Genomic DNA, 57,428 nt, shown 5'->3' on the forward strand with positions numbered 1-57,428 from the left:
TCCATCAGGTTATCGACGTGTATCACGTGTGATTTAGCTCTGATGAGACAGGGATGTCGCTTACTGCTGTAAATGTAGCCAACACAACTTCACAACAACTGAACCCTGGTGAAATTATAATGAAAACATTTAAAAAGACCTCCCTAGCCACGCTCCTTAGTGCCACTGCCATGCTATCTGCAGGCAGTGCCTTCGCCAATGAAGATCCGGTGAAGCTTGGCTTGATGCTTCCTTATTCAGGTACCTACACCGCCCTTGGAGAGGCCATCACCAATGGGTTGAAATTGGCCATTGAGGAGGATGGCGGTCAGTTGGGCGGCCGCGATGTGGAATACATTGAGCTAGATTCTGAAGCTGATCCCTCTAAAGCGCCTCAAAACATGAGTCGTTTGGTCAATGGTGACGATGTGGATTTCGTCATTGGGCCCGTTCACTCGGGTGTTGCCATGGGCATGCTGCGAGTGGCTAAACAGACCGGTGCCATCACCATCATTCCTAATGCGGGGTTGGGAGCCGCTACTAATGAACTATGCATGCCAAACGTGTTCCGCACCTCGTTCAGCATGTGGCAAGACAGCTACCCCATGGGCAAAGTGGCTTACGATCAAGGGCATCGCAAGATTGTAACCATTACCTGGGATTACGCTGGAGGCAAGGAAGATCTGGCAGGCTTTGAGGAGGCATTTACCGCTGCAGGTGGTGAAATCGTCGAACAAATTTTAGTGCCATTCCCCAGTACAGAATTTCAGAGTTACCTGACGCAAATTGCCAGTCTTGAGCCTGACGCGGTTTACACCTTCTTTGCGGGCGGTGGCGGCGTTAGCTTTGTTCGGGATTATGCGGCAGCCGGACTAAAAGAAAGCATACCGTTATTAGGTTCCGGCTTTCTTACCGAGGGGAATTTAACCGCCCTGGGCGATGCAGGTGAGGGCGTAATGACCACGCTGCACTATGCCGAGACCCTCGAAAATGATGCTAATCAGTCCTTCGTGTCAGCCTACGAGAATGCCTACGGGGAAACTCCTGATACCTACGCAGTACAAGGTTACGACACCGGCATGATGCTGGTTCAGGCACTTGAAGTGCTTGGCGGTGATACGTCGGATAGAGAGCGTTTGATCGATGTGTTAGCCAATGTACAACTGGCGAGTCCCCGTGGGCCGCTCCGCTTCTCTGATTCCCACCACCCTATCCAGAATGTGTACCTACGTGAGATTCGCGACGGCAAACATGAGGTCGTCAGTATCGCTTCCGAGAATCTTGAAGTCCCTGATGACGCTTGCCAGATATAACGGCATCTTGCTTCACATTGGGGCGGGGGAAACCCGCCCCTCATTCTGATTCTCGGAGGGATCTTATGGATCTCGCATTCTTCAGCGTACAGCTACTTAACGGTTTGCAGTACGGCCTGCTGCTCTTCTTAATTGCCAGCGGTTTGACGTTGATTTTCGGCATCATGGGAATCATCAACCTGGCTCACGGCGCCATGTATATGATTGGTGCCTATCTGGTTTACGACCTAACCCTGCGGCTGGGTAATTTTTGGCTGGCCATGCTGGCGGCCATCCCTATCGCTATTGTTCTGGGGCTCATCATTGAGCGCCTGTTTCTCGATACGCTTTATAAGCGTGACCATCTGTATCAGGTGCTGCTGACCTTTGGACTAATTTTAGTGCTCAACGAAGCACAGCGGATTATCTGGGGTGGCGATGTGCATCGTGTCGCAGTGCCCGTACCGTTCGATGCCAGTATTCAACTGACGGATAACCTGCAGTACTCGGTGTATCGCCTGTTTGTGATGGGCGTGTGCCTAGCATTGGCTGGGGTTATTTATTGGGTGATGCGCCATACACGGCTGGGCATCATCATTCGCGCCGGTGCCGTCAATCGCGACATGGTGGAAGGGCTGGGGATCAATGTCCGTACCCTCTTTACGCTGATTTTCAGCGTCGGTGTAGCGCTCACCGCCTTCGCGGGCATGATCGCCGCGCCGCTCACCTCCATCGCGCCTGGCATGGGCGATAGCATTCTTATTACCTGCTTTGTTGTCGTGGTTATCGGTGGGATTGGTTCTATCAAAGGAGCCTTTTGGGGCGCCATTATCATTGGCATGGCCACTACCTTTGGGGCGGTGCTCATCCCCAGTCTCGCCAGCATGGTGATTTACCTGATCATGGCGGCGGTGTTGCTGGTGAAACCGCGCGGTCTGTTCGCGTGAGGAGAATAAGCAATGTTACATAAATATCCCAAGCGCGTTGCCTACATCATGCTGGTGTTGACGGCGTTGGTGGCTGCCTTTCCTCTCTGGGGAGAAGCCGTTTTCGGCAATCAAGCCAACTTCATGTTAGAGAAACTAACACTCATGCTAATCCTGGCGCTGTTTGCCATGAGCCTGGATCTATTGGTCGGCATTGTGGGCTTAGTCAGCCTGGGGCATGCGCTCTTCTTCGGTTTGGGGGCGTACACCCTGGCGTTAGCCAGCCCTGACTTTAGTCCAGCCTCCATGTGGTGGATGTTGCCTCTTGTCATGGGGGTCTCCGCTTGTGTTGGGCTAATCGTTGGCGTCTTAGTGATCCGTACTAAAGGCATCTTCTTTATCATGACAACACTGGCGTTTGGCCAGATGCTTTACTACTTCATTAGTACCTCCCCGATGGCAGGGGGCACCGACGGTGTCTTTATCATGTTCCGCCCCAGTTTGGAGATAGGAGGTACCCCGCTGGTAAACCTGGATAATCCTTACAGCTTCTTCTACTTCTGCTTGGGCATGCTGTTGATTGGCTTCTTATTTCTACGCTGGCTGACGCGCTCTTACTTCGGCCAAGTGCTCGATGGTATTCATGATAACGAGCACCGTATGCAGGCCTTAGGCTATGCCACTAGCGGCTACAAATTGGTGGCCTTTGTTATCGCTGGGGTGATGGCGGCGATTGCTGGCATGTTAGCGGCAATGCAGTATGGCTTCGCCAACCCGGCTCAGCTTGGCTGGCACACCTCTGGCGAAGTGCTGATGATGCTCATTTTAGGCGGCATGGGCACTATCTTTGGCCCCATTTTAGGCGCCTTTGCTTACGAGATTATGCTCTATATCTATGAGCATGCCACGACTCACTGGCCGATTTTAATGGGTCTGACCATAATCATTGCCGTATTGGTGCTCCCACGAGGTATTGCGGGCTTGATTATCGCGCCACCCTGGCGCAGCAAGCGCCAAACAGACCCCGAAACCGCGCCTGAATATGGGAAGGAGCAGGTGGCTCTCTCCGCTAAGACCGCCACCCAGCGCAAGGAGAACTAAGCCATGAGCAACGAAATTGTTTTGGCCACCCAGGGTTTGACCCGGCGCTTTGGCGGTTTAGTGGCGGTGAATGACGTTGATTTTGATGTTAAATCAAACGAAACACATGCCATTTTGGGTCCTAATGGCGCTGGTAAAAGCACACTGATCAATCTGCTTTCCGGGGAGATCCCGCCTTCTGAAGGAAAGGTGCTTTATAAAGATCACCCGATTCAAGGAAAAAGCGCGCGGCAGATTGCGCGCATGGGGATTGGTCGTAGCCACCAGAAGACCAACATATTTCCACGCATGAATTGCCTGCAGAACTGCGAGCTGGCAGCGCGTATTCATATGGGCGGCGTGTTTGGTAGTTGGCATTCGAGACTCACCGCGCGGCAGGTGAGCGAGCGAGCTCAGGAAGTGCTGGATACCTGTCAATTGAATCACCGCGCTTATACGACCGCATCAGATATGAGCTATGGCGAACAGCGCCAACTGCAGATCGCAATGGTGTTGGCGACGGCACCATCGCTGATGCTACTCGATGAACCGATGGCAGGAATGGGACGAGAGGAAACCGTTCAGGTCACTGAATTACTCGCGAGCCTAACAGATCGCTACACACTGGTATTGATAGAGCACGACATGGATTCGGTGTTCCGGCTTGCAGATCGTATCACCGTTATGGTCGATGGATGTGTGTTAGAGAGCGGGCCGACAGAACAGATACGCTCCAGCGAAAAGGTGCGCGATGTCTACCTGGGACGCCACGATGAGGGGGCAACCGCATGAGCGCTGAGCAAACCAATACACCATTGATTGATGCCCGAGGGCTGCATACTTACTACGGTGAGAGCCATATTTTGCATGGGGTAGATTTGACTCTAATGCCTGGCGAAACGCTGAGTCTTCTGGGGCGTAACGGGATGGGCAAGACCACGACGCTGAAGTCGATTCTTGGCTTTGTTCCACCACGCCGAGGCGAGGTTTTTATCAAAGGGGTTTCTGCCACTAAGCGACGTCCTTGGCAGCTGATTCGTCAAGGCATCGGGTACGTGCCGGAAGGACGCGGTATTTTTCCAGGTATCAGTGTGCGTGAGCACCTAACTATGGCCGCACGCCCCAATGCGCGAGGGGAGTCTCCTTGGACGCTGGAGCGAGTCCTGGATACGTTTCCGCGCTTGGGTCAACGTATTAACCACGATGGCTCTTTTCTCTCGGGTGGCGAGCAGCAAATGCTCTCGATTGGTCGCGCTTTGACGACAAATCCCGATCTGATGATTCTTGACGAGGCGACTGAAGGGCTTGCGCCGCTGATCCGAGATGAAATCTGGAAGATCATACGAGAGATCAAGGCAACTGGAATATCGACCATTATCGTCGATAAAAATATCGACAACCTGCTGGATATAGCTGAAAAACACTTGCTGCTGGTAAAGGGAGAATTGGTCTATAGCGGTGATTCCCAGGGGCTAAAAGACAATCCTTCAATCCTTGAAACCCATCTCGGGGTCGCCTGACATGGCTCCGGCAAGCGGATAATTGCCGGAATTGATGTTGGCTATCGCGTTAAATTCATTGATACAGGGAAATGTGTTGCATGCAATTTCACAAGCAGTTGCTAAAGGACCTGTCGATTCCTGCAATCGCTGCTGGCTTTGTGGCAGTGCTGGTCTCTTACTCTGGCCCCTTGGCAATCTTTTTTCAGGCAGCTCAGAGCGCCGAGATATCCAACGCCATGATGACGTCTTGGGTCTGGGCCATCTCTATCGGCGCAGCTGTTTCGGGTATCCTTCTAAGCCTGTGGTTGAAAGTGCCAGTGGTGACCGCTTGGTCGGCACCTGGCACTGCGTTATTAGTGACACTCTTCCCAGGCCTGTCCCTCAATGAAGCGATAGGTGCTTACCTGACGGCGGCAGTTATTATTTTTTTGATTGGTGTTAGCGGCTCTTTTGACAGGATTATTCGAATGATCCCCCCAGGTATCGCCAGCGCGATGATGGCGGGAATTCTGTTCCAATTTGGTGTAGGAGTTTTCGTCTCCTTGGAAAGCGTACCGGCTTTGGCGATTGGTATGATTATCGCTTATTTACTATTTAAGCGACTTACGCCGCGCTACAGCTTAGTGCTGCTTTTAATTGCCGGGGTTATTTTGGCGGTTTTGTTAGAAGGCGCAAGCCTGGAAGGTGTTTCCGTTCAGTTTGCGGATCCACAGTTTATCCGCCCCGAGTGGACATGGAACGCTACCTTGAGTCTGGCTATTCCGCTGGTCTTGGTCAGTCTGACGGGGCAGTTCTTACCCGGCATGGCAATTTTGCGCACCTCAGGCTACTCCACCCCGGCCAAGCCAATCGTTATTGTTGCCAGTTTAACGTCGTTCTTTACCGCTTTTTTCGGCGGTATTACTACGGTGATCGCAGCGATTACGGCAGCCATTTGCACGAGCAAGGAAGCGCACGAAGACCCTGATAAACGCTATGTTGCAGGAGTGGCGAATGGCGTTTTCTATCTTATTGGTGGCATCTTTGCTGGCACTATTGTGGCGCTATTTATCTCATTGCCGGGGGAGTTTGTGGCCGTACTTGCGGGGCTAGCCCTTGTTGGCGCCATCAGTAGCAATATCAGTGCGTTCGCTGCCGAGAAAAGCCACTTGGAAGCCTCTGTTATTACCTTTATTGCCACGGCATCTGGCGTTAGCTTTTTAGGATTAGGCTCTGCCTTTTGGGGAGTCGTCGTTGGTGCGCTTGCCTATAACCTGCTACATCGAAGTTTTAACTCGCTTAACCATAAAACTAAATAACAGTAGTCACTACTTGAGCGGAAGTGGGAGTGGAACCATGGAAAAGATCGTTGTAGCGGTTGATGATAGTGAAAGTGCTTTGCATGCTCTGGCGTTTGGGCAAATATTTGCGGCCCAACTAGGAGTAGAGGTAAGTGCTATCTCTGTGGTGTTGACGCAAGATGAGATCGCCCCCCAGCGCACTAAACTTCAGGGGCGTTTGGCGGCCCACCGCTTTGAAACAGTGGCCATTGATGTCGTTGCTCATGACAGCGCCAAAGGATATCTGGGTGAGCTTGCCAGTCACGAGGATGTCGGGCTATGTATGATGGCTCACGGTCGACGCCCAGTGCCGGAGATGCTGATAGGAAGCGTAACCGCAGGGGTTGTGCGCCGAGCACAGCGCCCAATTTATCTGTGTGGCCCCCGCTATGACAGCCGGGCTCACCAGCGAATTGAAGTGTTAGCGGTTTGTGTCGATGGCTCTAAGCTATCCGAGCACATCTTGCCCTATGCTTCAGCCTTGGTAAAACGGTTGGGCGCTCGGTTGCAGCTACTGCAGGTGATTGAGGCCAACAGCACTAGAAAAACCATGACTCTAGGCCATACTGATGTCATGGAGTCAGCCTACCTGAGTGCTCTGGCTCGCCGTGTCGAGAGTGAGCAGGCGTTAGAAGTTGATTGGGAGGTACTGCATGGCGACCCCGCAGACTCTATCGTCAGCTATTTAGCGGAAAGCCATAATACGATGCTGGCCATGACTACCCATGGACGCAGTGGCCTTTCGCAAGTAGTGGCCGGCAGCGTTAGCCATGAAGTGCTGCACGAGACGACTTGCCCCGTGGCCGTGCTGCGTCCTTAAAAGGGGGCTTTACGGATAGCGCCCAGAGCGGCGATTTTCAACCAGAACTTCTAAAATAGCATTAGCCTCCTGCATCAGCGGGGAGGGTTTTTCTCCCCGCCGACGGCTGCAGACGACGGGTGAAGTGATTGACTTGTCGGCCAACGGCACATAGCAAATACCATCTCGTTGAACGCGCTTAACCTGTTCAGGAACTAGCGTAATGCCGATACCTGAAGCGACAAGGCTAAGCGCCGTTTGAACCTCGTTTGCTTCTTGTACCACCTCTACCTTCAAGCCTTGGCGGCGGAAAATTCCCAATATCATATCGGCAAGGCTAGGGCGTGGTTTTGCGGGGAACACGATGAGCGGGTAGCGGGCCAGTTCTTCGCAGCTAGGGGTGGTACCCTCTAGTGGGTGGCCGCTTGGGAGTGCAGCAATTAATGGCTCATCAAAGAGAATCTCTTGTTCGACATCGGGATCATCAATGCGTAAACGCCCGAACCCCATATCGATGCGGCCTGCCTTAAGCGCCTGAATTTGTTGTACCGTTGTGAGCTCTGCGAGGGTGAGTTCAACATTATCCATGCGGCGCAAATCACGTACGAGTGTTGGCAACTGCCCGTAAAAAATGGACGGTACAAAACCAATGCCGAACAGCGTACGCTTACTACGCGCCATGCGCCGAGTGGCGTCGATTGTGACCTCGACTTTCTCTAATATCTGCAGAGCGTGCTGCTGAAAAAATACACCGGAAGGCGTTAGACGCAAGCCTCTAGAACTTCGCTCGAACAGCTCAGCTCCAACCTCTTGTTCTAGTTGTTTTATTTGACGGGAAAGAGGTGGTTGAGACATATGCAACCTTTCAGCCGCGCAGGTAAAATTAAGTTCTTCAGCAACAACGCAAAAGTACCTCAGGTGGCGTAGTTCCATGATACCTCCAAGGTATGAGTAATTTCTTAACTAATGGTGGCATTTACCTTCGGTGGCTGCCGAGTAAACTGCATTGCTCAAGCAGCAGGGCAATCTGCTAAACCAACTAGTTTAGGCGCTTCAACGCTATCAGCATTTACGCGCTTGAAAGCTAAATAACGTCTAAGACTTTAGTAATGCAAGGTAATAACAAGAGGAGAGAGCCACCGTGTACACCTGCTCGTTGAGCTTTCTGCAATGACTCGCATAGCCTGCTCAGTCGCTGGCACGCAGTTGCACTGGAAAGAAGCTTCAACGTTTTATAATGTCTCGTATCGAACCAAAAGGATATCATGGGCTTAATTATTGGGCTGAGAGAAGTATTCCCATCACTGCATACCTTCTATATTGAGCTCAAACGCTACAGACAAACTGCGATACTATAGCGTGCAGTAGTTATGACGTTGGTGCTGTTTTTATGCATGACGCTTTTTGAACTATATTCAAGGCCGGATAACGTTAATAGACATAGTGGATTGGCCTGCACCTTCCCCAGCATCGTGAGTTACTTGGAAGGTTTAGGAGCAGCGTAGGGCTTTTATTAAGGAAGACTGACCATGAAACAGCCTAGTGTAAATCAACCTCGCTTATATCGGCCTAGACACACATAGCTACCACTGCCATCTCCAATGCAGCGGTAGGTTGGCATGCCCCAGGTTTTAGTGGCGAAATTTCTGACGAGCAAGATCATTAATTAGGTGATTCGCCAGCTTACGCCTGGGTGATAAGCTCTTAGGTCTGATCAACTCGACCGTTAAGGCAAACTCACAGTGAGCAGAAAGATTTGGCTGTATGCGCTGGTTCTGGCCTCTTTAATCGTGCTGAGCTTTTTAGGGTTATGGTGGTTATGGCATTGGCAATACAGCCACGCCGAAGCGGATGCCCAGCGTCACGCGAATACGCGTCTAGCGCTCTACACCAGCAGCCTGCAAGGCGCGCTTGAGCGCTTTAACTACCTGCCTGACTTACTGGCCCAGCAGCCTTTAGTCCAGGCTGCCCTGCGCGAACCTAGTGAGCTATTGCTGTCGCCTGTTAATCAGCACTTGGCAGAGGTCGCTGAGCGTTCGGGCGCTGACGCCATCTTTCTGATGAATGAGCAAGGCGTCACCCTGGCCAGCAGCAACTATGCACTCGAGCAAAGTTTCATTGGCCACGATTACCACTTTCGCCCCTATTTTTACGATGCCATGCAGAGCGGTAGCGGTGAATTCTTTGCAATTGGTGATACAACTGGACAGCCGGGTTATTTCACCTCTTATGTCGTTACGCTTGGCGACGATACTGCCTCTGCGGGAGTCTTGGTGGTTAAGGTCTCACTGGAAGCGCTTCAAGAGGATTGGCGTCGAGCACAAGAGCACGTCATTTTGTCGGACGCTAATGGCGTTGTGATACTTTCTAGCCGCGAGCAGTGGCGGTTTCAGCACATAGATGGGCTTTCTGATGATGCTTTGGCGCAGATTAGCGCCCAACGTCAATTTCTCGATAAACCGCTTTCCCCACTCGGTCAGCGCCTGCATGACGATACGCTGGTAATAGGTAACCAAGCACAAGGAGGAGGCGAGCGTTTTCTGGTCGCTTCCCTGCCGCTTGCGACACTGGGTTGGTCGATGCATTATCTCAGCCCGGTGCGCCCACTTTATATCAGTGCTCGCAATGTATTTCTGGCGGGTTTAGTCACGCTTTCCGCTCTTTTGTTGTTTGGCTTGTGGTTGCGTGAACGCCAAAAACGCCAACACATGCGCGATGCCCAGGCGAAAATCATCCAGCAAACCAATATTCGTTTGGAAGAACGTGTCCAGGAACGCACCCAGGCCTTAGAGGATGCGCAAGCTGAACTGGTCCAAGCGGGTAAATTGGCCGCCTTGGGGACCATGGCGGCAGGCATTGCCCATGAGCTTAATCAACCTCTTTCAGGCATCCGTACTTATGCTGCTAACGGTGAGCGGTTGTTGGCGCTTGGCCGTCAGGAAATGGCAGGCGACAACTTCCAACGTATTCAGGTATTAAGCAAACGCCTCGCCCGGCTAATCGAGCAGCTAAAGCTGTTTGCTCGCAAGGGCGAGAGCCGGGAGAGTGTGGATCTTCCGGCCAGCCTGAACTTCGTACTAGAACTACTGGAGGAGCGTTTCCAGCAGCAAAAAGTGCGCTTGGAGCGTGACGGCGATTGGCCGCAGTCACTCTGGGTACGTGGCGATGACGTTCGCCTTGAGCAGTTGCTCACTAACCTGCTGCGTAATGCGCTGGATGCGTTGAACGACATACCCAATGGGGTCATTTGTCTGCATGTTGAGATCACTGTGGAGCAAGTGCAGTTGACGATTCATGACAATGGCCCAGGCTTGCCCCAAGAAGTGATCGAGCAGATGTTCGACCCATTCTTTACGACTAAACCGGTTGGGGAGGGCTTAGGGCTGGGGCTGTTTATTAGTTACGGCATTGCTCAGGATCTTGGCGGTAAACTCAGCGCTGGTAATCACCCCGCTGGGGGCGCTTGGTTTCGTCTGACACTACCGCATGCTGAGGAGACTCCTTCATGACGCCAGCATCTTCTAGCACCTTAGCTCGACTATCGGCTGCTTCTCTGCCCGTCTGGCTAGTGGACGATGAGGCTGATGTCCGTGACTCTCTTAGCCAATGGTTGGAGGTGTCGGGATTAGAGGTTCGCACGTTTTCACGTGCCGTTAAGGCGCTGAATGCACTTCAAAACGGCCAGCCGTGCGGTGTCGTCGTCAGTGATATCAAGATGCCCGAGATGGATGGCTTGGCCTTGTTTGCCGCCGTGCAAGCACTTGATACGCCGCCTCCGGTGATTCTGATCACAGGCCACGGCGATGTCCCCATGGCGGTTGCAGCGATTCAGCAGGGGGCTTGGGACTTTGTGCAAAAGCCCTTCGACCCTGAACGCCTTGAAGAGTGTGTACGACGAGCACTAGAGCATCGGGCCCTGGCGCTGGAAAACCTGCAGTTACAGCAGGCATTACGGCATAACTATTTAAGCACGCGCCTGCTCGGCGACTCTGCGCTGATGCAAGTGCTACGGCGCCAAGTGGAAAACTTAGCTGCTAGCCGCGCCAACGTGGTTATCAATGGTGAAACGGGCAGCGGCAAGGAGGTTGTGGCTCGCGCCTTGCATGACTTTGGCAGCGGTAGCCAAGGCGCTTTTGTGGCGTTGAACTGTGGTGCCATGAACAGTGAATTAATCGAATCAGAGCTATTCGGGCATGAAAAAGGCGCCTTTACCGGGGCAGGAGAGCGACGTATAGGCCTGCTGGAAACCGCTAGCCACGGCACCCTCTTTTTGGATGAAATAGAATCACTGCCACTGTCTGCCCAGGTTAAGCTGTTACGCGCACTGCAGGAAGGTGAAATTACCCGGTTAGGCAGCAACCAAGTTATCCACCTCCATCTTCGGGTCGTGGCGGCCAGTAAAGAGAACTTGCTGCAAATGGTCTCGCAAGGAGATTTTCGCGAGGATCTTTATTATCGCTTGGCGATTGCCGAGCTGGCGATTCCCCCCTTGCGTGAGCGCCGCGAAGATATTCCCTTGCTGTTTCGTCACTTCTGCCATCAAGCCGCAGATGTTCACGAAAGGCCGCTACGCGAACCCACTACAGAACTGCTGACTGCCCTCGGTAATCATCGGTGGCCTGGAAACCTCCGCGAACTGCGCAATATTGCCACGCGCTTTATTCTTGGGCTGGATCTGCCCTGGCAGCGCTCGTCTATGCCGTCACACCAAGCGTCTGCACTCTCTGTGCGTATGGAAGTATTTGAGGCTACCGTCTTGAAAGAAGCGCTACAGCGCCATCATGGCAATATTCAAGCGGTACTCGACGAACTCGATCTGCCTCGCCGTACACTCAATCAGAAAATGCAGCGTCACCAGTTGCGCCGCGAAGACTTTCTCGCGACCTAAACGGTTAATTCAAGAGTTAATGCGCTAGGGCTGATTCATCGGCCATTTTTTGCCGATGAGAGCAAAAACCGTCGGCAAAGAATGGCCGGTGGTCACTCCGGCGTCTTCGCCTTTTGTCGTAGAAGTGAAATTATAATGTATTGATTTTTATATCTTTGTTTAAAGTTGGCTAGCTTCTCGCTCTATTGGGGAAGGAGTAGTGATTACTCCAACAATTCTAATAAGCTGGGAGCAACACCATGCTGAAACGCCAATTTCTTAAAACCGCTCTTTGTCTCGCTACCGCCGCTGCATTCGGCGTCAGTGCCTCCGCTGTTACCGCTCAGGAACCTACCGAGGGCGGACAATACATCATGGGCACTGCCACCACCGGTGGCACGTTCTATCCAGTAGGCGTCGCGCTTTCTACACTGATACGTGTCAAGCTCGAGCCTACCCACGGCATCTCCGTTTCCGCCATCAGCTCGGCGGGTTCAGCGGAAAACTTGCGCCTGATGGATGACAACCAGGCTCAATTCGGCATTCTGCAAGCGCTCTACGGCGCCTGGGCATGGTCCGGTGAGGGGCCAGTGCCCAAAGCCTATGACAACGTACGCTCAGTTTCTATGCTGTGGCAGAACGTCGAACACTTTGTGATGCGTGACGCACTGGTCGATACTGGCACCATTGATGACTTGGCCCAACTCTACGGGCGCGGTTTCTCCATTGGTGCGCGCAATTCCGGTACCGAAGGCTCTGGTCGGCAAATTCTTGCCGGTCTGGAGATTGATCCGGAGCAGATGGATATCGCCTACCTGGGCTACAGTGCCAGCGCTGACTCCATGCAGAACGGCAATATCGATGGTATGAACATACCGGCAGGCGTTCCGGCCTCTGCCGTGACCAGCGCCTATGCCAATATGGGCGATGACATTACCACGCTGAATGTGACCGCTGAGCAACTTGAGCGCATTAACAGCCAGTACCCAGTGTGGAGTGCTTTCGAAATTCCCGCCGACACTTACCCTGGTCAGGATGCCCCGATCAATACCATTTCCCAGCCCAATATTTTGGTGGTTAACGCCGATGTTCCTGAGGAGCATGTGTACCAGATCACCAAAGCCATGTTCGAGAACCTACCGTTTCTAAACAACATTCACCCGGCGACGCGTGATATGGCTCTGGAAAAAGCGCTCGACGGTCTGCCGATACCACTGCATGCCGGTGCCGCGCGCTATTTCCAGGAACAAGGCATTGAAATTCCTGAGCATCTTCTCGAAGGCTGAAGGCCTATCGCCCTGCATCTGCCTGGCATAAGCCGGGCGGATGGCCTCCCTATGCCTGACTTCGTTTCATGAGGTACACCATGAGTCATTCGACACCTGATACGGTGCGCGATGAATCCGCAAGCAGCGCTTCAGAGCGCCTTGAACATCCCTGGCTTGGGCGGATTCTGAGCTTGCTCGCCATCGTCGTTGCTTTCTCACATATCTATTTCAATACCCTGGGCACTGTCTCAGAAATTTGGGTTAGTGCATTACACTTCGGTATGTTCGGCCTGTTGTGCGCGCTTTCCGTGCCGATGTTCAAAGCGCGCTCGGCTAGCGGTCAGCGCCTATTACTCGCTGTTGATGTGTGTCTTGGGCTAGCCGCCCTAGGCTGTGCGTTCTATTTAATCGGTTTTGAGGATGCACTTTATGCCCGTGGGGTACGCTTTTCCCTGGCTGACTGGATCGTGTCGATTACCGCCTTGGCGTTGGTACTCGAATTTGCCCGCCGGACTACCGGCTGGTTTATTCCGCTGCTATGTATCATTGCACTGACGTACGTTGCCTGGTGGGGGCGCTATGTAGGTGGGGTGTTCAATTTCCCTGGGCTGAACTGGGAAACCGTGCTGTTTCGTAGCTTTCTCGGCGGTGACGGCATGCTGGGCTCGATTGCCCGGATTTCCTGGTCCTATGTTTTCATGTTCATTCTCTTTGGTGCCTTCCTGGTGCGTTCGGGGGCTGGGGAGTTCATCATCGAGCTGGCACGTTGTGCCGCGGGTCGCTTTGTTGGTGGCCCGGGATTTGTAGCGGTATTCGCTTCAGGGCTTATGGGGTCGGTGTCTGGCTCCAGCGTAGCCAATACGGTCTCTACCGGTGTGATCACTATTCCCCTAATGCGTAAAGCGGGCTTTCCACCGCGTTTTGCGGCCGGCGTTGAAGCCGCTGCTTCAACCGGAGGCCAGCTTATGCCTCCCGTTATGGGGGCGGGGGCTTTTATCATGGCCTCTTACACCCAGGTGTCATATCTCACCATCATCGGGGTCGCTGCGCTTCCTGCGCTGCTGTACTTTCTCTCGGTGGCCATGTTCGTGCGTATAGAAGCCAAGCGTAGCGGTACTCATCAGGTAGAAATGGAGCAAGCACCAAAGCTGATTGATGTTTTGAAAGGTGGTTGGCACTATCTGTTGCCGCTCGTGGTGCTGGTCGTCGCCCTTATCAATGGCTTCACCCCCACTTACGCTGCCGGTATCGCTATCGTGTCGGTGGTCGTTGCTTCCTGGCTATCACGTTCACCCATGAAGCTTCAGGCAATTATCGACGCTTTGGTACTGGGCACCCGCAACATGGTTTCCACCGCCATCCTACTGCTGACAGTTGGCTTGATCGTCAACGTGGTGTCGACGACCGGCATTGGTAACATCTTTTCGTTGATGATCTCAGATTGGGCGGGCGGTAGTCTGTTGGTTACCATTGTGTTGATCGCGCTGGCCTCTCTGGTACTGGGAATGGGGTTGCCGGTGACGGCCGCTTATATCGTATTGGGCACACTATCGGCACCAGCGTTGTATGGTCTGATGGCACAAAGCCAGCTGTTAGAACTGATTATGGCCGGTGATTTGCCCGAGCAGGCACGAACGATCTTTATGCTTGCCGCGCCAGATGCCTTAGAAGCGCTGAATGCCCCGATGGATGCTGCCAGTGCTCAACAACTACTGGCCTTGGTACCGGACGATTTCCGTACACAGCTTTACGAACAAGCGCTTTCGCCGCATACGATATCAATGATGTTAGTGGCGGCGCATATGGTGATTTTCTGGCTATCTCAGGACTCCAACGTGACTCCGCCGGTATGCCTTACCGCCTTCGCTGCGGCGGCGATTGCCAAAACGCCACCTATGCGTACTGGTTTTACCGCTTGGAAAATAGCCAAGGGCCTCTACATCATTCCCTTGCTTTTTGTGTGGTCGCCAATGATCACCGGGACGCCGACCGAAATGTTGGTGGTGTTTGCCTTCGCGCTGTTCGGTATTTACGCCATTATCGCAGGGTTGGAAGGCTATCTGGAAAGCGAGTTGCCCTGGTGGCTGCGCCTAGCCATGTTCCCCGTTGGTGCTTTAATGCTGTGGCCTCACGGAAACTTGCTGCTGGATTTCTTGGGATTGGCACTGTTTCTGATGACGCTGGTGTGGAGTGCCAGACGTGACCGCCAGATGGCTCATACAATGGCCTGATATTAGGCGAGCATCAGAAGGTATGCCGCCATCAAAAGATGGCGGCATCGCAAGATAATGTCCTATTCAACGTGGGTGATGGGTTGTCGGTCTGGGTCAATATGCCAAGGTAAGCCGAGGCGTGTATTACGCTCTAACTCAGCAATGACCTGCGCGCCCAGCAGCAAAATGATGGCACCGACTTCCAGGCTGAGCAGCACAATCACCAGCGTTGCTAAGGACCCGTAAACAGCGTTGACGAACGACAGGTGAGTGAAATAGTAGACCAGTAGCAGCCGCACGCCCTCCCACAGCAGTGCCGCGACGAAACCGCCGATTACCGCTCGGCGTAACGCGATGCGCACTACCGGCAGCACCTTGTAGATAGCGCTAAACAATAAGAAAACCCCAGCAAAACTGAATAAGTTCAGGACTGGTTCGGAAAACCCTGCAAACGGCAGTTGCCGCTCAAAGAGCGCCATCATCAGCGTATTGAGCGAGCTGGCCAGGGTGACGACCAGTGTTAAAGCCAGTAGTCCCGCTCCGAGCACCAGCATAAAAGCGTAAGGCAACGTCACGGAAACCCATACACTGCGCTTGATGTGGGGGCTTTCTGGCGTATGGAAGATAATTGCCAGAGCATCTTCAAGCATGCGAAAGGCGAAGGAGCTGAAGAGCAGTAAAATGGGTAAGCTAAGAATGCCGATGACGTCGCGAGACTCCAGCAGGCTGCGGACAGCATCCATCAATACTTCGGCATGGGCCGGTGCTAGGTGGCGCGCTTGTACAGCAAGAACGCTGAGTAAATGTTGTTGATCCACCACTTGGGTCAATAGCACAACCAATACTGCAAATAGCGGCACGATAGAGAGCAGAATATTGTAGCCCACCCCACCGGCAAGCAGGATGCCGCGGTTCTTCAAGAAGTGACACACGACACGCCAGGCAAAATGAGCCAGCCGTGGCAGTAGTAGAAGTAAGGCATTGAGTGCTGTTTGGTTACGCCCCATCGTTTGCCATCCTCCTTGTGTGCCAACACTATGCCTTGGCGGTGTGACTGTTCAGCGACAGCAGGCACCAGTGAATAGACTGACGCACAGGCCGGCAAAATGATAGGCAATGATCCGGGTTGCCCGACAGAAGCAGTTGCCGCATGCCTGATTTATCGCATGAAAATGGTTGTGTCTCATCTAGTGAGATGAACTCGCGAATTTGTCTTGCTATGTTCTAGCGCATCTAGACAAACAACGATAACCATAATGCCGGTAAATGAAAACATCACCTCATCAGGCCCCGCTACGCTCGTTCATGCTATGCAGATACTGCAAGTTACTGCACGGGGCGGACATCGCGGTGCGAGTGTTGACGACTATCTGAATGAATTGAGCTTCAGTCGTCCTACGCTCTATCGGTTGTTAAAAGGTCTCAAGCAGCAAGGGTTTTTACGCTCTTCTCCCATTCGGGGGCGTTACCTGCTGGGTTATGAGCTGCTGGTGCTTGGTGCCCAGGCGGGCAATGGCGCTGGGTTGAGAGACTTGGCTCGGCCGAGATTGCTGGCGTTGGCACAGCGCTGGGGAGACAGTTTCTATCTGTTCGCCCGCGATGGTATCTACGCGGTCTGCCTGGAAGTGCAGAACGGTGCTTATCCGGTGGGCAGTTTTGTTAGGGCGACGGGAGGGCGCTTACCGCTGGGTGTCGGTCAAGCGTCGATTGCTTTGCTCGCGTATCTCGGCGCGGAGGAGCGAAGCGAGATTCTCGACCACAACGCGACACGCTTGCGGGATGATTACGCGATTGCCACCGCCGATGTCGAAGCCGAGATTAATCATCTACTAACACATGGCTACGCCCGTGGCGTTGAAGGCTCTCTGCTCCCGGAATACTGCGGCTTAGCCATTCCTATTCTCGACCATAGTGGTCACCCCTTGGGGGCCATGAGCTGCTCAATGCTCAAGTCTCGTATGACAGCGGCCCATAAACAGGAGGTGCTCCAGGGCATGCAAGAAGAAGTCGCCGCTATGGTTAACCAGGCCCACGGCCTACTGTATTTGGATTAAATCGTCATGCCACAACCCACGCATCCATCACATCAGCGCCTGTGCGGCTGGAACGCCTGGCTCCCAGAGCGCCAGCCGAGCCCCGCCTTGCGTGGCCAAGCTGAGGCGGATGTCGTCATCATCGGGGCTGGTTACACCGGCTTCGCGGCAGCTACGGCCTGGCAGCAGGCGCGGCCTGAAGACCGCATCAAAATTCTTGAGGCCGACCAAGTAGGTGAAGGTAGCCCAGGGCGTAACTCTGGTTTCATGCTGGAAATCGCTTTAGCCAATGATGCTCGTCCCGAAGAACTTGAGCGCATGGGGACACTGAACGCGTTAAGCCGACAAACCATGGCGCTACTGCGCGAGCGGGTCGAACGGCTGGGAATTGACTGCCAACTTGAACGTAGCGGCACTTATCGTGCTGCCCGCAGTGCGATAGGCCAGCGCGCCTTGGCCCAGTATGAAGCTTTTCTTAACGCTGCAGGCCTTTCTTACCAGACCTTGAGTGCTAGCCAACTGGCTGAGCGAATTGGCACGCGCTACTACACACAGGGTATTTATTCACCGGACTGTTATCTGGTGCAGCCTGCAGCATTGATTGTTGGTTTAGCGGATTCATTAGAAGCCGGAATCGAACTGCATGAGCACTCGCCCGCGACTCAAATCAAGCCTGATGGCAAAAAGTGGCGTGTCACCACACCCGAAGGCGAAGTAACGGCTGGGCAGGTAATCCTCGCCAATAACGCGTTTTCTAGAGCCTTGGGTGCAGACCCTTCGCGGCTAACCGCTATTTATACCTACGCCGCGATTACCGAGCCCCTACCAGAGCTTGAACGACAACGCATTGCTGCGACGACCTGGGGGCTGTTACCCGCGCATCGTTTGGGTTGTACGCTGCGCACCACCGCCGATGGGCGCTTGATGATTCGTTCGCGTTACAGCTATGAGCGCGAAGCCGATAACGCCCGTATTGAGGCTGAACTGAAAGCGAGCCTTGAGGCGCGCTATCCCGAACTCACCCCAGTGCGCTTCGATAAGGTCTGGGGAGGGACCACCGGGCTGACCTATAACGGTGCGCCACTGTGGGGGGAGATCCAGCCCGGTTTGTATGTGTCAGCGGGGTGCAATGGCGGCGGTATCGTCAAGGGTACCTTCCTTGGCGATGCCTTGGCGCGCCATGCCATGGGCCAGCCGGTCGAAAATATTGCGTCGTTATTCGGCAAGGCGAGTTGGATGCCTGCCGATCCCCTGCGTCGGTTGGGTTTCTACCTGACCAGTGAAATGGAGCGCCGTAAGGCAAAGCAAGAAACTTGATCCCCACTCACCATTATAAAAAAGAGAGATGACAATGGATCCTCAAGATCATATTGGGCTGCTGTCCATCATGCCGGCGGCGTTGGCTATTGTGCTGGCATTTATTACCCGCAACACCGTTTTTTCGCTGGCAGTCGCCTGTTTCGTTGGAGTGATTACCCTGGGCAATGGCTTGATGGGCTTTCCCACGCTGTTAAAGGAAACTCTGGGCACCACCAGTTTCTCCTGGATACTGCTGTTGGAGCTTTTCATTGGCACAGTGATCGCGTTCTTCCAACGCACAGGGGCGATTCAGAACTTTACCGCCTGGGTGGAACGCCGTGCTTTGTCACGGGTAAGGGTTCAGTTGATTGCCTGGGTGATGGGCATGTTCGTTTTCTTCAGCGACTATTTCAGCCCCTTGTTTGTTGGTAGCACCATGCGTGGCCTGACGGATCGCTATCGGGTATCGCGGGAAAAGCTGGCGTATATCGCGGACTCCACTTCCGCCCCGGTGAGTGTGATGATTCCGATTACCGGCTGGGCGGTGTTTATTTCTGGCTTACTGATTGGCATGGGGCCCATCGAAAATGCTGCTCAGGCGATGGGCGTGTTTCTACATGCGGTTCCCTTTAACCTCTATGCATGGCTCTCAGTGCTGGTCGTGGGGCTGGTCATTGTCGGTGTTATTCCACTGTTTGGACCGATGCGCGAAGCCGAGCGTCGCGCTCAGGAAGAGGGCAAAGTACTGCGTGATGGGGCAGAACCACTGGTGGGCGAGGAGCTGACCGAAATTCCGCCTTATGACGGTGCGCGTACCAACCTATTCTGGAATTTTTTCGCCCCGGTGCTGGTGGTGATCAGCGTTGCTGTCGGCACCTTTATCGTGATGGACTCGGCCAAGACCATGGAAGCGTTTCTGGCGGCTTCTGTGTTTCTCGGTATCGTTATGCGCCTTCAGGGCATTCCCTTCAACGACATTATGAAAACCTCGATGGCCGGGATGAAGGGGGTAATGCCAGCCATTATTATTCTGGCGTTAGCCTATTCGTTGAATCAGCTTTCCAAAGATATGGGCACGGCCAGCTATATCGTTGAAGCCACCGGTGGCTGGCTGACACCGGCATTACTGCCAGCGATGACATTCCTTATCGCTGCCGTTATCGCCTTTTCAACCGGTACCTCTTGGGGCACCTTCGCGATCATGATGCCGCTGGCTGTGCCGCTGGCATTCAACTTCAGCAGCGATATGCTGACACCGCTGGTATATGCCACGGTGGCAGCCGTAGCGGGTGGCGGTGTGTTCGGGGATCACTGTTCGCCGTTGTCGGATACCTCAGTGCTTGCCTCAACAGGGGCTGCTTCTGACCATATCGACCATATCAAGACGCAAATTCCCTTTGCGCTTGCCGTTGCCATACTCTCCTTGGCTGCTTACCTGTTGCTCGGCCTCACGCTGTAAGCGATAAGCCCTGCGCTAGGCCGCCTGAGGCCATTATCGCAGGGCTTAATCTAGCATCAGCCAATGCAAACATTGCCTTGCGGGTCTTCAAACACCGGTATTGCGTCAAGATTATCAAAAGCACCTGCTAAGCAGTTGCCTGTTTTAATATCGAATGCTGCGCCATGGGCACTGCATAGTAAGCGGTGCCCATCTGACGAAATGATGCTGTCCGACCGGTAATTTAATGGTAAGTATTGGTGGGGGCAGGCATTAACGTAGCAATAAATGACACCATTTATGCGCGTTACAATCATCGGGAAAGGTGTGTCGTTACTAATAACTTCTATGCAGTGTGCATTGCCTTCTTCTATAAGATGAGAAGGGCAAACAATAGCCCCCTCTTGGGGGGCATTTGCATAGTTACGCCAAGCGTCTTGCACAGTGTTTCCTTTTCGTCAGCGCTAATTATGTTATTAAGCGTTTTTGCTATTCTGCAGTGCTTTGTAACACGCCGCGGTTAATTTGGTCCTCTTCGATGGATTCGAACAGAGCTTTAAAATTGCCCTCTCCAAACCCATCATCGCCTTTACGCTGGATAAACTCGAAGAAGATCGGGCCAATCACTGTTTTAGAGAAAATTTGTAGCAAAATTCTGGTTTCGCCACCGCCCACGACACCTTCGCCATCAATCAAAATGCCGCGGTTACGAAGTTTATCGAGAGGCTCTTGGTGACCTTTTACGCGCTCAAGTGATTTTTCATAATAGATGCTCGGCGGACCAGGCATAAACTCAAGCCCTGCGTCAGCGATGGAATCTGTGCCGGTGTAGATATCGTTCGTTGCAATGGCGATATGCTGAATACCTTCGCCATTGTACTCGCGCAAGTACTCCTCAATTTGGCTGTGATCGTCGGCACTCTCGTTAATCGGAATGCGAATTTTGCCATCGGGAGAAGTTAATGCGCGGCTAGTAAGGCCGGTAACTTTACCAGCGATATCAAAGTAGCGTATTTCGCGGAAGTTAAAGGTGTCATGATAAAACTTATACCATGTGTCCATATTGCCGCGAATAACGTTATGAGTCAGGTGGTCAAGATAGTAAAAGCCAAACCCTTTAGGCTTAGGATCTACCTCATCTAACCAGTCAAACTCATTTGCGTAACAGCTACCTTTATCGCCATACGTATCAATAAAGTAAAGCAGCGAGCCACCAATACCGACAACCGCTGGCGCATCGATAGATTTATTGCCAGTGAACTCTTCAGCCCCTAACTCAACGGCACGTTTTAGGGCGTGCTGAGCATCAACAACGCGCCAAGCCATGGCCGGTGCACAGGGGCCGTGCGCCTCAATAAACGCTGACGCATGGGAGTTAGGCTCGCTGTTAAGCAGATAGTTAATATCACCCTGACGATAAACGGTGACTGACTTGTCACGGTGTTTTGCAACAGGAACGAAGCCCATTTGCCGAAATAGGCTGTCTAACTTTTCCGGCTCAGGATGGGCAAATTCAACAAATTCAAAACCATCGGTGCCCGCTGGGTTTGCATCGCTTATGGTTACGTTTGGCGCGTCATGAGGAAAAGGTCCCATCGCTGTCTCTCCTATTATTATCTTGTAAGTGAACAGGCTCAGTATAGGGAAGAGATGGTGCAATTAGGTTGCAAACTAACCTAAGATAACGCCAAATAGCGCACAGCTTGTGCGTGACTGGAGTGTTGTATGCACGGAATTTCTTTGGATCGATATGATCTTGCAATTTTATCAGTTTTGCAGAAGAACTCAGACCTCACCAATTCAGAGTTGGGAGAACGTGTCAGCCTGTCTCCCTCTCAGTGCTCCCGGCGCAAAGCGCGGCTAGAAGCTGAAGGGGTGATTAAGGGATATTCGGCGAGGCTTGATGCCTCCAGCTTAGGGTTTGGCTTGCGTGCGATTACTCGCGTTAATCTCAAAGCGCATGGTGAGAGCATGGATGATGATTTTGTAACGTTACTGACAAAGCACGCCATGGTGCGTGAGGCTTATTCTGTGTCGGGGGATGCGGATTATGTACTGCATGTGATCGCCAAGGATCTCACCGAGTTTTCAGACTTTATTCACCACCACTTATTACCTCATCCTAATGTCACCCAGGTTCGCTCTGAAATCATACTGCGGAGTATGAAAGAAGAGCAGGGGCTGCCGGTGAGCGGTGGCTAAGCGATGTCCGAAGTCACTGGTTTTTCAGGCAGGCCTAAGCAACTACGTTAGTTTTGTGTGGTGAGGGTGCTATGCGTCTAAAATTTTACTGTCAGAACCGGATCGGTATTCTTCGCGATATAGTGGCCCAGTTTGCTGACTACCGAATAAATGTCGCGCGGGGCGAAGTTGGCGGCGAGCAGGGCAATACCATCTACTTGCATGTCCCGAAGTTGCTTAATGCTCAACTGAGTACGCTTAAACCGGCACTGGAAGCTATTCCAGGGGTGTTTGGCGTCAAACGTGCGAGCTTGATGCCCAGCGAGCGTCGTCATTTGGAGTTGGATGCATTGCTGTCTTCGCTGTCTGACCCCGTGATGTCGATAGATATGCAGGGTCGCATTGTAGCGGCCAATCGTATCGCCGTTCAGGTATTGGGGGTACGCGTTCAAGAAGTGCCAGGGCTATCGCTGGATCGCTACCTTGACGAAGTCGATCTTCCTGAGGTGATTCGACGCAACAACTCACGAATCAATGGGCTGCGGATTAAGCTGAAGGGCGATACCTATCTCGCCGATATTGCACCACTGCACACCGAAGATACTAAGGTGGATTCATTAGCCGGAGCGGTGGTGACATTGCACCGTGCCGACCGTATCGGGGCACGTATTTATCAGGTGCAGCGCCAGGAGCTGCGTGGCTTTGAGGCCATCTTTCAGTCGAGTTCACGACTGGCCGCCGTGATCAATGAGGCGCGGCGCATGGCGCCACTGGATGCGCCGTTGCTGATTGTAGGGGAAACAGGGACTGGGAAAGAACTGGTCGCCAGAGCCTGCCATTTGGCAAGCCATCGCGGGCAAGCGCCGTTTGTGGTGCTCAACTGTGCCGGGCTGCCAGAATCAATGGCCGAGACAGAGCTTTTCGGTTATGCGCCGGGTGCTTTTGAAGGCGCTCGGCCAGAAGGCAAGCTTGGCCTTCTGGAGCTTAACGAAGGCGGCACCGTGTTTCTCGATGAAGTCGGTGAAATGAGCCCACGGCTGCAGACAAAGCTGTTGCGTTTTCTTCAAGATGGCGGCTTCCGGCGCGTGGGGAGCGACGAAGAAACCTTCCTGGATGTCCGAGTGATCTGTGCTACTCAACAGAACCTGCCGCAGCTGTGTAGTGACGGGCTATTTCGACTGGATCTTTATCACCGACTTAATGTGCTGTTGCTACAGGTCCCTCCCTTACGTGAATGTTTGGACGGCATCGAGGAGTTGGCGAGCTATGTGCTTGATCGTGCGGCGCGCCAGATAGGCTGCCCTTTGCCTGAACTTTCACCTGCTGCGTTGGAAAAAATCACCCGCTACGACTGGCCGGGCAACGTGCGTCAGTTGGAAAATGTATTGTTCCAGGCGGTGTCGCTATGTGAAGAGCAAGCCATTCAGCCGGTGCATTTGCGTCTTCCTCACAGCGAAGCGTCTTCTGAGCTAGCGGGTATTCCGTTAGAGGGAAGCTTGAGCGACATGCTAGGCGAGGTGGAGCGAACTATCTTGAGTACGCTGTATCAGCAGTACCCCTCCAGCCGCCAGTTAGGCAAGCGGTTGGGTGTTTCCCACACGACCATTGCCAATAAACTCAAACGTTACGGTATTGGTGCTCAAGACGGTACTTGAAACGATACTTGAAACGGCACTTGAAACAGCTCTTGAGACAGCACCTGAAGCCGTATTCAAGAGTCTACTTAAGCAAAGTCTTAAAAAAATGCGTGTAGCAAGCGAATTAACTGTCACGATTTGTTTACAGTTTGTCAGAAAAATACAACAGCGAGACACCACGCTTCGGCATTTTTTTCCGAGTGTAACGATTTCTTTACAGTTTCGTGCCGCTTCTACGGGCAGCGCCTCGCCGAATGCGATTTAACCCCATTCCTGCCCTATGGCTATCTCCCTAGACTCTTTATAGATTGCTCTTTATAACTGATTGACCGCAGTTGGTTGGCTTTTATGGGCAGTTAATCGCTCTTAAGTAGCTGTTCTAGCTGCTCATAATAAATAGCCTAAAAAACAATATAAATTTATAAGGTTTCCCAATGACAACGACAAATACGCCCCCCAAAACACTGTGGCTGGGCCGCTGGGGGTTTGTGCTAGCAGCCACTGGTTCGGCAGTGGGTCTGGGTAATATCTGGAAGTTTCCTTACATTACTGGCGAATTCGGAGGTGGCGCTTTTGTGCTGGTCTATTTGGCCTGCATATTGGCGGTAGGTGTGCCTATCATGATGGCTGAAATCAGCTTCGGGCGTCGTGGCAGGGGCAGCCCGATTGATGCTATCCGTCGAGTGGTGCATGAATCGGGGCGCGGCAGTTTCTGGTCGATTTTTGGCTGGATGGCCATGCTGTGTGGTTTCATGATTCTGTCGTTCTACGTGGTGGTCGCTGGCTGGTCATTTTCCTATCTGTGGAAACTGCTGAGCGGCGGGCTAGCCGGTAATAGTGTCGATGAGATGGCGGCAATTTTTGCCGCTAATAATGCCAATCCTTTCACGTTAGGTGCCTGGAGCACGCTAGTGACGGTGCTGACCATGTTCATCGTCGGCAAAGGCGTACAAGCAGGCATCGAAAAGAGTGTTAGTTGGATGATGCCAGGCATGGTGATCATGCTGGGCATACTGATCGGCTACGGTGCTTTTTCTGGTGGCTTTGCCGAAGCTTGGTCTTTTCTGTTTTCTTTCAATGCCGAAGGGTTAAGCAGTGAAGGGCTCTTAGCAGCACTGGGGCATGCCTTCTTTACCTTGTCGCTCGCGTCTGGTGCCATTCTTACCTACGGCTCTTACCTGCCAGAAGGGCACTCCATTGCACGCACGACATTCAGTGTCGCCATTGCTGATACCGTTGTCGCGCTGATGGCTGGCTTGGCTATTTTCCCGATTATTTTCGCTAACGGAATGAATCCCGGCCAAGGGCCAGGATTGATTTTCATGAGCTTACCGCTGGCCTTCCAAGCAATGCCGTTTGGCACCTTGTTTGGTGTGCTGTTCTTCGTGATGCTATCAATGGCCGCGCTTACGTCGTCGATCTCAATGATCGAAGCGACAGTGGCTTGGCTCGTTGCCAGTAAAGGGATGACGCGTAAACGGGCATCCTGGGGTGTGGGTATCGTACTGTGGCTGGTGAGCACCCTGGCAATGCTGTCGTTCAATGTGGGCGCAGACTGGACGGTGGCAGGCCGTACTTTCTTCGACTGGCTGGATTACCTGACCTCCCGCTGGATGATGCCGCTAGGCGGTTTAGGTACGGCACTGATGGCAGGCTTCCTGCTGCGTACTGAACTATTCAGGGAAGAACTAGGACTCTCCCGTACCCAGCACACACTGTGGCTGTTTATGGTGCGTTACGTTAGCCCGTTAGGCATCGTGTTAATTTTCATCGATGCGCTGGGCCTCGCTACCCTCCAGATAGGTACTCAGTGGCCGTGGTTGCTAGCCCTGCTGGTGGTTATTACCGTGGTGGGCGAGTTGGCTAGCCCGCGCCTGCGTCACCAAGCGTCGTAAGCTACCTAAGCGCTCCCATCGCTAGTCGATGGGAGCGCTTTGTATTAGCGTGCCGCTAACGCATCAAAGGCATTGGCGTTAGGGCATAAGCGACGGCACTCATCAAGCTCAGCACTTGCTCGCATTGCTTTCCAACAATCGCCAACGGCTGCGCAGGCGTTGCAGGTGTCACGCAGCGCACGATAGTCAGCAAAACCGTGTTCCTTCAGCATACTCTCCTTAAGAGCACTCTCCCTGATACCGAAGCGCTGCAGCATAACTGGCATTAAGGTGTTGGCTGGGCTGAAATGAGCGGGTTGGCCTGCTGCTAGCTGCCTTGCCACTGCCTGCTCAAAGCCTGGTTCTAGCGGTCTTTCCAGGTCATTGATCAGTGCATCATAGCTAGCGCCTGCTTGCTGCTTTATGTTGCGGGCTAACGTCGTGGTTGATGCTGTATAGCAGCGCTCTGTGAGGCGCCCCCACCAAGAGGTGGTATCGGTGTGCTGGGCAGTATCCATGGTCAATCTCCCTCGGCGATTCTTGATGATGACATCAGTATCAACCGACGAGAGATAAACTATCTTGATGCGGATCAAGTTGGTTTCAAGTGAAACAAACAGGCGGGGCCATAGTTGCTACCAAGTGACGATGACAGTGTGATGGGGATCTTATCCTACTTACCAGCTTTGCAAAGTGCGACTAAGCCCGCCTTAGATGTTACGCCGAGCTTGGCGTAGGCACGCTTGCGGTAGGTTTCAGTGGTTGAAAAAGCGATCTTGAGTTTGGCCGCCGCTGTTTTGAGCGTGTGGCCACGTAGTAGATAGAGGCACAACTGACGCTCGCGTTCGGATAGCGTGGCCAGCGCGGCAGCTTCGCAAGAACTAAGCCGCTCGGGCCTGGCAGGAGCATTGCTGTAATGGCGGCGAATTAAACTGGTCAACAGCGGCGCTAAGCTATTTAAGCAATCCAGATTAGCTGAGGTGAAGGGGCCTCTCTGTGTACCTCGATAAAGATTAAGATAATAAGCGCCCTCTTTGGCGGCAATGTTGAGTGATACCTTGTCAACAAGATCTGGAAACGCAAATAGATGATTACGATATGCTGGCGACATCGCTTCCACCTGCATAGTAGTTAATACGTCGATAAGCGTACTCTCCGGCTGGCCTGCCAGTTGGCTTAGTTGCAGGTAATTCGGATCCTGCCGGAACAGGCCACTTACGTAGATGTGAGCCAGACGATCAGCAACGCGTGGAAGCTGATGATTGGCGGCCAGTAAACAATCGATCTCGCCGTTCGTCGAGTAGCCAAAAATCATACATTGTTCGATACCAACGGCTTGATGCAGTAACGCGAGCAGTTGGCTTTCGAAGTTGTCCCTTTCCACGGCCTCAATGCAGGTCGCCACACTTGGCAGAAGGTTTCCCCATTCGATTAGCTGGGTGTTAGTCATTTCTTGCATATGTCCCCCGCCATCACGAGATAAGCTAAAGCTAATGGTCAGTTATGTCCCGTTTTTTACGGGACAACCCCCTTAAAACCTTCAGTGTAGGCTAGCGCTCTATACGGCCTATATACCCTCCGTAAAACACCCATTTTAAAAATAACAGTAATAGGAGTATGTCATGCGACCAGCAGGCAAGGGTGAGCTTGACTCGTTATATTTTGATTATCCGCATTTCCCCTTTGTGTGTCCCGCTGAATTGAGAGGTGAGAGGCAACAGCACCGGGTTGCCATTGTCGGGGCAGGTCCTGTCGGCGTCGTTGCCGCGCTGGAGCTAGCGCGTCAAGGTGTTCAGTCTGTACTGCTTGATGATAAGGCGACGCTCAATGATGGTTCCAGAGCGATCTGCCTATCCCGTCATAGCTTGGAAATACTCCAACAATTAGGCCTTGAGCAGCAATTTATAGACAAAGCGCTTGGCTGGACGCGAGGGCGCTCCTATTTCCATGATCAGGAAGTCTATCGTTTTGAGATGCCACACTCAGAACACGAACGCTTTCTGCCGATGTATAACCTACAGCAGCAGTATATTGAGCATTTTCTGGTCGGTAAGGCGATGGAAAGCCCGTTAATTGAAATGCGCTGGCAGCAGGCCGTTAGCGATGTCACGCAAAGTGATACCGGCGTAACACTGCGTGTTTCCACTCCGCAGGGGGATTACCAATTGAGGGCCGACTATCTGCTGGCGGCGGATGGTGGACGCAGTGTTGTGCGCAAGTCGTTTGATCTTTCGTTGCACGGTGAGTCCTATGAAGGACGCTATGTAATTGCTGATGTACGCATGAAGTCTGACTTTCCGACCGAGCGCAGGGCTTTTTTCAGCCCTTCAGTAATGCCTGAATCTACCCTGCTGGTGCATAAACAGCCTGATGATATCTGGCGCATCGACTATCAACTATTGCCGAACGAAAGCCCCGAGCAGGCTGTTACCGAGAGTGCCATTCGTGAACGCGTTGGTATGATCATCGAGATGCTAGGCGAGGAGGGGAAGTGGGAGCTTGAGTGGTGGAGCCTTTACAAAGCCTACACGCTGGCCCTCGACGATTATCGCCATGGCCGTGTGCTGTTTATTGGTGACAGCGCCCATTTAGTCCCCATTTTTGGTGTGCGTGGGCTTAACAACGGGCTGGCCGATGCGATTAATGCCGCCTGGAAGCTAGCCTGGGTACTCAAAGGTGAGGCTTCCGAGAAACTGCTGGATAGTTATAGTCCAGAACGGCGTGGTGCCACATTAGAGGTCTTCGCGAATGCCGGTAAGAGCACCCGCTTTATGACCCCGCCCAGTCAGGGATATCGGTTGATGCGAGATGCCGCACTATCGTTGGCCCTACGTAACGACTACGCAAGCCGCTTTGCCGATCCTCGGCAAGTTACGCCCTACACCTATGCTGAAAGCCCAGTGACGGCAGAGGATGACAAGAGTTTTAGTGCAGGTCCGATACCTGGTGCACCGTTAATCAATCGCCGATTAGGCGAAAACAACTTCTTGCTCGACCACTTGGGAACGGGGTTCAACCTACTGGTGTTTAGTGAGGATGGTAGCGTCACGCCTGAGCTGCAGGCCGTCTTAGTCGACCTTCAGAAACACTACAGCAGTCTGGATGTATTGGTGATTGCCCGCCATGCCAGCCCGACATTTTTTACTACATTGATTGACCACCAGGGTGCTTGTTTCGATGGTTATGACGCAAGTGCTGGAAGCGCTTACTTAGTACGCCCTGATCGTCATATCACCGCCCGCTGGAAAGCAGTTGATGCTGCTTCCCTTAGCGCCGCTTTCAAGAAAGCACTAGGAGAATAATGCCCATGACAGCGATATCGACATCAACAGCCTCTTCACAAGCAGTTTTACCGTTTGCCGACCTTGAACAGGTTTATGAACAGCTAGCCGTCACGCTAGATTCGGTGCCTGAGGCACAGCACACACGGCTGCTTGCCCAGTTGGCGCTAGCGCTTGCCCACCGGATACCCGATATCAATCAGGTAGTCGCGGCGATTAATGAAGCGCGCGAGGGTACCCGCCTTAATGAGAGAAAAAAGTAGGGAGGTAATTAGAAGTGGGAATTAGCGGTAAATAAGAGTGGAGGAGAAGGAGTGGGGAAGGAAGAGGGGAAGGAAGCGCTTCCCCTCTTTAATAGAAAATATTTGATAGCGAGTGTTTGATGACGAGCGTTGGGTAAAGAGTGCTTAGCCAAGCACATTTAATAATAAAACGCTTAGTAAAGAACGTCTCAGGGACTAACAACACTCGCTTCGATACGCTCTTCGGCCGCTGCATTGACTAACTGTTCATGAAAGAAGGCAAGTGCGGCAGGCGCGTCAACACCACGACTCTTTATCGACTCACTCCAGGCATCCTGTAAGTTGCTAGCAACGCCTCTCAGGTAGTCAATGTCTTGTTCCGATGCTTGGGTAAAGGTTGCGCCATTCTCTTCACCAAATTCAACGCCGCGCTGGTCGGAAACATCCATCATATAGCCAAACAAGCGTGAAAGCCGCTCACCCGATACGCTTTCAATCGCCGCTCGGTCTTCGTCCGACACTTGGTCCCAGAACATCGGGTTCATAACAATCGCAAAGCTGCCGCGATAGAAACCGCCGTCTACGGTAAGGGTGTGCGGAGCCACTTCAGCCACGCGGAAGCTGCGCAAGCTCTCAAGCGTTAGCATCGCGCCGTCGACAACGCCCTGGGAAGCTGCTTCGTAGGTGCCTGTCGGAGGAATGGAGACCCCGGTCACTGACATTGCCTCGGCTAAACCACTCATCACGCCGCCGCCCACGCGCAGCCGTTTGCCAGCAAGCTCATCGATGGAGCTTATTTGGTCACGGGTAAATATTTGCCCTGGCCCGTGTACGCCCATCGCAACGACATCAACACCTCGGTGCTCATTGGCTTGCTGCAAATACTCTTGGTGGGTGTGCCAATAGGCAGCCGAAGCATCTTCTGAAGAGAACTCCTCAAAGGTGGGGAACTCAGGTAGCTGCGTGGCTAGAAAACGGCCCGCCATATGGGCGTGAAAAATCCAGCTGGCGTCTGCAATGCCATCAGCAACGATCTCCATTTGTGCGGGAGGAGGCCCCATGTCATGCACCACTTCTACCGTAACACGGTCATCCGTGGCTTCCTCTATCCACGCCTTCCAGGTCGGCCAAACAATGGTATTAATACCGTGATTCGGCCCACCCCACGTGCTAACGGTGATCGTTGCCTGAGCAAATGAAGACATGCTGAACGCCATGCTGGAAAGCGCGATAGCTCCCACGAGTAAGCGAGCTGGTTGTTTCATGCGGAAACTCCAAAACGACGTTATTAACGTCTGTGTTGTTATTGGTAACGCCTAACACCGAGCAAGTGGCGCCTTCTCAGGTGGCGTAAGTTACAACGCTTACCTTGCCTTTGGATAGTTTCAATAGCAACTAATTTAAAGTTGATTGAATTGATACTTAAGTCTTAATTTTTAAAGTTTTGGAGGTTCGCTCTAACGGACAGTAAGGCTTAGTGGTTTCAATCGGCTGATTCAACGAATTGGGATAGCGGTCTCTTCTTTGATATTACGCAGCACGAAATTGGAGCTGACCTGGGAAATGCCCTCCAAGGTGAAGAGTTTTTCATTCAGAAATCGGTCATAAGCTGCCATGTCCTCGATCACTACCCGCAGTACGAAATCGGCGTTGCCGGTGGTGGCATAGCACTGCAGCACTTCTGGATATTGCAGAATGCGATTTTCGAACTCGACGGTATTGTCGATGTGGTGGCGAACCAACGTCACCATGACCAGTGCTGATAGTGGTTGGCCCACTAGGCTGGGTTCCACCAACGCCGCAAAGCGGCGGATAACGCCACTCTCCTCCAGGGCTTTTACGCGTCGCCAGCAGGCAGCGGGGGAGAGCCCGATCTGTTCGGCGAGCTCATTGTTGGTAATACGCCCCTGTTGCTGAAGCAGGGTAAGAATGCGCTGATCATGCCTGTCTAAAGTGATTTCTTTGGTTGCTTCTTTCATGGTGTCATTTCATTTATTTGTGGTTTGTTGAATATCATTGCGTCAAAGCTAAAAAAATGAAAGTAATGATTAATAACCAGACGTTTGAAGAGCTAATTAGCAAGCACCTTTAGTGCGCTCTTGGCTAGACTCAGATGTATTACAACCATAACTCTTCAACCGTACTGGTGAACTCTCATGACAACCCCCTCAATTGCTGAGCAGGCGGGTTCTATTACCCAGCCTCTCGAGATCGCACTCGATAATTATCAGCTGGCCGACCGCTATAGCCGCGGCGAAGGCCGTATTTTTCTTACTGGCACCCAGGCATTGGTACGCATCGCCTTACGCCAAGCCGAGCTTGATCGCCACAATGGCCGCCAAACGGCAGGGCTTATCAGTGGCTATCGTGGCTCGCCCTTAGGCGGTGTAGACCAAGAAATTTGGCGGGCGAAAGCCGCTATGGAAGCGCATCACATCGATTTTGTCCCTGCGATCAACGAAGACCTGGCCGCTACCATGATGCTTGGTTGCCAACAGGTGGAGACAGATCCTGAGCGGCAAGTCGAAGGCGTCTTCGGCATGTGGTACGGCAAAGGGCCAGGCGTTGACCGTGCGGGCGATGCGTTAAAGCACGGTAATGCCTATGGCAGCTCACCGACTGGCGGTGTGCTGGTGGTCGCGGGTGATGACCATGGGTGTGTGTCGTCCTCCATGCCACACCAGTCGGATGTCGCCTTTATGGCCTGGTTTATGCCGGTTGTAAGCCCTGCCTCATTGGCGGAGTACGAGCGCTTTGGGCTATGGGGTTATGCACTTTCACGCTTCTCTGGTTGCTGGGTGGGGTTCAAAGCCGTTTCCGAAACCGTAGAGAGTGGCGCATCGGTGGACGTGCCGCCCTTGCCGGAATATGTCACGCCGGATTTCGAAATGCCGGAAGGCGGGCTGCACTACCGCTGGCCGGACCTGCCGGGACCGCAGCTTGAGACCCGCCTTGAGCACAAGCTGGCCGCCGTTCAGGCGTTTGCCACCGCCAACCCGATTGATCAGTACTTATTTCGCCAGGAACAGGCGACGTTTGGGCTGGTTACCACCGGCAAGGGCCACCTGGATTTACTTGAGGCGCTGCGTTTATTAGGGCTGGATGAAGCGAAGCTGCGTGAATTGGGGGTGGAAATATACAAAGTCGGGATGGTGTGGCCGCTCCATCGCCCCGGCATTCTTGAGTTTATTCATGGCAAGCGCGAAGTGCTGGTCATTGAAGAGAAGCGCGGCATTATTGAAAGTCAGCTTAAAGAGTATATGTCCGAACCCGACCATCCTGGCGAGGTCATCGTGACCGGCAAGCAGGATGAAACCGGCAAGCCGCTAATTCCCTTTGTTGGAGAGCTGGGCCCGCGCCTCTTGGCAGGCTTTGTCGCCGAGCGTTTAGCGCGCTTTTTCAACATTGATTTTAGCGACAAGCTGGCAACTGTTGATGCTTGCCAAGCAGGCGTGAAAGAGCTCGGTGGTGTACGCCGCATGCCGTATTTCTGCTCCGGTTGCCCACACAACAGCTCGACCAAGGTGCCGGAGGGCAGTAAAGCCTTAGCGGGCATCGGCTGTCATTTTATGGCGTCGTGGATGGGCCGCAACACCGAATCTTTAATTCAGATGGGCGGCGAAGGCGTTAACTGGGTGGGCAAGAGCCGCTTTACCGGCAATGGCCATATTTTCCAGAACTTAGGCGAAGGCACCTGGTTTCACTCGGGGTCAATGGCGGTGCGTCAGGCAGTGGCTGCCAACGTTAATATTACCTATAAAATCCTGTTCAACGATGCGGTTGCCATGACGGGCGGTCAACCCGTGGATGGGCAAATCAACGTGCCGATGATCGCCCGGCAATCGCTGGATGAAGGCGTTCGTCGGGTAGTGGTGGTCAGTGATGAGCCCGAAAAATACCGCGGGCATGAAAAGGAGTTTCCTAAGCAGGTAACCTTCCACGGCCGTGAAGAGATGGATACGCTGCAACGTGAACTGCGCGAAATTCCAGGTTGCACCGTGTTGATTTATGACCAGGCATGCGCGGCTGAAAAGCGCCGTCGGCGCAAGCGTGGTTTGATGGAAGACCCCGCCCGCCGGGTGTTCATTAACCATCATGTTTGCGAAGGTTGTGGTGATTGTTCTGTGCAGTCCAACTGTTTATCGGTGGTGCCACGTGAGACCGAACTAGGCCGCAAGCGCAAAATCGATCAGTCGTCCTGCAACAAGGATATGTCCTGCGTCAGCGGCTTCTGTCCTAGTTTTGTTACGGTTGAAGGTGGTGGGTTGCGTAAAGGCCAGGGCGTCACGGCAGATAATGCCTTTTGGCAACGTATAGCGCATTTGCCAACCCCTGCGATTGCCACTTTAACGGCTCCTTACGACTTGCTGGTGGGAGGCGTTGGAGGCACGGGCGTGGTGACCGTTGGGCAGCTGATCACCATGGCAGCTCACCTGGAAGGCAAGGGCAGCAGCGTGCTCGACTTTATGGGGTTTGCGCAAAAAGGCGGGGCGGTACTGAGTTATGTGCGTCTGGCATCACAGCCCAGTGAACTGAATCAGGTACGTATCGAAGCTGGTCAGGCCGATGCGATGATCGCTTGCGATATGGTCGTAGCGAGTTCGCAGAAAGCGCTAAATGTGCTGCAGCCGACCACGCGTATCGTGGCGAATCTGGCCGAGCTAGCCACGGCGGATTATGTCCTTTATCGCGATGCGGATATGCAGCCCAGTAAGCGCCTTAATATGTTGCGTGAAGCGGTAGGCGAGGAACGCTTTGCTTCCCTGGATGCCAATCGCCTAGCCGAACAGCTGCTGGGCGATACGGTGTTTTCCAATATGATGATGCTGGGGTTTGCCTGGCAACAGGGGTTGGTGCCGCTTTCTGAACCTGCGGTGCAGCGTGCTCTGGAGCTAAACGGCGTCGCTGTGGAGAAGAACCGTCAGGCATTTGCCTGGGGTCGTTTGGCTGCGGTGGAGCCCGACTACCTTCAGCAGCATTTGGATACGCTACCCCTGTCCGCGAATGCCACACTGGACGATGTAGTTGCGCGTAACAGCCGCCACCTGGAGCGCTATCAGAACCGTACCTGGGCTGAGCGTTACGTTACTCAAGTAACGAAAGTGCGTGAAGCAGAAACCGCGCTAAAAGGTAGCCAATCGTTGAGTGAAGCCGTCGCCCATCAGCTTTATCGCTTGATGGCGTATAAAGATGAGTATGAAGTGGCGCGCCTTTACACCCAGAGCGATTTTCTGGATGAGGTCAAAGCAACGTTCTCGGGTGATTACCAGCTAACCTTCCATTTGGCGCCGCCGCTGCTGGGTGGGCGGAAAGATGCCCAAGGGCGTCCGGTGAAGCGTCGTTTTGGCCCTTGGGTGCTGAAGGCAATGGGCGCGTTGGCCAAGCTGCGCGGTTTGCGCAACACCGCGCTTGACCCTTTCCGCTTCAGCGCTGATCGCAAACTCGACCGCGCTTTATTGGCTGACTATGAGCAGTTGATCGATGAGTTAGTGGTTCGTCTTGATGGCACAAATCACGCCACGGCCATAGCGCTTGCTAAGCTGCCGGAAGAGATTCGTGGTTTCGGACCCGTTCGCGAAGCTGCCGCTGAGAAAGCCAACGAGCGCCGCGAGACGTTGTTGAAGGAGCTACGTGAAGGGCGCTCGAAGACCATCGCTGTCGAAGTCGCTTAAGGCAACCCAATATAGGTAAAAAAGGCCACGCAATGAGTATAATGCCAGTCAGTTAAGGCTGACTGGCATTAGCCGATGGGCTGGGTTTGTAGGCCATTGTAGGCCAAGGTCAAGGTGGATTCCCGATAACCCCACTCGGGAATGACGGGGTTTGGTGGCCGGGAATGACACTTTCTATTCTGTCATTCCCGCATGCCCTGCCACTTCGTCATTCCCGCATGCCCTTAGCGGGAATCCAGTTTGATTTTCATACCCCAGCCTCAGCGGCTAAGGTCAAGGTGGATTCCCGATAACCCCACTCGGGAATGACAGTGCGGTAACTCGGGAATGACAGTGCGGTGGCCGGGAATGACGGGAGTTGGTGGCTGGGAGTGACAGTGATTCAGCTAGGTCTCTTTTCGGCGGCGTACCAGCAGCCAGTGGCTTAGCAGGGCGAGCAGCCCCATCAGTCCGATCGTCAAGGCCATGGTGCGCGAGCTGCCGTCGTGGAATTGCCCGACTAATCCGCCTACCACAGCGGCAATCGTCATTTGCAGAAAACCAAACAAAGAAGACGCTGCGCCCGCACATTGAGGGTTGGGTGCCAGTGCACCGGCCATTGTTTGTGGCATCAAAATGCCGACCCCCAGCATAAATACCATATGCGGCCCCACTACTGCCCACGGATGATGAACGCCAACGGTGGCCAAGCCCGCCATGACGACGCCCCCAGTTGCGCAGATTACGCTGCCCAAAGTGACGAGGCGATCACGACCCAAACGGTGGCTATAGCGGCCGCTGACCAGAGTGCCGACGAAGAAGCCCGCGACAATCAGTGTGAACATCACGCCATACAACGTAGGTGCGACACCCAGGTATTCGATGAGTACAAAAGATGAGCCCGAAAGGTACGCGAATAGCCCGGAGAACGCGGCCGCATTTACCAAGGTGTAGCCGATAAAGGCACGCTGAGTCAGTAGTAAGCGGAAATTAGCCAGTACTGTTTTCGGGTGAATCGATTGCCGTCGCTCCTTCGCCAACGGCTCGGGTAGCATAAAGATCAGCACCGCCAGCATCACTGCCGCGTAGAGCGCTAGCACCACGAACACCGATTCCCAGCCAAAAAACAGCAGTAACCCTGCGCCCACCACGGGGGCTAGAGCAGGGGCGAGGGCCATCGTGCTTGCCATATAAGAGAGAATGCGCCCAGCCTCGATCGGGCCATGAATATCACGCACCGATGCCCGTGCTAATACCGGTCCAGCAGCACCGCCGAAGGCCTGCAGGAAGCGGCCTACCAGCAACCACTCGACGCTAGGCGCCCAGGCACACAGTAAGCTCGCAGCGAGAAACAGCGATAACCCTGCAATCATCACCGGGCGGCGGCCAAAGCGATCAGAGATTGGCCCGCACACTAGTTGGGCCAGCGCGAATCCAGCCATATAGAGGCTAAGGGTTAGCTGTATTCGGTCTGGGCCAGTATTCAGCGCGTCTGCCATCGCGGGCATGGCTGGCAAGTACATATCCGTCGCCAGCGGGCCAAGTGCAGTCACCGCGGCCAGTGCCACGACGGTGGCGGTAGAGGGCAGCTTTAGCACCCCTTAACTCCTTTTGGTTGGATGTGATGCCCCTTCGGACACGAGACGGGCGCCTTCCCGAGTGGAAAGACGCCCGCTTATGTTAGCCTGCTTAGTATAACTTAATCGTATCGCTTTATTTGGCTTGGCTTCAGCTTAGTTGGCGTCAGGCTGTGCCTCGGGGGCGGCTTTTTCGAAAGCTGGCAGCGCACGACAATTGGCAGCGATGCGCTGGATCGTCGGGTAGGCTGACAAATCGCACTCGAAGCGCTCTGCGTTATACACCTGAGGAATCAGGCAGATATCCGCAAGCGTTGGGGAGTCACCATGGCAAAAGTCGCCGCTGCTGGGGTCAGTAGAGAGCGTCGCTTCCAGGGCTGAGAAGCCCTCGGTAATCCAATGGCGATACCATGCTAACTTGGCCGCCTCATCCACCCCTAGTTCACCGACGAGATACTTGAGCACCCGCAGGTTATTGAGCGGATGAATCTCGCAAGCCACCGACTGGGCAAGCGCACGAACTCTTGCGCGCGCTAGGGCATCCGCCGGTAGCAGCGCAGGCTTGGGGTGTCGCTCATCGAGATACTCACAGATCGCCAGCGACTGGTTGACCACTGAGTTATCATCCAACACTAAGCTAGGCACCATTCCCTGAGGGTTGCGCGCCAGCTGGTCACCACCCCGCTGCTCGCCTTTCACCAAGTTGATCGGAACCTGATCGTAGTCCAGGCCTTTCAGGTTTAAGGCGATCCGCACCCGGTAAGCAGCCGACGAGCGGAAATAGCCGTAAAGCGTCGTCATGTTACCTTCCTTGTGTTGACTTTATTTGGGCTGATACTTCACGACTTGCTGATCGATGGTACCAAATATGTTGTTGCCATCGCGGTCAAACATCTCGATGCGCACCCGGTCGCCAAAGCGCATAAAGGGAGTTTTTACCTGGCCGTAGAGTATCTGCTCGACCATGCGTACTTCGGCCAAGCAGCTATAGCCTACGCCGCCGTCAGCCACCGGCTTTCCAGGGCCGCCATCGGGGTCTGGGTTGGAAACAGTACCCGAACCAATCACAGCGCCCGCGCCGAGGTAGCGGGTCTTGGCCGCATGGGCAACCAGCTGTGGAAAGCTGAAAATCATATCGGGACCCGCTTCTGGCTCGCCAAACTTCTCATCATTCAGGTGCACGGTCAGCGGCAGGTGCACTTTGCCTTCTTGCCAAGCATCGCCCAGTTCGTCTGGAGTCACCGCGATGGGCGAGAAAGCAGAGGCGGGCTTGGCTTGGAAAAAGCCGAAGCCCTTCGCCAGCTCGCCTGGAATGAGGCCGCGCAGGCTGACATCGTTGACCAGCATCACCAGTTTAATGTGCTTGGCGGCTTCCTCGGGAGTGACGGCCATCGGCACGTCATCGGTAATAACTGCGATCTCACCTTCAAAGTCGATGCCATGCTCTTCACTGACCGCTTCGATATCTTCGGTGGGCGCCAGGAAGCAGTCGCTACCACCCTGGTACATAAGTGGATCGGTCCAGAAGGTTTCGGGCATCTCAGCATTACGCGCCTGACGTACCAGCTGGACATGGTTTAGATAGGCGGAGCCGTCGGCCCACTGATAGGCCCGCGGTAACGGAGAGTGCAGCGCCCGCTGATCAAGCTCAAAAGCACCGTCGGCATCATCACTATTTAGTTGTGCGTAGCGTTCTTCAAGCTGAGGGCTAACGGCTTCCCAGCTTTCAAGGGCCGCTTGAAGTGTGGGAGCAATATCAACAGCGCTTACGGCACGGGCGAGGTCGCGAGAGACGATAATGAGTTCGCCATCGCGGCCTTTGTTCAGTGTTGCAAGTTTCATGGGCATTCAATCCTTGTCGTCAGGGGGCGATAAGTTTTACGGCTGGTTTGGGTTGAAGTGCGAACGCAGCGTTGACCAAACATCCACATAGTCACGTTGGCGGAAGTCAGCCTCCAGAGCCGCAGGGGTTGGGTGGAATAAGTAGCGGCTTTCAAACATGAAGGCCAATGTATCGCCTATGAAGTGTGGCTTCAGCTCAGCGTTGGAAGCTTTCTCAAATGTCTCAGCATCCGGGCCGTGGGGTGACATTGAGTTGTGCAGGCTGGCACCGCCTGGAGTGAAGCCTTCTGCTTTTGCATCGTACTCGCCATGAATAAGCCCCATAAACTCGCTCATCAGGTTGCGATGGAACCAGGGCGGTCTGAAAGTGTTCTCGGCAACCATCCAGCGCGGCGGGAAAATCACAAAATCAAGATTGGCCATTCCCGGCGTATCGGAGGGGGACGTTAATACGGTGAAGATTGACGGATCCGGGTGGTCGAAGCTCACTGTATTGATGGTGTTGAAGTTGGCGAGATTATATTTATACGGCGCGCAGTTGCCGTGCCACGCCACCACATCTAACGGCGAATGGTTGAGCTTTGTTTCCCAGAAGCGACCAGAGAACTTAGCGACTAAGCGATAATCACCTTCCAGGTCTTCATAGGCTGCCACCGGGCTTTGGAAGTCTCGCGGGTTGGCTAAACCGTTAGCCCCAATGGGGCCGAGGCCGGGTAGTTCTAGAGGGCTGCCGTAGTTCTCACAAATATACCCCCGCGCAGCGTCAACACCCTGTGCTTTACGCACTTGGAACTTCACGCCGCGAGGAATAACGGCAATCTCACCGTTATCAATCTCGAGTTCACCAAATTCGGTGCGTAGACGAATAGCCCCCATTTGCGGAACGAAGAGCAGTTCGCCATCTGCGTTGTAGAAAAAGCGTTCAGTCATGTCTGCATTGAACGTATAAACATGCACACCCACACCGGCCTGAGTGGCCGCATCCCCGTTCACTGCAATGGTAAACAGGCCATCGATAAAGTCAGTTGGTGCATCCGGTATCGCAACCGGGTCCCAGCGCATTTGGTTGGGGTCCGCCGCTGGCTTCTCTAATGGGGATGTGTGTACGTTGCTATTTTCCAGTGGCTGATACGCGCTCTGAACAACTGAAGGGCGAATGCGATAAAGCCAGCTACGAAAGTTTTGATGCCGAGGCGCAGTGAATGCGGAACCAGTGAGTTGTTCAGCATATAAGCCGTAAGCACACTTTTGCGGTGAGTTTTGCCCAATTGGCAGTGCACCCGGCAGCGCTTCGCTTGAAAAGTGGTTATGGAAACCGTTCTGATATTGCAATTGTTCAGTCATTGTTAAGACCTGCTGTGTTTGGACGTTACTTAAATAAATCTAAGTCTTATAAACATAGACGCGGCGATTAATCACCATCACCAACCGCATGGGAAATGGCTGCTTCTAGCACGGTTTGATCGCCGATATGATTAGCCAGTAACAAGATCAAACGGGCATTGATGCGCTCACTCTCTGCCTCGCTGCGGTCGCGATGTAGCGCGGTGAGTGCCGCGTAAAAGGCGTCCGGATCAGTGAAGTTGGGATTTAATTCAAGCCTTGGCATGGCAACGCTCCTGAAAGATCGTGTCAGCGGTACCCGCAAGATAAACGCCCAGCGCGCGGTCTAATGCATCTTCAACCTGGTGGGCAGTGACGGTGTGCCAGCGAGCAGTAACGTGCTGGTCAGGACGGATAAGGTATCCGCCACCCGCTTTGAGGCCGTAGCGTTGCGTCACTAGCCCTTCGGTATCGTCTATCACGGTGGTGCGCGGTAGAGCGCCAAACTCATCCGGAGCTGGGCCAACCACCACAAGGCGTAAGTCAGTGTGGCGATCTAACAGCTCGCTCAGCTCTCTTAGCGGCGCAGTGGCGTGACCGTCATCAATACGGCCATCGAGTAGCAGTACAAAACCATTACCCAACTGGTTGAGTAGCCAAGCGTTCTGCTCGCCCAGGCGAATGGGGGCGTCCTTAGCCGAGCTACCAGGGCGCAGTTCGCTTGGGCCACTATCAACATCGGGCGTATTAAGCGGTGAGCTATCGTAGCGACACGGCATGGAAAGGCGGCCGCTGTTGACTAGGCTACGTGCGAAGGCATGTTTCTCCGCCAGCTCCAGCGTCACATCGCGGAATACCTGGCTGATATGGCTCTTCGGGGTAATAAAGTCGGTGGCGCGAGTAGAGTTAAGCAGGTTTTCTGTCGCGCCGTGCTGGCGCTCGGTGTTATACGTGGATAAGAGTGTTTTCGGTGCCTGGGCTTTGAGAACACGCGCCAGTTTCCAGGCTAAGTTCTCCACACCCTGGAGGGCGCCGTTGGCACCTCTGGCGCCAAAGGGGGATACCTGATGAGCTGCGTCGCCCATAAATATCACGCTGTGATGAATGAAGTTATCCATCTTGCGGCAGCGGAAGGTGTAGACACTGGCCCACTCAAGCTCAAACTCCACGTCCGGGCCAAGCATCGCCTGCACGCGCGGGCGAATGTTCTCTTCTTTCTTTTCTTCTTCCGGGTCAGCGTCCCAGCCTAGCTGGAAGTCGATACGCCACACATTGTCGGGTTCTTTGTGCAGCAGCACCGATTGATTGGGATGGAAGGGCGGATCAAACCAAAACCAGCGCTCTGTCGGGAAATCAGCCTTCATCACCACATCCGCAATCAGGAAGCGGTCTTGAAATACCTGGCCTTTGCAGTCAAGGCCTAGCATGTCGCGGATGCGGCTGTTGGCACCATCCGAAACAAGCAGATAGTCACAGGTCAGTGAGTAGTCACCATCCTGAGTCGACACCTTGATGGCGGTGCTATCAGGCTGAGCATCAACATCAATGACCTTATGTTTCCAGCGCAGATCAATTTGCTCAGCAAAGTCGTGAGCGCGATTGACCAGAAACTCTTCAAAGTAATACTGCTGCAAGTTAATAAAAGCGGGAATGCGGTGGCCATCTTCTGGCAGCAGGTTGAAGTCATAGACTTCGCGGTCTTGGAAAAAGACGCGGCCATGTTGCCAAGTGACGCCTTTTTCAAGCATCGGCTCGACGCAGCCTAAACGGTCAATAATTTCCAGTGAACGCTTGGCAAAGCACAATGCCCGCGACCCCACGCTAACGGTGTTGTTGTCGTCCAGGACAATCGAATGAATGCCTTGCTGAGCCAAATCGATAGCGGCGGCGAGGCCGCTAGGTCCGGCACCGACAATCACCACCGGATAATGGCGAACATCTTGAACATCAAGCTCAGGCGGGCGTCGGTAAGGATAGACAGGATTTTTATAGGTTGTTGGCATCTATTGCTCCCCTGCAGCTGTCGGGTGAATGACACCCGACAGCTGGGCATGATCAGTGGGTGTCTCTAGTTAGCACTTACTGATTTTCGACGGCGTCCTGCAGGGAGTGCCACATGGCAGTATCGCGCTCTGCCGTCCAGATACGTGGATCTGGATATTCGCCACCTGCTTCGTCGTAGCAGCGAGTGATATCGAAAGGCACGCAGTGATCAAAGATGACCCAGTGGCCATACTTAGGCTTCAGAACCGCGTAGGTCTCGGCGTAGCACTCGGAGAGTGATTTACCCGCTGCTTTGCCTGCTTTGACGCTGCCATACATATCGCTCAAGAAGTCGCGGGTGCCCTGAATGGCTTCCTGGCACTGTTCGGCAGTTTGCAACGCATCGCCACGGCCGGGTACCAGCTTCTGGGGCTGCATGGCCTGTAGGCGATCAAGCGTAGCAGGCCAGTCCTCGTGATAAGCATCACCGGTATAAGGGGTGGCGCCATACTCAACGAGGTCACCGGAAAACATGATTTTTTCTTTCGGTAACCAGACGACGGTGTCGCCCTTGGTGTGTCCACGGCCAAGATGAATGATCTGCACCTCACGCTCACCCATAAACACCGTCAGCTTTTCCTGGAAGACGATGGTTGGCCAAGTCAGGCCAGGCACAGAATCGACCCCTTTGAACAAGCGGGGGAAGCGGCCAACCTCGGACTCATAATCTTGCTGACCACGCTCGACAATCAGGTCATAGGTGCTCTGGCTCGCGTAGATATTCTCGGCATCGTATGCGGATGCGCCGAGAACACGCACGGCATGGTAATGGGTCATGACCACATGCTTAATCGGTAGGTCAGTCACCTCGCGGATACGGCGGATAACGTCCTGGGCCATGATCGGCGTTGCCTGGGTGTCGATGACCATTACGCTGTCATCGCCAATCACTATGCCCGTATTGGGGTCACCTTCAGCCGTGTAAGCATAGAGCCCCTCTGCCAGCTTAGTGAAACTGATCTGTTTCTCTTCGGTATCGGCATGGGACGCGAATTTCTTACTCATGGTATCTCCAGTGCTAACAGGGTGGTTCAGCTGTTTATTGGATTGTTGTATGCCATGAGGATAGTTTCTAATGAAACTAAATGTCCAGCTCTCTATAGGCGCGTCAGCCGTTATTGTGCATTAAATCGACAATAAACCCCAATAAATCAGATTATTATTGCAATATAATACCTAAGTATAATAATTAAAGTCAGTAAATTAGTTGCATAAGAGAGTATCTGTCGGCACTGTTCTGGCTAATGCTGACAGGGCTTGCCCTGAGCATTGGCAACCTAACGCTGATGACATTTTGGGTTGATAAAGGCCAGTAAACGGTGAGTCGTTTTAGTTGAAATAGCGTTATTGGATGGAGCCAAGAGGACTCTCTTCCTCAAGGTGGTCAGTATGATAGGCGCGTTGCTGGTGTCTATATTCCCAGCTATGGTGCTGATTTTTATCATCACCCCCCTGATTAAACGGTGGCTCTAGGAGAAACACAATGACGATGGATAAAGCAGCAAGCGATACTCCTCTGGAGTCTTCAGCCAGGGCAGAGTTGGATCTCAACCAGTTTTTACCCTACCAACTTAACCGTTTAGCTGACCGAATCAGCCAGGCGCTAGAGAAGCTTTATGCCGAGTCTTATGACCTCAATATTGCTCAGTGGCGTGTACTTGCGTGGCTTAGCCACTGTGATGATTTAACCGCTAAGAAGGTGTGTGCCTACACCAATATGGATAAGGCGCGCGTGTCTCGGGCTATTCAGTCGCTGGAAGAGCGTGGGCTGATAAGCCGCACGCCATCCCAGCAAGATCAGCGACTGCATGACTTACATCTGACCGAGGTAGGGCAAGCGCTACTTAATCAACTCGTGCCCGAAGCGCAGGCGTGGGAAGCCGACCTAGTGTCTACCCTCAGCGTTGGTGAATATCGTGACTTGCTCAATACCATGCGCAAGCTTGAGCGGCAGTTGGAGAGAATTGGTTAACAGCGCGACATCATACAGACAAGCCAAGATGGCAGAAGATATCTCTATGTCGATATCCCTATATCGACACCTCTGTCGTCACTGGTGTGTCATTGATGGGCAAGAAAATGTGATTTGTGTAACAAAAGGCTAGGTTAAAAATTATTCCCCAATAGCCATTGATAGTGACTCAGAGAGGCTGCTTTTTTCCAAATAAATATCTGTAAATTAAGAACTATATGGAGTTTGATACTTAAGTATTAGCATCTATTGGTCGATGGGTTGTTGCATGACCCAGGTATCTGTAGGCATTGTGATAAATAACGTGATTCACTAGATTTTAAAAAGATAAAAATAAAGTATCATGTTTTGCGCTTCGACTTCGTGACGACCAGAGGAAAGAAAAGTGAATAAAACAACAAACCTGATGATTGGCGCTATCGCCGCCGCAACGCTGAGCACTACCGCCTTGGCCCAAACGACCATCACCGTGAGTACCTGGGCAGGCCCCAATCACGGCATTAACACCATCGTTTGGCCAACCTGGAAAGCGTGGATTGAAGAAGCCACAGAAGGCCGTGTAACAGTAGAAGTGATACATGACATGGGGCCCCCAGCGTCACAAATGGAGATGGTCGCTGATGGTATCGCTGATGCCACCTGGGTTTTTCATGGCTATAACACTGGCCGCTTTCAGTTAACCAAGCTGCCGGAGTTTCCTACCTTTCAAGAATTTTCTTCAGAAAATGCCTCCAGTGCCTATTGGCACACACACCAAGAGTACTTGGCAGCTGCGGGTGAACACCGTGGCGTAGATGTTGTGGCTGCTGGTGTCCACGGGCCTGGCTGGATCTTCAGCAGCGAGAAGTATGAAACCTTAGAAGACCTTAAGGGCAAGCGTATTCGCGTTGGCGGTGGCGTGATGGGGGATCTCTCCAATGCCCTAGAGCTAACCGGTGTCGCCTTGCCGCCCACAGGCGTTTATGAAGCGGGTTCTCAGGGCGTTATCGATGGAGCCATGCTTGTTCCAGAAGGGCTGCGTAGCTTCCGTGTCGCAGAGATTTTCCCCTATACCCTCACGGTAGACGGCGGTTTCTACCGCGGCAGTTTCACTATCGTTGTCAATCCGATGATCTGGGATGAAATGTCGCCCGAAGATCGTGAAGCCGTTGAGTCCGTCTCTGGTGAGCGGCTGTCTCGCCTGTTTGGTTACATGATGGATGTCGTGGATGTCCGGGGCGTCGACTTTGCCGAAGAGCTTGGTCATACCTTTACCGAACTCGGTGATGAAGATCTCAATACGCTGAAAAGTATGAGTAACAGCATGATCGCTGAGTGGGCTGAGTCTGTTTCAGAAAACCGCAACGTTGATGCGATGGCCGCTATCGAGTTCTATCGTGAGCAGCTTGTTGCTGCAGCGGAAGAAGAGAGCGTCAGTAGCCTGGTACCAGATGAATTTGTGTCTGGCGAATCACTACCAGACGACACACAGTAACCCCTACTGGCGCTAGTTGGAGAGTGACCATGCAAACCCAAATGGCACGTGCTACGCGCGTTAGTCGGGTTCTGCAGCTGATGTTAGAGGGGGTGGCTGGCGCTACCCTCTTTGGCATGATGCTGTTGACCACTGCTGACGTAGGCGGCCGCTACTTTTTTAATTCCCCCATTCTAGGTGCTGTTGAATTAACCCAGCTGATGTTGGCGGCATTGGTATTTCTGTCGCTGCCAGTCGTTTGTTGGCGCCAAGAGCACGTCAGTGTTGACCTGCTTGATGCAGTGTTCCCTGCAAGATTTATCTGGCTACGTGAGGTGATCGTCAATCTGATCGTAACGGCGGCTCTTTGGGTAATGGCGCAACGTGTATGGGCGCTGGCAGAGCGGGCTTTTTCATGGGGAGATGTGACGGAGTTTTTGCGTATTCCCTATGGCTATCTGATCGGGCTGATCGCCATCATGCTCGCACTTTCAGCACTCCTGACTCTTATCCGAGCCGGTTTTTATCTGCTTGAAGGGCTAAAGGTAATCGAAAAAGGTGGCCCGTTGAGCAAAGGAGAGTCCCATGACTGAGGCGTTGTACGGTTTCGCAGTATTGCTGATACTCGTATTCTTGCGTGTGCCGCTGGCGTTCGCGATGGGAATCGTTGGTTTCGCAGGGTTCTATCTATTAACGGGCAACTGGAATGCGGCCGAAGCAATGGCGGCGCGCCGAGTAGTTGATACCGCCATGGATTATGGCCTGTCGGTGATTCCATTGTTCATTCTCATGGGCAACTTTGTTTCTCATGCAGGCCTATCTGATGCCCTGTTTCGAGCCTCAAATGGTTTTCTAGGTCACCGCAAGGGTGGTCAGGCAATGGCGACCATCGTCGCTTGCGGTGGTTTTAGCGCGATATGCGGATCGAGCTTAGCAACTTGTGCCACTATGGGCCGAGTCGCCATGCCGCAAATGCGCAAATATGGCTATAAGGATTCACTGGCTGCCGCTTCCATCGCGGCGGGTGGCACCTTGGGCATTTTGATACCGCCCAGCGTCATGCTAGTGATTTATGGGATCTTGACCGAAACCAGTATTCGCGAGCTTTTTGCCGCTGGTTTTATCCCCGGCATTCTTGGCATCTTTCTTTATATTGGCGCCATCAAGTGGGTGCTTTGGCGTGACCCCTCCGCTGGCCCTGCGGCAGAGAAAGTGCCATGGTCAGAACGGGTCAAGGCACTCAAAAGCGTCGGCAGTACGCTAGCACTGTTTGTACTCGTGATTGGCGGTATTTATCTAGGGGTGTTTACACCTACGGAAGCAGCCGGTATCGGTGCAATGGGCGCTTTCTTAATCGCGCTAATGCGTCGGGCGCTGACTCCACAAGTGTTAATGAACGTGTTAATGGACACCGTGCGTACCACTGCGATGCTGTTTGCTGTGGTGCTAACGGCGCTGATTTTCGCCAACTTTATCAACCGTGCGGGGCTGCCGGGCGACCTGCTGGCATTGGTTAATGGCCTGAATGTTGCGCCTTTTGTGGTCATTTTGGTGATTATCGCAATCTATGTCGTACTGGGTTGTGTGTTTGAAAGCATGTCGATGCTGCTGCTCACCGTGCCGGTATTTTTCCCGGTCGTCGCGGGGCTGGGTTACGACTTGGTGTGGTTTGGCATTCTGGTCGTTATCGTCATTGAGATTAGCCTGATAACACCTCCCGTCGGTATGAACGTGTTCGTATTGCGAGCCGTATTGCCGGATGTATCCACAGGCACGATCTTCCGCGGAGTCACTCCGTTTTGGGTCGCGGGAACTATACGCGCACTGTTAGTGCTTATCTTCCCTGCGATCGTGCTTTTCCTACCGCGACTGATGTATTAACGCCGCTCTATTAGTGTAATGCCAGTCAGTTAAGGCTGACTGGCATTAGCCGATGGGCGGGGTTTCGGGTTGCTGCAGGCCAAGGTCAAAGTGGATTCCCGATAACCCCACTCGGGAATGACAGTGCGGTGGCTCAGGAACGGCGTGTAGTGAGTGCTGACGATGACTCCACCCAGTCCCCCGAACCGTCCTCGTCATTCCCGCATGCCCTGCCACTTCGTCATTCCCGCATGCCCTTAGCGGGAATCCAGTTTGATTTTCGTACTCCAGCCTCAGCGGTCAAGGTGGATTCCCGATAACCCCACTCGGGAATGACAGTGTGGTGACTCGGGAATGACAGTGTGGTGACTCGGGAATGACAGTGCGGCACCGCTGCGCGCTGCTTTTGCGCCGGGCCACCGCTGCGGGTGCGCTTCGCTTACCACGCACTACACTTTCTGAAAGTTCGAGGGTTGTATACACCGTAGCGCGGGTAACGCATGGCGAGGGACGAGCCTTAAGGCACCCGCGACGGTGGCTGAGCCGTTACTGCCGTTTAGCGACCAGCGTCAAGATGTCGTAGCTGGCGACTAGTTCATCATGTTGATTGGTCACTGCCACGTCCCACATCACCACGCCTTGCGGGTGGCCGTCGGGAGATGCTCGACCCTGGTCAATCTTACGCTTACAGGTGAGGCGGGCGCGGATGGTGTCGCCAACCAGCACCGGCGTAATAAAGCGCAGCGTATCCAGGCCGTAGTTCGCCAGTACGGGACCTTCGCCTGGGTAAACGAACAAACCAGCGGCTGCCGACAACACAAAGTAGCCGTGGGCAATGCGTTGGCCAAATTGGGTCTCTTTGGCGGCAATGTCGTCGAAGTGCATGTAGAAGTGGTCGCCGGACAGGCAACCAAAATTGACGATGTCGGCTTCAGTAACGGTGCGGCGGTGGGTTAACAGCGACTCGCCAACCTGCAGGTCATCGAAATGGCGGCGGAACGGATGGATATCGTTCTCGATCACTTTCGCGCCACGTACATACTCCCCTGTGACTGCCGCGAGCATGGTCGGAGAGCCCTGGATAGCGGTGCGTTGTAGGTAGTGGTGAACAGCACGAATGCCACCAAGCTCCTCGCCACCGCCTGCGCGGCCGGGTCCGCCATGCTTAAGCATCGGTAGCGGAGAGCCGTGACCCGTGGACTCCTTAGCTGCCTGGGCATCCAAAATCTGCAGGCGGCCATGCTGGGCGGCCAGTACAGGGATCATTTCAGCAGCAATAGCGGGGTCTTTGGTGGTCAGCGTGGTTACCAAGCTACCCTTGCCCTTAGCGGCGATAGTCAAGGCTTCGTCAATGCCGCGATAGGGCATTAGCGTGGCGACGGGACCGAAAGCTTCAATGTCGTGGGCGCCGCCGTCGTTCAGTGGCTGGCGGTTGATCAGTAAGTGAGGAGAGATGAACGCGCCGTTTTCCACCTCCTGGCCAACAGGTTTGAAGCTGCCGTCTCTGCCAAAGACGCACTCACTGGTTTCTAGCAGCTGTTCGATCGCATGATTAACGTCTCTCAACTGGTCACGGGAAGAGAGTGCCCCCATGCGCACGCCTTCTTGGTGAGGGTCGCCAACCACGATGTTGGCAAGGCGTGCCGTGATTGTGTCTGCCAATGCATCGAGATGCTCGGCGGGCACTAAGATGCGCCGGATCGCGGTACATTTCTGGCCTGACTTGGCGGTCATCTCTTTAACGACTTCTTTGGCAAAGATCTCGAACTCGGCGTCTTGCGGGCTAATATCTGGCGCCATAATCGCGCTGTTGAGTGAGTCTGCTTCGGCGTTGAACGGAATGCTCTTGGCCATGATGTTCGGATGGCTTTTCAGCATTAGGGCGGTGCTTGCCGAGCCGGTAAAGGTGACAAAGTCCTGCTCATCCAGATGGTCGAGCAGGTCACCGGCTCCACCAATTACCAGTTGCAGCGCACCCTCTGGTAGCAGGCCCGAATCGTTGATGACGCGCACAGCGGCTTCGGTTAGATAGCTCGTCGCAGTGGCCGGTTTAAAGATACACGGCATGCCTGCCAGAAAAGCGGGCGCGAACTTTTCCAACATACCCCAGATAGGAAAGTTGAACGCATTAATGTGTACCGAGACGCCGCGGCGGGGTACCAGAATGTGGGTACCGTTAAAGTGGTTCTCTTTGCCTAATTGTGCCACTGGGCCTTCGTGGGCCACATTGCCGGAGGGCAATTCTTTACGACCAGTGGAAGCGTAAGTGAATAGGGTGCCAAAACCACCGTCGATGTCGATCCAGGAGTCGGCCTTGGTGCAGCCGGTATGGTGAGAGATGGCATAGAGCTCACGCTTACGCTCTTGGATATAGGCGGCCAGCGCCTTAAGAATGGCGGCACGCTGCTGGAAATCCAGTGCCAGAATGTTCTTCACACCGGTGTTGCGGGCGTACGCCACTGCTTCGCGGAAATTGATCTCTTCTTGGTGGGTATGCGCAACGGTGGTGCCGTTAATAGCGCTGATAAGGGCTTTGGACTCGGTTTGTCCGAACCACTGGCCTGCGATGTAACTTTGCAAAACTGGCATTGTGTGTTCTCCCGCCTGTCTTGTGGGTATAAGGATAAACAAAGCCGACGAGGTCGCCGGCTTGGAAGTAGGTGGGCTAGGGGTTATACCTCGTCAAAATCGAGCACAACCTTGCTGCTGATCGGGTAGCACTGGCAGGACAGTACGTAGCCGGCATCTATTTCGTAGTCTTCCAGGGCGTAGTTGGCGTCCATTTCCACCTCACCTTCAATCACTTTTGACTTACAGGTGGAGCATACGCCGGCCTTGCATGAGTACGGCAGGTCGGCGCCGTGTTCGTTACCCGCGTCAAGAATATTCTGGGTATTGCGGGGCAGGTTATATTCGATAGTGCGGCCGTCGATAATTACCTTGATATGTGAAGTTTCAGCCTCAAGCTGATCGGCTCTGGCCGCCTGGCGGCGTTTGGCACCTGCGGTTGGCAAGCCAGTAGTGAACAGCTCAAAGTGCACCTTCTCCTTTGGCATTCCATGTTGGCTCAGGACGTCGCGCACGATCTCGGTCATCTCGTGCGGGCCACAGATAAACGCGGCGTCGAGCTTGGGCACGTCTACCCAGCGGTCAAACAGGGCGTTGCACTTATCGGCGTCGATACGACCGTTGTAAAGATCGATTTCATGCTGCTCGCGGCTAAACACATAGATGATATTGAGGCGTTCGAGATAGCGATCCTTGAGATCCTGCAAGCGTTCGCGAAACAGTGTGCCCGTGGTGGAGCGGTTGCCATAAATCACCGTAAAACGGCTTTTTGGCTCGCTTTCCAACGTAGTGGAAACAATCGACATAATGGGGGTGACGCCGCTGCCTGCGGTCACCGCCAGATAGTGCCCTTCACGACTGGGGTCGAGAGGCACGAAGAACTTACCCTGAGGCGGCATTACTTCCAATTGCTCCCCAGGCTGCAGTTGCTGGTTGGCAAAGGTAGAGAAGCTACCACCTGGCACCAGCTTGACGGCGACTCTTAGCTCATGTTCGTGAACGCCGGTGCAAATCGAGTAGGAACGACGGACATCCTCACCTTCGATGTCGCGGCGCAGTGTCAGGTACTGCCCTTGGGTAAAGCGAAAGGCGTCTAGCAGGTCATCGGGAATATCGAAAGCAATGGAAACGGCATCATGGGTTTCCTTGCGTACATCCTTGACGGTCAGGGGGTGAAATCGGCTCATGGGAAATGGTCTCGTCGTTTTACAGGCACTTGAAATAATCGAAAGGCTCCAGGCAATCGCGGCAGCGGTAGAGCGCCTTGCAAGCCGTAGAACCGAATTCGCTGACGCGTTCGGTTGTGTTGCTGCCACATAACGGGCAGGGCACTACCGGGTCAGACTGGCCCGTCAGGCTGCGCTTGCTGGCGTTCCCTACCGGCGGCGCGATGCCGTAAGCGCGCAATTTTTCGCGCCCGGCGTTGGTCAGCCAATCGGTGGTCCAGGCGGGTGACAGGCGGCGCTGAATCAGCGGGTCTGAGTAGCCAGCGGCCACCAGCGCTTCATGAATATGCTGTTCGATAACTTCTGTCGCCGGGCAGCCGGAGTAGGTGGGGGTCACATTGACCGTCAAGCGACCGTCCACCCAGTCGATAGCGCGCACAATTCCCAGCTCAACTACGCTAACCACCGGCACTTCTGGGTCTGGCACTTCCTGAAGCACTGCCAGCACAGCGTCGACATCACCTTGCTCACCGGCGGGTGGCAGTCCGCGCCGGTCGCTGCCAATCAAGTCACTGGAGGGCCAGTCATTAGACCTGTTATCGATAAGCCCATCACTGCCAGGAGCTGGCGGTGGGTTACCAGACGGTTGCATCGGGATATGCCCTCGGCAGGTATTGCATTTCCGCCAATAGAAAGCCCAGGTGCTCGGTGTGATGGCCGACTTTGCCGCCGGTATACATCCAGGCGTCGTAGGAAGGACGCTCAAGCGTGGCTTCCTCAAGCACCTCTTCCACCGTCGCTTTCCAGCGAGCGGCAATGGTTTCAGGGTCAGGCGCGATACCAGCCTCTATCATGGCCTGATCAATCTCGTCGACCTGCAGTAGCTCGCCAGTGAACTGCCAGAGGTTGTCGAGTGCGCGCTGCATACGGGCGTGGCTTTCTTCGGTGCCATCGCCAAGGCGAATCACCCATTCAGAGGAGCGGCGGAGATGGTACGTTGCTTCTTTGAGCGACTTGGCAGCCACTTCGGCAATTCGCGGGTCGCTGGACTCGGTCAAGCCATCCAGTAGATGAACGTGCCAAGCATCGAACAAAAACTGACGTCCCATGATGTCGGCAAAGTCACCGTTGGGCTGCTCGGTGATCAACAGATTACGAAAGTCCTGGGCGTCGCGGCGAAAGGCCAGATGGTCGGCATCGATCTCGTCGGTCGCCATCAGTTCAGAAGCATAGTCAAGCCAGTTGCGTGCTTGTCCGAAGAGGTCGAGCCCTACATTCATTAAGGCCAGCTCTTCTTCCAACGCCGGCGCCTTGCCGCATAACTGTGCGTGGCGCTGACCCAGTACTAACGCGTTGTCGCCAAGGCGTAGTAGGTAGTCAGTCAGCGGTGCTTGCGTTTTTTGAGCCGCGTTTTTCAGAGCAGTATTTTTCAGGGCCATGTTCTGCATGACAGCCTCCCTTACATGTGGCCGACTTCTTCCGGCAGTTTGTAGAAGGATGCGTGGCGATAGACCTTGTCATTAGACGGGTCAAACAGCGGTTCTTTCTCATCGGGAGAAGACGCGGTGATTTCGCTGGCCGGAACCACCCAGATGCTCACCCCTTCGTTACGCCGGGTGTAAAGCTCACGGGCATTTTCGATTGCCATGCTGCGATCAGCGGCGTGTACGCTGCCGACGTGCTTGTGGTTAAGGCCGTGCTTGCTGCGGATAAAAACTTCGAAGAGGGGCCAGTCAGCCATGAGAGATGCCTCAGTGGTCAGAGGAGTCTCGCGAGACTCCCTATTGTTCTAAAAAATAGTGTTTTAAAAGTCGGGGCTTAAAAATCAGACGTTGCCAGTTCAGGCGGCTTTGCGTTGACGCTTGGCGGCATAAGCTACGGCGGCTTCGCGCACCCAGGCACCGTTATCAATGGCGCTGCGACGTGCTTCGACACGCTCGCGGTTGCAGGGGCCGTTGCCTTTCACGACGTCAAAGAATTCCTGCCAGTCGATTTCACCAAACTCATAGTGACCGGTCTCTTGGTTATATTTGAGATCCGGGTCTGGAGCGGTGCAGCCCAGCAGCTCTAGCTGCGGTACGGTTTGGTCGAGGAAGCGCTGGCGTAACTCATCGTTGCTGTGACGCTTAATCTTCCAGGCCATCGACTGGGCGCTGTTGGGTGAGTTTTCGTCAGATGGCCCGAACATCATTAGCGATGGCCACCAAAAGCGGTTGATGGAGTCCTGCACCATGGCTTTTTGGTCGTCGGTGCCCTCTTGCATCATGGTCAGCAGAATTTGATAACCCTGGCGCTGATGGAAGCTCTCTTCCTTGCACACGCGAACCATGGCGCGGGCGTAGGGGCCGTAAGAGGTGCGCTGTAGCGGCACTTGATTGACGATGGCTGCACCGTCGACCAGCCAGCCGATAGTGCCCATGTCCGCCCAGTTGAGCGTTGGGTAGTTGAAGATGCTGGAGTACTTGGCGCGCCCATCGTGAAGTTTGTCGATCTCTTCGTCACGATCGGCCCCCAGGGTTTCCATAGCGCTATAGAGGTACAGGCCGTGACCCGCCTCATCCTGAATCTTGGCCATTAGCTGTAGCTTGCGCTTAAGGGTTGGTGCACGTGTCAGCCAGTTACCTTCCGGCAGCATACCGACGATCTCTGAGTGCGCGTGTTGGGAGATCTGACGGATCAGCGTCTTACGGTAGGCGTCCGGCATCCAATTCTTGGGTTCTATTTTAATTTCGTCATTGATGCGCTCCTGGAACTGGCGTTCCTCAGGGCCCATCTCATCAAGCGTTTTGAGTTTGTTAGAACCGGTTTCAACGAGCTGCGCGTACATAAGACCTCCGCGGCGTCGGACTATCAGGGAGTGTGATTTATCTTGCTTGAAGTATAGTGACACAAAATATTTTATCAATAACTATTTTTGTGTGTCACTTTAAGACTTTGTGATTATGTATAAATTAAATATTATTGATTTATAAGGAAAAAAAGATTCGGCATAAGTGATTCTTAATGCTCTCTATTTTTTAATAAAAGCAGGTTATTTAAAATGAAAAAGCCCTTGCAGGGGGGCTGCAAGGGCGTGGCTCTAATAGCGCTATCTATGGCAATACTAGCGTAGATCCTTGACGCGTCTGGCCTTGCCTAGCGAACGCATTACGCTCTCTACTTGGCACACTTCAACCTGAGTGCTAATGCCGATGTACGTCTTGATGGCGTGCTGAAGCTGTTTCGCTGCTTGTTCACAGGCTGTTGGATCGCGGGCGATGTCATGATGACTCGCTTCTACCCGCACAAGCACCATGTCCATATTGCCTTGGCGACTAACTTCGATCTCATAGTGGGGTGACAGCGACGCGATCTTGAGCAGTTGCTCTTCGATCTGGGTGGGGAACACATTGACGCCGCGAATGATCAGCATGTCGTCGCTGCGGCCAGTGATTTTGTCGATGCGGCGCATGGGGCGCGCGGTGCCCGGCAGCAAACGGGTCAGGTCGCGGGTGCGGTAACGAATCACCGGCAGGCCTTCTTTGGTCAAGGTGGTGAACACCAGCTCGCCGTATTCGCCGTCTGGCAGTACATCACCACTGACCGGATCGATGATCTCAGGGTAGAAATGATCTTCCCAGATGGTTGGACCATCTTTGGTTTCCAGACACTCCATGCCCACGCCCGGGCCCATTACTTCAGAGAGGCCGTAAATATCCAGGGCGTCGATGCCCAAGCGCTGCTCCAAGGCCGTGCGCATGCTATCGGTCCAGGGTTCGGCGCCGAAAATGCCGGTGCGCAGGGGCAGCGTGCGTGGATCGATACCTTGGCGCTCCATCTCGTCAGCGATGTTGAGCATATAAGACGGCGTGACCATAATGATATCCGGCTGGAAATCACGAATTAACTGAACCTGTTTCTCAGTCTGGCCCCCCGACATGGGGATGACCGCGCAGCCCAGCCGCTCGGCACCGTAATGGGCGCCCAGCCCACCGGTAAATAGGCCGTAACCATAGGCCACATGCACCTTGTCATTACGGCTGCCACCAGCGGCGCGGATCGAACGCGCCACCACATCGGACCACACATCAATATCCTTCTGGGTGTAGCCCACCACGGTGGGTTGCCCAGTGGTGCCGCTGGAGGCGTGAATGCGCACAATCTCGCTCATCGGTGTGGCCAACATGCCAAATGGATAGTTGTCGCGCAAATCGGCCTTGGTGGTGAACGGCAGTTTGGCGAGATCGTCAAGCGACTGAATATCGTCAGGATGTACGCCAGCCTTGTCGAAAGACTGGCGGTAGAACGGCACGTTGTCGTAAGCGTGCTGCAAACTCCACTTCAGGCGCTTGACCTGAGTGGCGCGCAGCTCGTCGACGCTGGCGGTTTCCAAAGGGTCGAGAGTCGCAGTGTCGATACGCGTAGCGGGCTGATTCATCAGGAGTCTCCGGTCAAGCAAGTTATTATTTACGTTTTATAAGCTGTAATCAGGGGTGAGAGGCTTATAAGCGCTCAATGATCAGAGCAATGCCCTGTCCGACACCGATACACATGGTGCATAGCGCAAAGCGCCCTTGCCGACGTTCGAGTTCATGCAGGGCGGTGGTCACCAATCGAGCGCCGCTCATGCCCAGCGGGTGGCCGAGTGCAATGGCGCCTCCGTTGGGGTTGACGTGTTCGGCATCGTCGCTCAGTCCCAGGTCACGCATGACCGCCAATGCTTGAGCAGCAAAGGCTTCATTGAGTTCGATAACGTCCATTTGGTCGAGGGTAAGCCCGGTCTGGGCGAGTACCTTACGGGTAGCGGGGGAGGGGCCGAACCCCATAATGCGCGGCTCCACGCCAGCGGTGGCCATACCCACTACGCGCGCGCGCGGCGTGAGGCTGAAACGCTCAGCCTGCTCGGCAGATGCCAGCAGTAGCGCGCAGGCGCCATCGTTAACCCCCGAGGCATTTCCCGCTGTCACACTACCGCCTTCGCGGAAGGGCGTGGGCAGCTTGGCAAGCTGCTCGGCGGTCGTAGTGGCGCGCGGGTGCTCATCGGTATCCACGATCAGCGGGTCTTGTTTGCGGCGGGGTATCTCGACGGGCACTATCTCTTCGCGCAGGCGGCCTGCCTCCATCGCGGCGGCGGTGCGCTGCTGACTGCGCAGTGCAAAGGCATCCTGATCTTGTCGAGAAATGCCAAACTGCTCCGCTACGTTTTCAGCGGTTTCGGGCATGGAATCCACGCCGAATTGAGCTTTCATAGCGCGATTGATGAAGCGCCAGCCGATGGTGGTGTCGAAAATATCAGCTTGGCGTGAAAAGGCTTGTTCGGCCTTGCCCATTACGAAGGGCGCCCGCGACATCGACTCGACCCCTCCAGCGATCATCAATCCCGCCTCGCCGGTTTTAATGGTGCGGGCGGCATTGCCTATCGCATCCATGCCTGAGCCGCACAGCCGATTAATGGTAGTGCCGGGCACCTCGACCGGCAGCCCTGCCAGCAGCGCGGACATGCGCGCCACGTTACGGTTATCTTCCCCGGCCTGGTTGGCGCAGCCGTAAAAGATATCGTCAATCAATGACCAGTCGACGCTTGGGTTGCGTTCCATCAGGGTGCGCATCGGAATGGCGCCCAGGTCATCGGCACGCAGGCTGGAGAGTGCGCCGCCGTAGCGGCCTATCGGGGTGCGAATGGCATCAATGATCAGCGCGTCTTTCATAGGTTATCTCCAGCAGCGGTATTTTCTGCGTCAGTATCTTCCAGGCGGCGTACGCTGCCGCGAATTTTGTAGGAACGCCCGCGGAACAGGGCAATGGTATCGCCGTGCTGATTGCGCAACGTAATGTCGTATATGCCGGTGCGCCCACGGCGACTGCGCTCTTCGGCGGTGGCGGTGATCTCGTCGCCTAGCTGACCAGGGCCGAGGTAGTCGATACTGCAGCCAGCGGCGACAGTGGCTTCATCGTAGCTGTTGCAGGCAAACGCAAAGGCGGAATCGGCCAGGGTAAATAGAAATCCGCCATGGCAGTTGCCGTGCCCCTGCACCATGTCTTGACGCACAGTCATGGTCAGTTCGGCGAAACCGGGGGCCACGCGGGTAATACGCATGCCCAGCCCTTGGCTGGCATGGTCGCGGGAAAACATCGCGTCGGCACAGGCTTCCGCCAGCTGTTGTGGGGTTAGTTGGGGATCACTCATGAAAGCTTTCCTCGCTCAAGGCGTTGCGCCGCAGCAGAAACGAGCTGCGATAGCGCTGTTCACCGTAGCTCTGCTGTAGATGCGTAAGGGTGCGGTGAACGAAGGGTAGGCCCAGTGAGTCTGCCCAGGCCAAGGGGCCGCGGGGGTAGTTGACGCCGGCCTGCATGGCCAAGTCGCCATCCTGGGCGCTGCAGACACCCTGGAGTACGGCGTCGGCAGCTTCATTGGCGAGCATAGCCACGCTGCGCAGTACCACCAGCCCTGGGGTATCGGTTAGCCAAGCTACGTCGATCCCCAGGCGTTGGAAGAACGCCGTTGCCAGTTGGCGGGCTTCAGGTGATGTGGTGTGGCTGGCAGCAAGTGCGATGGCGCTGGCGTTGCGGTAGTCCAGGCACAGGTCGAACAGGACCAGGGCGTTGAGCCCTTCATTGACCGCGCGCTCGGCGGCGCACCGCCCGTCGCTAAGAGCCAACACCAAGTCACCCAGATATAAGCGAGGGGTGCCATCTGGCTGGAGTGATTCGCGACGAACGACGTCGAGCCCAGCTTCCTGGGCGCGCTCCAGCAGTGGAGCGAT

51 protein-coding genes (1 of these 51 running past the window's edge) are annotated in these 57,428 nt (G+C 54.0%); 25 read left to right on the forward strand and 26 right to left on the reverse strand.

Annotated elements, in window-relative coordinates:
* The first annotated feature begins 119 nt into the window (after positions 1 to 119).
* The 7 genes from HVE01_RS15015 to HVE01_RS15045 all read left to right on the forward strand — a co-directional run bounded on the left by HVE01_RS15015 (position 120) and on the right by HVE01_RS15045 (position 6,918).
* Positions 120 to 1,292: an ABC transporter substrate-binding protein gene (locus HVE01_RS15015; RefSeq protein ID WP_146944938.1), complete on the forward strand. Its 1,173-nt coding sequence runs from the start codon at positions 120 to 122 to the stop codon at positions 1,290 to 1,292.
* 65 nt (positions 1,293 to 1,357) lie between these two features.
* Positions 1,358 to 2,218: a branched-chain amino acid ABC transporter permease gene (locus HVE01_RS15020; RefSeq protein WP_146944939.1), complete on the forward strand. Its 861-nt coding sequence runs from the start codon at positions 1,358 to 1,360 to the stop codon at positions 2,216 to 2,218.
* Between the two features lie 12 nt (positions 2,219 to 2,230).
* Positions 2,231 to 3,298 (forward strand): branched-chain amino acid ABC transporter permease, encoded by a 1,068-nt coding sequence (locus tag HVE01_RS15025; RefSeq protein ID WP_146944940.1) that lies wholly within the window; start codon positions 2,231 to 2,233, stop codon positions 3,296 to 3,298.
* A gap of 3 nt (positions 3,299 to 3,301) precedes the next feature.
* A complete protein-coding gene (locus tag HVE01_RS15030; RefSeq protein WP_146944941.1) occupies positions 3,302 to 4,069 on the forward strand; it encodes an ABC transporter ATP-binding protein in 768 nt (255 codons plus the stop codon).
* Complete coding sequence (locus HVE01_RS15035) at positions 4,066 to 4,797, forward strand: ABC transporter ATP-binding protein (protein ID WP_146944942.1); 732 nt, start codon at positions 4,066 to 4,068, stop codon at positions 4,795 to 4,797. The genes HVE01_RS15030 and HVE01_RS15035 overlap by 4 nt, the downstream gene beginning before the upstream one ends.
* An 80-nt stretch (positions 4,798 to 4,877) precedes the next feature.
* Positions 4,878 to 6,077 carry a benzoate/H(+) symporter BenE family transporter gene (locus HVE01_RS15040; protein WP_307725263.1) on the forward strand — a complete coding sequence of 400 codons (1,200 nt, stop codon included), beginning with the start codon at positions 4,878 to 4,880 and terminating at the stop codon, positions 6,075 to 6,077.
* Between the two features lie 37 nt (positions 6,078 to 6,114).
* The gene (locus HVE01_RS15045; protein ID WP_146944944.1) at positions 6,115 to 6,918 is read left to right on the forward strand and encodes a universal stress protein; all 804 of its coding nucleotides are present in this window, start codon (positions 6,115 to 6,117) and stop codon (positions 6,916 to 6,918) included.
* Positions 6,919 to 6,927: 9 nt separating this feature from the next.
* On the opposite strand, the gene HVE01_RS15050 is transcribed toward HVE01_RS15045, so the two are convergent.
* Entirely contained in the window at positions 6,928 to 7,830 is a 903-nt protein-coding gene (locus HVE01_RS15050) for a LysR family transcriptional regulator (RefSeq protein ID WP_146944945.1), read from the reverse strand.
* Between the two features lie 809 nt (positions 7,831 to 8,639).
* Here HVE01_RS15050 and HVE01_RS15055 point away from each other — a divergent pair.
* From HVE01_RS15055 to HVE01_RS15070, 4 genes are all read left to right on the forward strand, one after another.
* Positions 8,640 to 10,406 (forward strand): sensor histidine kinase, encoded by a 1,767-nt coding sequence (locus HVE01_RS15055; protein ID WP_146944946.1) that lies wholly within the window; start codon positions 8,640 to 8,642, stop codon positions 10,404 to 10,406.
* The gene (locus HVE01_RS15060) at positions 10,403 to 11,785 is read left to right on the forward strand and encodes a sigma-54-dependent transcriptional regulator (RefSeq protein ID WP_146944947.1); all 1,383 of its coding nucleotides are present in this window, start codon (positions 10,403 to 10,405) and stop codon (positions 11,783 to 11,785) included. The genes HVE01_RS15055 and HVE01_RS15060 overlap by 4 nt, the downstream gene beginning before the upstream one ends.
* A 239-nt stretch (positions 11,786 to 12,024) precedes the next feature.
* Positions 12,025 to 13,050 (forward strand): TAXI family TRAP transporter solute-binding subunit, encoded by a 1,026-nt coding sequence (locus HVE01_RS15065; protein WP_146944948.1) that lies wholly within the window; start codon positions 12,025 to 12,027, stop codon positions 13,048 to 13,050.
* A gap of 80 nt (positions 13,051 to 13,130) precedes the next feature.
* Positions 13,131 to 15,263: a TRAP transporter permease gene (locus HVE01_RS15070; protein WP_146944949.1), complete on the forward strand. Its 2,133-nt coding sequence runs from the start codon at positions 13,131 to 13,133 to the stop codon at positions 15,261 to 15,263.
* A gap of 62 nt (positions 15,264 to 15,325) precedes the next feature.
* Here HVE01_RS15070 and HVE01_RS15075 read toward each other — a convergent pair whose 3' ends face one another.
* Positions 15,326 to 16,252: a YihY/virulence factor BrkB family protein gene (locus HVE01_RS15075; protein ID WP_146944950.1), complete on the reverse strand. Its 927-nt coding sequence runs from the start codon at positions 16,250 to 16,252 to the stop codon at positions 15,326 to 15,328.
* 249 nt (positions 16,253 to 16,501) lie between these two features.
* Here HVE01_RS15075 and HVE01_RS15080 point away from each other — a divergent pair, with 249 nt between their 5' ends.
* Genes HVE01_RS15080 through HVE01_RS15090 form a run of 3 tightly spaced genes read left to right on the forward strand, consistent with a single transcriptional unit; the run spans position 16,502 to position 20,036 of the window.
* On the forward strand, positions 16,502 to 17,299 hold the full coding sequence (locus HVE01_RS15080; RefSeq protein ID WP_241006766.1) for an IclR family transcriptional regulator: 798 nt from the start codon (positions 16,502 to 16,504) through the stop codon (positions 17,297 to 17,299).
* Positions 17,300 to 17,305: 6 nt separating this feature from the next.
* Positions 17,306 to 18,595 carry an NAD(P)/FAD-dependent oxidoreductase gene (locus HVE01_RS15085; protein ID WP_146944952.1) on the forward strand — a complete coding sequence of 430 codons (1,290 nt, stop codon included), beginning with the start codon at positions 17,306 to 17,308 and terminating at the stop codon, positions 18,593 to 18,595.
* 34 nt (positions 18,596 to 18,629) lie between these two features.
* Positions 18,630 to 20,036, forward strand: a complete 1,407-nt coding sequence (locus HVE01_RS15090) for a Na+/H+ antiporter NhaC family protein (RefSeq protein WP_146944953.1) — start codon at positions 18,630 to 18,632, stop codon at positions 20,034 to 20,036.
* Between the two features lie 56 nt (positions 20,037 to 20,092).
* Here HVE01_RS15090 and HVE01_RS15095 read toward each other — a convergent pair whose 3' ends face one another.
* Both HVE01_RS15095 and hppD read right to left on the reverse strand, forming a co-directional pair.
* Positions 20,093 to 20,458: a Rieske (2Fe-2S) protein gene (locus HVE01_RS15095; protein ID WP_146944954.1), complete on the reverse strand. Its 366-nt coding sequence runs from the start codon at positions 20,456 to 20,458 to the stop codon at positions 20,093 to 20,095.
* Between the two features lie 46 nt (positions 20,459 to 20,504).
* Positions 20,505 to 21,611 carry a 4-hydroxyphenylpyruvate dioxygenase gene (hppD, locus tag HVE01_RS15100; protein WP_125752479.1) on the reverse strand — a complete coding sequence of 369 codons (1,107 nt, stop codon included), beginning with the start codon at positions 21,609 to 21,611 and terminating at the stop codon, positions 20,505 to 20,507.
* A 129-nt stretch (positions 21,612 to 21,740) separates the two neighbouring features.
* On the opposite strand from hppD, the gene HVE01_RS15105 reads away from it, so the two are divergent.
* From HVE01_RS15105 to HVE01_RS15115, 3 genes are all read left to right on the forward strand, one after another.
* Positions 21,741 to 22,217, forward strand: a complete 477-nt coding sequence (locus HVE01_RS15105) for an Lrp/AsnC family transcriptional regulator (protein ID WP_125752476.1) — start codon at positions 21,741 to 21,743, stop codon at positions 22,215 to 22,217.
* Between the two features lie 71 nt (positions 22,218 to 22,288).
* Complete coding sequence (locus HVE01_RS15110) at positions 22,289 to 23,851, forward strand: sigma-54-dependent transcriptional regulator (protein ID WP_146944955.1); 1,563 nt, start codon at positions 22,289 to 22,291, stop codon at positions 23,849 to 23,851.
* Between the two features lie 416 nt (positions 23,852 to 24,267).
* Positions 24,268 to 25,728: a sodium-dependent transporter gene (locus tag HVE01_RS15115; protein ID WP_146944956.1), complete on the forward strand. Its 1,461-nt coding sequence runs from the start codon at positions 24,268 to 24,270 to the stop codon at positions 25,726 to 25,728.
* Between the two features lie 44 nt (positions 25,729 to 25,772).
* Here HVE01_RS15115 and HVE01_RS15120 read toward each other — a convergent pair whose 3' ends face one another.
* Both HVE01_RS15120 and HVE01_RS15125 read right to left on the reverse strand, forming a co-directional pair.
* Positions 25,773 to 26,225: a hypothetical protein gene (locus tag HVE01_RS15120; protein WP_125752464.1), complete on the reverse strand. Its 453-nt coding sequence runs from the start codon at positions 26,223 to 26,225 to the stop codon at positions 25,773 to 25,775.
* Positions 26,226 to 26,380: 155 nt separating this feature from the next.
* Positions 26,381 to 27,166, reverse strand: a complete 786-nt coding sequence (locus HVE01_RS15125; protein ID WP_146944957.1) for a helix-turn-helix transcriptional regulator — start codon at positions 27,164 to 27,166, stop codon at positions 26,381 to 26,383.
* Between the two features lie 163 nt (positions 27,167 to 27,329).
* Here HVE01_RS15125 and HVE01_RS15130 point away from each other — a divergent pair, with 163 nt between their 5' ends.
* On the forward strand, positions 27,330 to 29,009 hold the full coding sequence (locus tag HVE01_RS15130) for an FAD-dependent monooxygenase (protein WP_146944958.1): 1,680 nt from the start codon (positions 27,330 to 27,332) through the stop codon (positions 29,007 to 29,009).
* Between the two features lie 5 nt (positions 29,010 to 29,014).
* Positions 29,015 to 29,251, forward strand: a complete 237-nt coding sequence (locus tag HVE01_RS15135) for a hypothetical protein (RefSeq protein ID WP_244973760.1) — start codon at positions 29,015 to 29,017, stop codon at positions 29,249 to 29,251.
* A 188-nt stretch (positions 29,252 to 29,439) separates the two neighbouring features.
* On the opposite strand, the gene HVE01_RS15140 is transcribed toward HVE01_RS15135, so the two are convergent.
* Both HVE01_RS15140 and HVE01_RS15145 read right to left on the reverse strand, forming a co-directional pair.
* Positions 29,440 to 30,495, reverse strand: coding sequence for a TRAP transporter substrate-binding protein (locus tag HVE01_RS15140; protein WP_146944960.1), 1,056 nt, complete (start codon positions 30,493 to 30,495; stop codon positions 29,440 to 29,442).
* Between the two features lie 231 nt (positions 30,496 to 30,726).
* Positions 30,727 to 31,209, reverse strand: coding sequence for an Lrp/AsnC family transcriptional regulator (locus HVE01_RS15145; RefSeq protein WP_120386160.1), 483 nt, complete (start codon positions 31,207 to 31,209; stop codon positions 30,727 to 30,729).
* A 177-nt stretch (positions 31,210 to 31,386) separates the two neighbouring features.
* On the opposite strand from HVE01_RS15145, the gene HVE01_RS15150 reads away from it, so the two are divergent.
* Positions 31,387 to 34,902, forward strand: coding sequence for an indolepyruvate ferredoxin oxidoreductase family protein (locus tag HVE01_RS15150; RefSeq protein WP_146944961.1), 3,516 nt, complete (start codon positions 31,387 to 31,389; stop codon positions 34,900 to 34,902).
* Between the two features lie 164 nt (positions 34,903 to 35,066).
* Complete coding sequence (locus HVE01_RS20140; RefSeq protein ID WP_280529805.1) at positions 35,067 to 35,195, forward strand: hypothetical protein; 129 nt, start codon at positions 35,067 to 35,069, stop codon at positions 35,193 to 35,195.
* A 93-nt stretch (positions 35,196 to 35,288) separates the two neighbouring features.
* Here the strand turns inward: HVE01_RS20140 and HVE01_RS15155 are convergent, their stop codons facing one another.
* The 7 genes from HVE01_RS15155 to HVE01_RS15185 all read right to left on the reverse strand — a co-directional run bounded on the left by HVE01_RS15155 (position 35,289) and on the right by HVE01_RS15185 (position 42,671).
* Entirely contained in the window at positions 35,289 to 36,479 is a 1,191-nt protein-coding gene (locus HVE01_RS15155; protein ID WP_146944962.1) for a multidrug effflux MFS transporter, read from the reverse strand.
* Positions 36,480 to 36,614: 135 nt separating this feature from the next.
* A complete protein-coding gene (gene maiA, locus HVE01_RS15160; protein WP_146944963.1) occupies positions 36,615 to 37,259 on the reverse strand; it encodes a maleylacetoacetate isomerase in 645 nt (214 codons plus the stop codon).
* Positions 37,260 to 37,280: 21 nt separating this feature from the next.
* Positions 37,281 to 38,300, reverse strand: a complete 1,020-nt coding sequence (locus HVE01_RS15165) for a fumarylacetoacetate hydrolase family protein (RefSeq protein ID WP_146944964.1) — start codon at positions 38,298 to 38,300, stop codon at positions 37,281 to 37,283.
* Between the two features lie 36 nt (positions 38,301 to 38,336).
* Positions 38,337 to 39,644: a homogentisate 1,2-dioxygenase gene (gene hmgA / locus HVE01_RS15170; RefSeq protein WP_125752445.1), complete on the reverse strand. Its 1,308-nt coding sequence runs from the start codon at positions 39,642 to 39,644 to the stop codon at positions 38,337 to 38,339.
* A 67-nt stretch (positions 39,645 to 39,711) separates the two neighbouring features.
* Positions 39,712 to 39,909: a DUF2783 domain-containing protein gene (locus HVE01_RS15175; RefSeq protein ID WP_089040449.1), complete on the reverse strand. Its 198-nt coding sequence runs from the start codon at positions 39,907 to 39,909 to the stop codon at positions 39,712 to 39,714.
* Positions 39,896 to 41,626: an FAD-dependent oxidoreductase gene (locus HVE01_RS15180; RefSeq protein ID WP_146944965.1), complete on the reverse strand. Its 1,731-nt coding sequence runs from the start codon at positions 41,624 to 41,626 to the stop codon at positions 39,896 to 39,898. The genes HVE01_RS15175 and HVE01_RS15180 overlap by 14 nt, the downstream gene beginning before the upstream one ends.
* 76 nt (positions 41,627 to 41,702) lie before the next feature.
* Complete coding sequence (locus HVE01_RS15185; RefSeq protein ID WP_089040451.1) at positions 41,703 to 42,671, reverse strand: MBL fold metallo-hydrolase; 969 nt, start codon at positions 42,669 to 42,671, stop codon at positions 41,703 to 41,705.
* 478 nt (positions 42,672 to 43,149) lie between these two features.
* Between HVE01_RS15185 and HVE01_RS15190 the strand changes: the two genes are divergently transcribed.
* The 4 genes from HVE01_RS15190 (at position 43,150) to HVE01_RS15205 (ending at position 46,972) form a co-directional block, all read left to right on the forward strand.
* Positions 43,150 to 43,638 carry a MarR family winged helix-turn-helix transcriptional regulator gene (locus tag HVE01_RS15190; protein ID WP_125752439.1) on the forward strand — a complete coding sequence of 163 codons (489 nt, stop codon included), beginning with the start codon at positions 43,150 to 43,152 and terminating at the stop codon, positions 43,636 to 43,638.
* 385 nt (positions 43,639 to 44,023) lie between these two features.
* Positions 44,024 to 45,112: a TRAP transporter substrate-binding protein gene (locus HVE01_RS15195; RefSeq protein WP_146944966.1), complete on the forward strand. Its 1,089-nt coding sequence runs from the start codon at positions 44,024 to 44,026 to the stop codon at positions 45,110 to 45,112.
* A gap of 29 nt (positions 45,113 to 45,141) precedes the next feature.
* On the forward strand, positions 45,142 to 45,684 hold the full coding sequence (locus HVE01_RS15200) for a TRAP transporter small permease (protein WP_146944967.1): 543 nt from the start codon (positions 45,142 to 45,144) through the stop codon (positions 45,682 to 45,684).
* Positions 45,677 to 46,972, forward strand: a complete 1,296-nt coding sequence (locus HVE01_RS15205; protein ID WP_125752429.1) for a TRAP transporter large permease — start codon at positions 45,677 to 45,679, stop codon at positions 46,970 to 46,972. The genes HVE01_RS15200 and HVE01_RS15205 overlap by 8 nt, the downstream gene beginning before the upstream one ends.
* Positions 46,973 to 47,017: 45 nt before the next feature.
* Here HVE01_RS15205 and HVE01_RS19870 read toward each other — a convergent pair whose 3' ends face one another.
* From HVE01_RS19870 to paaH, 11 genes are all read right to left on the reverse strand, one after another.
* Entirely contained in the window at positions 47,018 to 47,170 is a 153-nt protein-coding gene (locus tag HVE01_RS19870; protein WP_186808856.1) for a hypothetical protein, read from the reverse strand.
* 327 nt (positions 47,171 to 47,497) lie between these two features.
* Positions 47,498 to 49,540, reverse strand: a complete 2,043-nt coding sequence (gene paaZ / locus HVE01_RS15210; RefSeq protein ID WP_125752426.1) for a phenylacetic acid degradation bifunctional protein PaaZ — start codon at positions 49,538 to 49,540, stop codon at positions 47,498 to 47,500.
* Between the two features lie 83 nt (positions 49,541 to 49,623).
* Positions 49,624 to 50,706, reverse strand: coding sequence for a 1,2-phenylacetyl-CoA epoxidase subunit PaaE (gene paaE, locus HVE01_RS15215; RefSeq protein ID WP_146944968.1), 1,083 nt, complete (start codon positions 50,704 to 50,706; stop codon positions 49,624 to 49,626).
* A gap of 19 nt (positions 50,707 to 50,725) precedes the next feature.
* Positions 50,726 to 51,337, reverse strand: a complete 612-nt coding sequence (gene paaD, locus HVE01_RS15220) for a 1,2-phenylacetyl-CoA epoxidase subunit PaaD (RefSeq protein ID WP_244973759.1) — start codon at positions 51,335 to 51,337, stop codon at positions 50,726 to 50,728.
* Complete coding sequence (paaC, locus tag HVE01_RS15225; protein ID WP_198350416.1) at positions 51,321 to 52,133, reverse strand: 1,2-phenylacetyl-CoA epoxidase subunit PaaC; 813 nt, start codon at positions 52,131 to 52,133, stop codon at positions 51,321 to 51,323. Before paaC ends, paaD begins: the two co-directional genes overlap by 17 nt.
* A gap of 11 nt (positions 52,134 to 52,144) precedes the next feature.
* A complete protein-coding gene (gene paaB, locus HVE01_RS15230; RefSeq protein ID WP_146944969.1) occupies positions 52,145 to 52,426 on the reverse strand; it encodes a 1,2-phenylacetyl-CoA epoxidase subunit PaaB in 282 nt (93 codons plus the stop codon).
* A 99-nt stretch (positions 52,427 to 52,525) separates the two neighbouring features.
* A complete protein-coding gene (gene paaA / locus HVE01_RS15235) occupies positions 52,526 to 53,512 on the reverse strand; it encodes a 1,2-phenylacetyl-CoA epoxidase subunit PaaA (protein ID WP_146944970.1) in 987 nt (328 codons plus the stop codon).
* Between the two features lie 276 nt (positions 53,513 to 53,788).
* Positions 53,789 to 55,102, reverse strand: a complete 1,314-nt coding sequence (paaK, locus tag HVE01_RS15240) for a phenylacetate--CoA ligase PaaK (protein WP_125752420.1) — start codon at positions 55,100 to 55,102, stop codon at positions 53,789 to 53,791.
* 64 nt (positions 55,103 to 55,166) lie between these two features.
* Entirely contained in the window at positions 55,167 to 56,372 is a 1,206-nt protein-coding gene (pcaF, locus tag HVE01_RS15245; RefSeq protein ID WP_125752417.1) for a 3-oxoadipyl-CoA thiolase, read from the reverse strand.
* A complete protein-coding gene (gene paaI, locus HVE01_RS15250) occupies positions 56,369 to 56,851 on the reverse strand; it encodes a hydroxyphenylacetyl-CoA thioesterase PaaI (RefSeq protein ID WP_125752414.1) in 483 nt (160 codons plus the stop codon). Before paaI ends, pcaF begins: the two co-directional genes overlap by 4 nt.
* A protein-coding gene (gene paaH / locus HVE01_RS15255; protein WP_146944971.1) for a 3-hydroxyacyl-CoA dehydrogenase PaaH crosses the window boundary here: on the reverse strand, positions 56,844 to 57,428 show its final stretch. The gene runs 954 nt beyond the window's last position; only the last 585 of its 1,539 coding nucleotides appear in the window; its start codon lies beyond the right edge, outside the window — the gene reads right to left on this strand; its stop codon occupies positions 56,844 to 56,846. Before paaH ends, paaI begins: the two co-directional genes overlap by 8 nt.

The organism is Vreelandella venusta (genome assembly GCF_007989605.1).
GTDB classification, from domain to species: Bacteria; Pseudomonadota; Gammaproteobacteria; order Pseudomonadales; family Halomonadaceae; genus Vreelandella; species Vreelandella venusta.

Excerpts from the sequence above, each read along its gene's own strand:
- HVE01_RS15015 (WP_146944938.1), top strand. The coding sequence starts at position 120 with ATGAAAACATTTAAAAAGACCTCCCTAGCCACGCTCCTTAGTGCCACT.
- HVE01_RS15020 (WP_146944939.1), top strand. The coding sequence starts at position 1,358 with ATGGATCTCGCATTCTTCAGCGTACAGCTACTTAACGGTTTGCAGTAC.
- HVE01_RS15025 (WP_146944940.1), top strand. The coding sequence starts at position 2,231 with ATGTTACATAAATATCCCAAGCGCGTTGCCTACATCATGCTGGTGTTG.
- HVE01_RS15030 (WP_146944941.1), top strand. The coding sequence starts at position 3,302 with ATGAGCAACGAAATTGTTTTGGCCACCCAGGGTTTGACCCGGCGCTTT.
- HVE01_RS15035 (WP_146944942.1), top strand. The coding sequence starts at position 4,066 with ATGAGCGCTGAGCAAACCAATACACCATTGATTGATGCCCGAGGGCTG.
- HVE01_RS15040 (WP_307725263.1), top strand. The coding sequence starts at position 4,878 with ATGCAATTTCACAAGCAGTTGCTAAAGGACCTGTCGATTCCTGCAATC.
- HVE01_RS15045 (WP_146944944.1), top strand. The coding sequence starts at position 6,115 with ATGGAAAAGATCGTTGTAGCGGTTGATGATAGTGAAAGTGCTTTGCAT.
- HVE01_RS15050 (WP_146944945.1), bottom strand. The coding sequence starts at position 7,830 with ATGGAACTACGCCACCTGAGGTACTTTTGCGTTGTTGCTGAAGAACTT.
- HVE01_RS15060 (WP_146944947.1), top strand. The coding sequence starts at position 10,403 with ATGACGCCAGCATCTTCTAGCACCTTAGCTCGACTATCGGCTGCTTCT.
- HVE01_RS15065 (WP_146944948.1), top strand. The coding sequence starts at position 12,025 with ATGCTGAAACGCCAATTTCTTAAAACCGCTCTTTGTCTCGCTACCGCC.
- HVE01_RS15070 (WP_146944949.1), top strand. The coding sequence starts at position 13,131 with ATGAGTCATTCGACACCTGATACGGTGCGCGATGAATCCGCAAGCAGC.
- HVE01_RS15075 (WP_146944950.1), bottom strand. The coding sequence starts at position 16,252 with ATGGGGCGTAACCAAACAGCACTCAATGCCTTACTTCTACTACTGCCA.
- HVE01_RS15080 (WP_241006766.1), top strand. The coding sequence starts at position 16,502 with ATGCCGGTAAATGAAAACATCACCTCATCAGGCCCCGCTACGCTCGTT.
- HVE01_RS15085 (WP_146944952.1), top strand. The coding sequence starts at position 17,306 with ATGCCACAACCCACGCATCCATCACATCAGCGCCTGTGCGGCTGGAAC.
- HVE01_RS15090 (WP_146944953.1), top strand. The coding sequence starts at position 18,630 with ATGGATCCTCAAGATCATATTGGGCTGCTGTCCATCATGCCGGCGGCG.
- hppD (WP_125752479.1), bottom strand. The coding sequence starts at position 21,611 with ATGGGACCTTTTCCTCATGACGCGCCAAACGTAACCATAAGCGATGCA.
- HVE01_RS15105 (WP_125752476.1), top strand. The coding sequence starts at position 21,741 with ATGCACGGAATTTCTTTGGATCGATATGATCTTGCAATTTTATCAGTT.
- HVE01_RS15110 (WP_146944955.1), top strand. The coding sequence starts at position 22,289 with ATGCGTCTAAAATTTTACTGTCAGAACCGGATCGGTATTCTTCGCGAT.
- HVE01_RS15115 (WP_146944956.1), top strand. The coding sequence starts at position 24,268 with ATGACAACGACAAATACGCCCCCCAAAACACTGTGGCTGGGCCGCTGG.
- HVE01_RS15120 (WP_125752464.1), bottom strand. The coding sequence starts at position 26,225 with ATGGATACTGCCCAGCACACCGATACCACCTCTTGGTGGGGGCGCCTC.
- HVE01_RS15125 (WP_146944957.1), bottom strand. The coding sequence starts at position 27,166 with ATGCAAGAAATGACTAACACCCAGCTAATCGAATGGGGAAACCTTCTG.
- HVE01_RS15130 (WP_146944958.1), top strand. The coding sequence starts at position 27,330 with ATGCGACCAGCAGGCAAGGGTGAGCTTGACTCGTTATATTTTGATTAT.
- HVE01_RS15135 (WP_244973760.1), top strand. The coding sequence starts at position 29,015 with ATGACAGCGATATCGACATCAACAGCCTCTTCACAAGCAGTTTTACCG.
- HVE01_RS15140 (WP_146944960.1), bottom strand. The coding sequence starts at position 30,495 with ATGAAACAACCAGCTCGCTTACTCGTGGGAGCTATCGCGCTTTCCAGC.
- HVE01_RS15145 (WP_120386160.1), bottom strand. The coding sequence starts at position 31,209 with ATGAAAGAAGCAACCAAAGAAATCACTTTAGACAGGCATGATCAGCGC.
- HVE01_RS15150 (WP_146944961.1), top strand. The coding sequence starts at position 31,387 with ATGACAACCCCCTCAATTGCTGAGCAGGCGGGTTCTATTACCCAGCCT.
- HVE01_RS20140 (WP_280529805.1), top strand. The coding sequence starts at position 35,067 with ATGACACTTTCTATTCTGTCATTCCCGCATGCCCTGCCACTTCGTCAT.
- maiA (WP_146944963.1), bottom strand. The coding sequence starts at position 37,259 with ATGACGACGCTTTACGGCTATTTCCGCTCGTCGGCTGCTTACCGGGTG.
- HVE01_RS15165 (WP_146944964.1), bottom strand. The coding sequence starts at position 38,300 with ATGAAACTTGCAACACTGAACAAAGGCCGCGATGGCGAACTCATTATC.
- hmgA (WP_125752445.1), bottom strand. The coding sequence starts at position 39,644 with ATGACTGAACAATTGCAATATCAGAACGGTTTCCATAACCACTTTTCA.
- HVE01_RS15175 (WP_089040449.1), bottom strand. The coding sequence starts at position 39,909 with ATGCCAAGGCTTGAATTAAATCCCAACTTCACTGATCCGGACGCCTTT.
- HVE01_RS15180 (WP_146944965.1), bottom strand. The coding sequence starts at position 41,626 with ATGCCAACAACCTATAAAAATCCTGTCTATCCTTACCGACGCCCGCCT.
- HVE01_RS15185 (WP_089040451.1), bottom strand. The coding sequence starts at position 42,671 with ATGAGTAAGAAATTCGCGTCCCATGCCGATACCGAAGAGAAACAGATC.
- HVE01_RS15190 (WP_125752439.1), top strand. The coding sequence starts at position 43,150 with ATGACGATGGATAAAGCAGCAAGCGATACTCCTCTGGAGTCTTCAGCC.
- HVE01_RS15200 (WP_146944967.1), top strand. The coding sequence starts at position 45,142 with ATGCAAACCCAAATGGCACGTGCTACGCGCGTTAGTCGGGTTCTGCAG.
- HVE01_RS15205 (WP_125752429.1), top strand. The coding sequence starts at position 45,677 with ATGACTGAGGCGTTGTACGGTTTCGCAGTATTGCTGATACTCGTATTC.
- HVE01_RS19870 (WP_186808856.1), bottom strand. The coding sequence starts at position 47,170 with ATGACGAGGACGGTTCGGGGGACTGGGTGGAGTCATCGTCAGCACTCA.
- paaZ (WP_125752426.1), bottom strand. The coding sequence starts at position 49,540 with ATGCCAGTTTTGCAAAGTTACATCGCAGGCCAGTGGTTCGGACAAACC.
- paaE (WP_146944968.1), bottom strand. The coding sequence starts at position 50,706 with ATGAGCCGATTTCACCCCCTGACCGTCAAGGATGTACGCAAGGAAACC.
- paaD (WP_244973759.1), bottom strand. The coding sequence starts at position 51,337 with ATGCAACCGTCTGGTAACCCACCGCCAGCTCCTGGCAGTGATGGGCTT.
- paaC (WP_198350416.1), bottom strand. The coding sequence starts at position 52,133 with ATGCAGAACATGGCCCTGAAAAATACTGCTCTGAAAAACGCGGCTCAA.
- paaB (WP_146944969.1), bottom strand. The coding sequence starts at position 52,426 with ATGGCTGACTGGCCCCTCTTCGAAGTTTTTATCCGCAGCAAGCACGGC.
- paaA (WP_146944970.1), bottom strand. The coding sequence starts at position 53,512 with ATGTACGCGCAGCTCGTTGAAACCGGTTCTAACAAACTCAAAACGCTT.
- paaK (WP_125752420.1), bottom strand. The coding sequence starts at position 55,102 with ATGAATCAGCCCGCTACGCGTATCGACACTGCGACTCTCGACCCTTTG.
- pcaF (WP_125752417.1), bottom strand. The coding sequence starts at position 56,372 with ATGAAAGACGCGCTGATCATTGATGCCATTCGCACCCCGATAGGCCGC.
- paaI (WP_125752414.1), bottom strand. The coding sequence starts at position 56,851 with ATGAGTGATCCCCAACTAACCCCACAACAGCTGGCGGAAGCCTGTGCC.